Origin of the sequence: Bradyrhizobium sp. CB2312 (genome assembly GCF_029714425.1) — a bacterium.
Taxonomy (GTDB): Bacteria; Pseudomonadota; Alphaproteobacteria; order Rhizobiales; family Xanthobacteraceae; genus Bradyrhizobium.
Genome location: NZ_CP121668.1, coordinates 5925603 through 5983273 on the forward strand (window position 1 = coordinate 5925603; position 57671 = coordinate 5983273).

Annotated in this window: 49 protein-coding genes (1 of these 49 only partly in view); 19 read left to right on the forward strand and 30 right to left on the reverse strand. The window is 64.5% G+C overall.

Annotation, left to right across the window (positions count from 1 at the left end; genetic code table 11):
- Window positions 1–635: the final stretch of an Ig-like domain repeat protein gene (locus QA642_RS29185; RefSeq protein WP_283079920.1), read on the forward strand. Its footprint begins 3850 nt before the window's first position; 635 of the gene's 4485 nt are visible here — the last part of the coding sequence; the start codon falls outside the window, past its left edge; it ends in the stop codon at window positions 633–635.
- A 40-nt stretch (window positions 636–675) separates the two neighbouring features.
- Window positions 676–864, forward strand: a complete 189-nt coding sequence (locus QA642_RS29190; RefSeq protein ID WP_283079921.1) for a hypothetical protein — start codon at window positions 676–678, stop codon at window positions 862–864.
- Window positions 865–938: 74 nt separating this feature from the next.
- Here the strand turns inward: QA642_RS29190 and QA642_RS29195 are convergent, their stop codons facing one another.
- Window positions 939–2912, reverse strand: coding sequence for a hypothetical protein (locus QA642_RS29195; RefSeq protein WP_283079922.1), 1974 nt, complete (start codon window positions 2910–2912; stop codon window positions 939–941).
- Window positions 2913–3423: 511 nt separating this feature from the next.
- Between QA642_RS29195 and QA642_RS29200 the strand changes: the two genes are divergently transcribed.
- A complete protein-coding gene (locus tag QA642_RS29200; protein ID WP_283079923.1) occupies window positions 3424–4350 on the forward strand; it encodes a class I SAM-dependent methyltransferase in 927 nt (308 codons plus the stop codon).
- A 93-nt stretch (window positions 4351–4443) separates the two neighbouring features.
- Here the strand turns inward: QA642_RS29200 and QA642_RS29205 are convergent, their stop codons facing one another.
- The 3 genes from QA642_RS29205 to QA642_RS29215 form a co-directional block, all read right to left on the reverse strand.
- Window positions 4444–7023 (reverse strand): hypothetical protein, encoded by a 2580-nt coding sequence (locus QA642_RS29205; RefSeq protein ID WP_283079924.1) that lies wholly within the window; start codon window positions 7021–7023, stop codon window positions 4444–4446.
- 243 nt (window positions 7024–7266) lie between these two features.
- On the reverse strand, window positions 7267–7953 hold the full coding sequence (locus QA642_RS29210; protein WP_283079925.1) for an RlmE family RNA methyltransferase: 687 nt from the start codon (window positions 7951–7953) through the stop codon (window positions 7267–7269).
- A 1-nt stretch (window position 7954) separates the two neighbouring features.
- Complete coding sequence (locus QA642_RS29215) at window positions 7955–9028, reverse strand: Ppx/GppA phosphatase family protein (protein ID WP_283079926.1); 1074 nt, start codon at window positions 9026–9028, stop codon at window positions 7955–7957.
- A 216-nt stretch (window positions 9029–9244) separates the two neighbouring features.
- On the opposite strand from QA642_RS29215, the gene QA642_RS29220 reads away from it, so the two are divergent.
- On the forward strand, window positions 9245–11617 hold the full coding sequence (locus QA642_RS29220; RefSeq protein ID WP_283079927.1) for a xanthine dehydrogenase family protein molybdopterin-binding subunit: 2373 nt from the start codon (window positions 9245–9247) through the stop codon (window positions 11615–11617).
- 55 nt (window positions 11618–11672) lie between these two features.
- On the opposite strand, the gene QA642_RS29225 is transcribed toward QA642_RS29220, so the two are convergent.
- Window positions 11673–13115: a DUF5107 domain-containing protein gene (locus QA642_RS29225; protein WP_283079928.1), complete on the reverse strand. Its 1443-nt coding sequence runs from the start codon at window positions 13113–13115 to the stop codon at window positions 11673–11675.
- Window positions 13116–13916, reverse strand: coding sequence for a hypothetical protein (locus QA642_RS29230; RefSeq protein ID WP_283079929.1), 801 nt, complete (start codon window positions 13914–13916; stop codon window positions 13116–13118).
- A gap of 107 nt (window positions 13917–14023) precedes the next feature.
- Here QA642_RS29230 and QA642_RS29235 point away from each other — a divergent pair, with 107 nt between their 5' ends.
- From QA642_RS29235 to QA642_RS29245, 3 genes are all read left to right on the forward strand, one after another.
- Window positions 14024–14527: a YaiI/YqxD family protein gene (locus QA642_RS29235; protein WP_283079930.1), complete on the forward strand. Its 504-nt coding sequence runs from the start codon at window positions 14024–14026 to the stop codon at window positions 14525–14527.
- A gap of 2 nt (window positions 14528–14529) precedes the next feature.
- Window positions 14530–16338 carry an ATP-binding cassette domain-containing protein gene (locus QA642_RS29240; RefSeq protein ID WP_283079931.1) on the forward strand — a complete coding sequence of 603 codons (1809 nt, stop codon included), beginning with the start codon at window positions 14530–14532 and terminating at the stop codon, window positions 16336–16338.
- Window positions 16339–16446: 108 nt separating this feature from the next.
- Window positions 16447–17526, forward strand: a complete 1080-nt coding sequence (locus QA642_RS29245; protein ID WP_283079932.1) for a D-TA family PLP-dependent enzyme — start codon at window positions 16447–16449, stop codon at window positions 17524–17526.
- Window positions 17527–17654: 128 nt separating this feature from the next.
- Here the strand turns inward: QA642_RS29245 and QA642_RS29250 are convergent, their stop codons facing one another.
- From QA642_RS29250 to QA642_RS29285, 8 genes are all read right to left on the reverse strand, one after another.
- Entirely contained in the window at window positions 17655–18842 is a 1188-nt protein-coding gene (locus QA642_RS29250) for a TIGR03862 family flavoprotein (RefSeq protein ID WP_283087002.1), read from the reverse strand.
- 222 nt (window positions 18843–19064) lie between these two features.
- Window positions 19065–19982, reverse strand: coding sequence for an SDR family NAD(P)-dependent oxidoreductase (locus QA642_RS29255; RefSeq protein WP_283079933.1), 918 nt, complete (start codon window positions 19980–19982; stop codon window positions 19065–19067).
- A 232-nt stretch (window positions 19983–20214) separates the two neighbouring features.
- The gene (locus tag QA642_RS29260) at window positions 20215–20694 is read right to left on the reverse strand and encodes a MaoC family dehydratase (RefSeq protein ID WP_283079934.1); all 480 of its coding nucleotides are present in this window, start codon (window positions 20692–20694) and stop codon (window positions 20215–20217) included.
- On the reverse strand, window positions 20695–22410 hold the full coding sequence (locus QA642_RS29265) for an AMP-binding protein (RefSeq protein ID WP_283079935.1): 1716 nt from the start codon (window positions 22408–22410) through the stop codon (window positions 20695–20697).
- Window positions 22411–22542: 132 nt separating this feature from the next.
- Window positions 22543–23430, reverse strand: a complete 888-nt coding sequence (gene mmsB, locus QA642_RS29270; protein ID WP_283079936.1) for a 3-hydroxyisobutyrate dehydrogenase — start codon at window positions 23428–23430, stop codon at window positions 22543–22545.
- 25 nt (window positions 23431–23455) lie between these two features.
- On the reverse strand, window positions 23456–24523 hold the full coding sequence (locus QA642_RS29275) for an enoyl-CoA hydratase/isomerase family protein (protein WP_283079937.1): 1068 nt from the start codon (window positions 24521–24523) through the stop codon (window positions 23456–23458).
- Complete coding sequence (locus QA642_RS29280; protein WP_283079938.1) at window positions 24520–25665, reverse strand: acyl-CoA dehydrogenase family protein; 1146 nt, start codon at window positions 25663–25665, stop codon at window positions 24520–24522. The genes QA642_RS29275 and QA642_RS29280 overlap by 4 nt, the downstream gene beginning before the upstream one ends.
- Before the next feature lie 24 nt (window positions 25666–25689).
- Window positions 25690–27186, reverse strand: a complete 1497-nt coding sequence (locus QA642_RS29285) for a CoA-acylating methylmalonate-semialdehyde dehydrogenase (protein WP_283079939.1) — start codon at window positions 27184–27186, stop codon at window positions 25690–25692.
- A 98-nt stretch (window positions 27187–27284) separates the two neighbouring features.
- On the opposite strand from QA642_RS29285, the gene QA642_RS29290 reads away from it, so the two are divergent.
- Entirely contained in the window at window positions 27285–28193 is a 909-nt protein-coding gene (locus QA642_RS29290) for a LysR family transcriptional regulator (protein ID WP_283079940.1), read from the forward strand.
- Between the two features lie 111 nt (window positions 28194–28304).
- Here the strand turns inward: QA642_RS29290 and QA642_RS29295 are convergent, their stop codons facing one another.
- Both QA642_RS29295 and QA642_RS29300 read right to left on the reverse strand, forming a co-directional pair.
- Complete coding sequence (locus QA642_RS29295) at window positions 28305–28925, reverse strand: TetR/AcrR family transcriptional regulator (protein ID WP_283079941.1); 621 nt, start codon at window positions 28923–28925, stop codon at window positions 28305–28307.
- A gap of 70 nt (window positions 28926–28995) precedes the next feature.
- The gene (locus tag QA642_RS29300; protein WP_283079942.1) at window positions 28996–29523 is read right to left on the reverse strand and encodes a PaaI family thioesterase; all 528 of its coding nucleotides are present in this window, start codon (window positions 29521–29523) and stop codon (window positions 28996–28998) included.
- A gap of 155 nt (window positions 29524–29678) precedes the next feature.
- Here QA642_RS29300 and QA642_RS29305 point away from each other — a divergent pair, with 155 nt between their 5' ends.
- From QA642_RS29305 to QA642_RS29315, 3 genes are all read left to right on the forward strand, one after another.
- Window positions 29679–30449: an enoyl-CoA hydratase gene (locus QA642_RS29305; RefSeq protein ID WP_283079943.1), complete on the forward strand. Its 771-nt coding sequence runs from the start codon at window positions 29679–29681 to the stop codon at window positions 30447–30449.
- Window positions 30450–30777: 328 nt separating this feature from the next.
- Window positions 30778–31974 carry an acetyl-CoA C-acyltransferase gene (locus QA642_RS29310; protein ID WP_283079944.1) on the forward strand — a complete coding sequence of 399 codons (1197 nt, stop codon included), beginning with the start codon at window positions 30778–30780 and terminating at the stop codon, window positions 31972–31974.
- 127 nt (window positions 31975–32101) lie between these two features.
- The gene (locus QA642_RS29315) at window positions 32102–33397 is read left to right on the forward strand and encodes an MFS transporter (RefSeq protein WP_283079945.1); all 1296 of its coding nucleotides are present in this window, start codon (window positions 32102–32104) and stop codon (window positions 33395–33397) included.
- Here QA642_RS29315 and QA642_RS29320 read toward each other — a convergent pair.
- The 3 genes from QA642_RS29320 to QA642_RS29330 all read right to left on the reverse strand — a co-directional run bounded on the left by QA642_RS29320 (window position 33394) and on the right by QA642_RS29330 (window position 36710).
- A complete protein-coding gene (locus QA642_RS29320) occupies window positions 33394–34791 on the reverse strand; it encodes a carbohydrate porin (protein ID WP_283079946.1) in 1398 nt (465 codons plus the stop codon). The two genes, QA642_RS29315 and QA642_RS29320, sit on opposite strands and share 4 nt — an antisense overlap.
- Window positions 34792–34797: 6 nt before the next feature.
- The gene (locus tag QA642_RS29325) at window positions 34798–35817 is read right to left on the reverse strand and encodes a transporter (RefSeq protein WP_283079947.1); all 1020 of its coding nucleotides are present in this window, start codon (window positions 35815–35817) and stop codon (window positions 34798–34800) included.
- A gap of 113 nt (window positions 35818–35930) precedes the next feature.
- The gene (locus QA642_RS29330; protein ID WP_283079948.1) at window positions 35931–36710 is read right to left on the reverse strand and encodes an acetoacetate decarboxylase; all 780 of its coding nucleotides are present in this window, start codon (window positions 36708–36710) and stop codon (window positions 35931–35933) included.
- Between the two features lie 230 nt (window positions 36711–36940).
- Here QA642_RS29330 and QA642_RS29335 point away from each other — a divergent pair, with 230 nt between their 5' ends.
- From QA642_RS29335 to QA642_RS29345, 3 genes are all read left to right on the forward strand, one after another.
- Window positions 36941–38116, forward strand: a complete 1176-nt coding sequence (locus QA642_RS29335; protein ID WP_283079949.1) for a patatin-like phospholipase family protein — start codon at window positions 36941–36943, stop codon at window positions 38114–38116.
- Window positions 38117–38580: 464 nt separating this feature from the next.
- Window positions 38581–39012: an SgcJ/EcaC family oxidoreductase gene (locus QA642_RS29340; protein WP_283079950.1), complete on the forward strand. Its 432-nt coding sequence runs from the start codon at window positions 38581–38583 to the stop codon at window positions 39010–39012.
- 187 nt (window positions 39013–39199) lie between these two features.
- Window positions 39200–39475, forward strand: a complete 276-nt coding sequence (locus QA642_RS29345) for a DUF3303 family protein (RefSeq protein WP_018319867.1) — start codon at window positions 39200–39202, stop codon at window positions 39473–39475.
- A 212-nt stretch (window positions 39476–39687) separates the two neighbouring features.
- On the opposite strand, the gene QA642_RS29350 is transcribed toward QA642_RS29345, so the two are convergent.
- Together QA642_RS29350 and QA642_RS29355 are read right to left on the reverse strand one after the other, a co-directional pair.
- Window positions 39688–39909, reverse strand: a complete 222-nt coding sequence (locus QA642_RS29350) for a hypothetical protein (protein WP_283079951.1) — start codon at window positions 39907–39909, stop codon at window positions 39688–39690.
- A 174-nt stretch (window positions 39910–40083) separates the two neighbouring features.
- On the reverse strand, window positions 40084–40260 hold the full coding sequence (locus QA642_RS29355; RefSeq protein WP_283079952.1) for a hypothetical protein: 177 nt from the start codon (window positions 40258–40260) through the stop codon (window positions 40084–40086).
- 449 nt (window positions 40261–40709) lie between these two features.
- On the opposite strand from QA642_RS29355, the gene QA642_RS29360 reads away from it, so the two are divergent.
- Window positions 40710–42185, forward strand: coding sequence for an FAD-binding oxidoreductase (locus tag QA642_RS29360; RefSeq protein ID WP_283079953.1), 1476 nt, complete (start codon window positions 40710–40712; stop codon window positions 42183–42185).
- A 25-nt stretch (window positions 42186–42210) separates the two neighbouring features.
- Here the strand turns inward: QA642_RS29360 and QA642_RS29365 are convergent, their stop codons facing one another.
- From QA642_RS29365 to QA642_RS29380, 4 genes are all read right to left on the reverse strand, one after another.
- The gene (locus tag QA642_RS29365; RefSeq protein WP_283079954.1) at window positions 42211–42747 is read right to left on the reverse strand and encodes a hypothetical protein; all 537 of its coding nucleotides are present in this window, start codon (window positions 42745–42747) and stop codon (window positions 42211–42213) included.
- Between the two features lie 270 nt (window positions 42748–43017).
- Window positions 43018–44715, reverse strand: coding sequence for a GMC oxidoreductase (locus QA642_RS29370; protein ID WP_283079955.1), 1698 nt, complete (start codon window positions 44713–44715; stop codon window positions 43018–43020).
- Between the two features lie 89 nt (window positions 44716–44804).
- Entirely contained in the window at window positions 44805–46364 is a 1560-nt protein-coding gene (locus QA642_RS29375) for a carboxyl transferase domain-containing protein (protein WP_283079956.1), read from the reverse strand.
- Window positions 46294–47268, reverse strand: coding sequence for a helix-turn-helix domain-containing protein (locus QA642_RS29380; protein ID WP_283079957.1), 975 nt, complete (start codon window positions 47266–47268; stop codon window positions 46294–46296). Before QA642_RS29380 ends, QA642_RS29375 begins: the two co-directional genes overlap by 71 nt.
- A gap of 94 nt (window positions 47269–47362) precedes the next feature.
- Here QA642_RS29380 and QA642_RS29385 point away from each other — a divergent pair, with 94 nt between their 5' ends.
- The 4 genes from QA642_RS29385 (at window position 47363) to glsA (ending at window position 53098) form a co-directional block, all read left to right on the forward strand.
- Complete coding sequence (locus QA642_RS29385; RefSeq protein WP_283079958.1) at window positions 47363–47584, forward strand: acetyl-CoA carboxylase biotin carboxyl carrier protein subunit; 222 nt, start codon at window positions 47363–47365, stop codon at window positions 47582–47584.
- Window positions 47585–47752: 168 nt separating this feature from the next.
- Complete coding sequence (locus tag QA642_RS29390; protein ID WP_283079959.1) at window positions 47753–48919, forward strand: TAXI family TRAP transporter solute-binding subunit; 1167 nt, start codon at window positions 47753–47755, stop codon at window positions 48917–48919.
- 237 nt (window positions 48920–49156) lie between these two features.
- On the forward strand, window positions 49157–51229 hold the full coding sequence (locus tag QA642_RS29395) for a TRAP transporter permease (RefSeq protein ID WP_283079960.1): 2073 nt from the start codon (window positions 49157–49159) through the stop codon (window positions 51227–51229).
- A 21-nt stretch (window positions 51230–51250) separates the two neighbouring features.
- Window positions 51251–53098 carry a glutaminase A gene (gene glsA, locus QA642_RS29400; protein ID WP_283079961.1) on the forward strand — a complete coding sequence of 616 codons (1848 nt, stop codon included), beginning with the start codon at window positions 51251–51253 and terminating at the stop codon, window positions 53096–53098.
- A 221-nt stretch (window positions 53099–53319) separates the two neighbouring features.
- Here glsA and QA642_RS29405 read toward each other — a convergent pair whose 3' ends face one another.
- The 5 genes from QA642_RS29405 to QA642_RS29425 form a co-directional block, all read right to left on the reverse strand.
- Complete coding sequence (locus tag QA642_RS29405; RefSeq protein ID WP_283079962.1) at window positions 53320–53622, reverse strand: nucleoside triphosphate pyrophosphohydrolase family protein; 303 nt, start codon at window positions 53620–53622, stop codon at window positions 53320–53322.
- Between the two features lie 25 nt (window positions 53623–53647).
- A complete protein-coding gene (locus QA642_RS29410; RefSeq protein ID WP_283079963.1) occupies window positions 53648–54175 on the reverse strand; it encodes a carboxymuconolactone decarboxylase family protein in 528 nt (175 codons plus the stop codon).
- Between the two features lie 579 nt (window positions 54176–54754).
- The gene (locus QA642_RS29415) at window positions 54755–55108 is read right to left on the reverse strand and encodes an OB-fold domain-containing protein (protein ID WP_283079964.1); all 354 of its coding nucleotides are present in this window, start codon (window positions 55106–55108) and stop codon (window positions 54755–54757) included.
- Window positions 55105–56241: a thiolase family protein gene (locus QA642_RS29420; RefSeq protein WP_283079965.1), complete on the reverse strand. Its 1137-nt coding sequence runs from the start codon at window positions 56239–56241 to the stop codon at window positions 55105–55107. The genes QA642_RS29415 and QA642_RS29420 overlap by 4 nt, the downstream gene beginning before the upstream one ends.
- A gap of 140 nt (window positions 56242–56381) precedes the next feature.
- Complete coding sequence (locus tag QA642_RS29425; protein WP_283079966.1) at window positions 56382–57581, reverse strand: CoA transferase; 1200 nt, start codon at window positions 57579–57581, stop codon at window positions 56382–56384.
- Window positions 57582–57671: the final 90 nt, after the last annotated feature.

A 57671-nucleotide genomic window follows, 5' to 3' on the forward strand; every position in this document is an offset into this window, starting at 1 on the left:
CGCGCAGCTTCAACGCGACGATCTATGCAAGCTGGAACTTCCTGCCCCATACCTATCTGGACGTCGCCGGCGGTTATGGCTGGCTCCGTTTCGACGGCAAACGCTGGTCCGGCGACGGCAACGTCATGCTGGACAGTCAGCGCGCGGGCAGCCAGCTCTTCGGCACGGTCGGCGTGAGCCATGTCTCCCGATGGGAGGGCTGGAAGCTTTCAAGCTACGGCCGTTTCGATATCGTGAACGCGACACTGGGCGCCTACAACGAGACCGGCTCGAGCCTATGGGCCCTGAGCTACGACAGCATGAATACGACCAGCGTCGCCAGCGTTCTCGGCGGCCGCCTCGCCTATCCGATCCTGCAAAGCTGGGGCGTGCTGACGCCGGCCGTCCGCGCGGAATGGCGGCATGCGTTCGACGGCGGTTATGTGCAGGGCCTGAACTACGTCGATCTGGTCGGCCTGACCTCCGGCTATGCGCTCAGCGGCACCTCGACCGCACGCGACACCATGACCGGCGGTCTTTCCGTGCGCGCCGATGTCGGCAACGCGCTGAGCCTCGATCTGGAATATCTGCTGACGAGCTCCCTCACCGGCATCGAAAGCCAGAGGCTGCGCGGGGCAGTGAAGTACGGCTTCTGATGATGCCAATGATTTCGCCAAGCCTGGAGGACCACTGACAATGTCGATCGGAGAAGAGCAGCGCGAGAGCTTCATTCAAGCTCCGCCGCTGAGCGAGAATGCGCTGCTGGCGATCATCGCGGCAGGCTTCGTCATGCTCCACGTCCTGACTGCCGTGTCCCTGCTGCCGCCCTCGGCGACGACGACCGCCGCTCCATCGCTGGAACAGATGCTCGCGCATTACGACTAACGGCAACGAAAAACGACGGCCTGAGGGCCGCCGCTCTTCATCGTCTGCCGCCCTCTCGGGCCGCTCGAAGCGCGTCAGTTCAGCGTGATGCGATAGAGCGTGACGCCCAATCCCAACGGCTTCGGCGTCGAGCCTGCGGTCGAGCTTTGGAGCTGAACCTCGCCGTTGACCGCGGTCGCCGTGTAGTCCTCGATCAATTGCAGGCTCGGATCCGGTGCGCCGCTGGTGTTGCCGGAATGAGCGTTCGCGTAGTCGATGAAGTTCTTGAGGTTGCTCGTGGTCGCGTCGACCTGGTAGCGCTTGACCCTCACCGGCCCGCTGTGGCCAACCGTCTTGAAGATGTTCGAGACGGAAATGGAGAAGTTCTCCGCCGTGCCGGTTCGGGTGTTGGCGTCGTTGTTGAACACCAGATACGGGTCGAAATTGTAGACCATGACATTGGTCGAGCTCTGGTCGCTGGTGACGAACGCATTGAGGTGCGACCCCGAGGTCGGCGTCACCGTGACCTGATTGCGCAGCCCCGTCATCAGATTGTACATCTTGAACACGTTGGTGTGCGGCTTCGGCAGGAAGGTGTAGGAAGTTTCGCTGCCATAAGTGTGCAGCAGGCTGGCCGTGCCGAGGGCCGAAGGAGCGGCCGGCCCGCCATAGACGAGCCGATCCTCGACCGTGAGGAAGGATCCCATCGTCACGCCCTGGGCCAGCGCCTCCGGCAGGAACGCGGCAACCCATGCTGCTCCCTTGTGCGACCAGTTGACGTCGCCGTTCGAGCAGCTCGACGGTCCCCATTCCGACAGGAAGAGCGGCACGTTCTGCATGTTGTACGCGTTCAGCTTGGCCCTGTAGGCATTGGTCATCTGCTCGAACAGGGCGAACGGCTGAGTGACGTCATCGCAGGCATGCTCGACCGTGTTGGTGCGGAGGGTTTCGACCGAGCCGTAGTAATGGAACGAGAAGTGATTGAGCGGCATGTTGAACTTGGCGCCGTACGGCAGAGCGGACGGATTGAAAACCTGCTCGATGAACTGCTCCTCCAGCGAGGGGCCCGTTCCCTGCGGTCTCACAATCAGATTCCAGCCGGCCATCGCGGGGCCCGCGACCTCGATGGTCTTGCCGTTATAGGCGCTGTTCTGGCCAAGCTCGGCGTTCACCGCGGTGATCGCGTCGGCAAAGATCTTCTGCACCGGCAGGAGATTGCGGCCGAGACGCCGCACGTCGCCATTGTTGGGAAATCCCAATTGCGGCTTGTCCTCGTCGGTGATCGCGTAGGCCTGTGCAGTTGAGCTGAAGCTGTACGTCGTCGGGTTCATCCACCACAGCCAGCGCTTCCAGGGGCCGAGGTCCGGAGGGGTGCACGTCGAGCCGTTGCACACCGGGTAATCAGCCGCGATGTCGATCTCGTTGCTGACCTCGAAGACCGCCGTTTGCGCGCTGCCCGTGAACGCCCTGGTGGCGATGTAGCGCACCAGTGCCTTGGCGTAATCCTTGTAGTGATCGATGATTTTCGGGCTGTTGGCGTTGTTCGGATCGATGCGCCGGTCGCCCCACGTCTCCGGCTCGCCGTAGTGAATAAAGCTGATCGGCATGTGCGAGGCGACCGCCATGCGAGGTGAAAGATTGGCCTTGAGCAGCCAGTCGAGCTGCCACGACAGCGGGAAGCAATCGCCCGCGCTAAAGGTGGGAGGGGTGGCGGCGTCGTTGCCGCCGAAATTTCCCTGGGCGTCGATGTCGCAATATTCATCGGTCAGCAGCAGGCGGGCCCGCTTCGTGCCGATGCCCGCGAGCAGCGGCAGCATCTGATCGGTGAGCGTATCGGGGTAACCGCTCACGGACCCCGGCGCATTGCCGCTCTGGAAAATGTTCTTCAGGGTGGGCAGCACGTTGCCGCCGTTTTGAGGAAGCGTCGAAGCCGCGTCGATCGAGATGGTCGCGTCCGCCGCCGCGATCTGAATCTGGCTCAGACTCAGCGCTGTCGCGGCGAGAGCCGCGAGAACAAGACGACGATGCTGCCGGCCCGCTGGACGGCCCGGATTGTTCAGGATGTGCATGCTATTCCCCAGAAGCAGGATTGCCCGCTTAGATTGCGGCAGACAGCATCATCACCCTCGATCGCTACAGGATTATGATAATATCACATAACGAATGATGCGCGCGGGAAGATTGCGAGATGTGCGCCGCGGGCTGTGGGCGGGCAGAACAATTTTTGTCGCCGCCAAGTCTGACGGGATGGTAACCGCGCCTGCCTTCAAGAGATCGCGTCGCGAAACAGACATTTTCAACGGCCTTTGCATTGCAAATTCACAAAGACGCCCCTCCCTGGACATCAAGGCCAGGGAGAGCAGGCGATAAAATGTAACGCCTGATTGTTATGTTATGATATCAAGTCGATTTCGCGAAGCGCGCGCCGACCAGCAAAAGCAAAAATGCAGACGGATTCCCGAACGTCACGCCAAATGACGATATTGCCGTCACAAAATATCATATCGAACGCGCGCCGCATCAAACTGTCGTATTTCGCGTGATAGACGGTGTCCGTCGGGACGAATTGGGATGTTGCGCGTGAACAGGCTGTCCAGGGACATCATCAAATCGACCTTCCTGAGGGTGCATCGGGTGGCGCTGAGCGGCGGCCTCGTCGTGCTGCCGAACCATTACTACACGCCGATCGCCGACGTGCGCGAGCTGGAACGGACGAAGGACAAATGGGCGAAGCGGTCGCCGATGACCGGGATCGACGCCGACATCGCGCGGCAAGCCTCGCGCCTGCGGGAGATCGTCAAGCCGTTCGAGCCCGAATACCGCGGCAACAGCACCTACCAGGAAGGCGCGGCCAAGGGCTTTGGGCCGGGCTTCGGCTATGTCGAGGCGCAAGCCCTGCACGGCGTGTTGCGCTGGCTCAAGCCCAAGCGCGTAATCGAGGTCGGGTCAGGCGTGTCGACACATTGCGCGACGAAGGCGCTGGCGATGAACGCGTCGGAGGGGCATCCCGGCAGACATACCTGCATCGAACCGTATCCGAGCGATTATCTGAAGAGCTCGCCCGAGATCGAGCTGGTGGCCAGCAAGGTGGAGGAGCTCGACCCCGCGACGTTCGATCAGCTTGGAGACGGCGATTTCCTGTTCATCGACACATCGCATGTGGTCCGGCCGGTCGGCGACGTCGCTCACCTCTATCTCGAGGTGATTCCGCGCATCAAGCCGGGCTGCGTGATCCACATTCACGACATCTATTTCCCCTACTCGTTTCAGCGCGATCTCCTGGACGCGCTGTTCCAGGGCGCCGAGACGACCGTGCTCCAGGCGCTGCTGACCAACAACGACCGGCTGGAGATCCTGTTCTGCCTCAGCATGCTGCACTATGACGCGCAGGACGTGCTGAAGGAGGTCTTTCCGGAATATGTACCGATCGCCGACGTCAACGGCTTGAACGTGCCCAATACGACGGGCCATTTTCCATCGTCGATCTATCTGCGCGTGCACGGGTAAACGGTGCCGTAGCGGCACCGGCGATGGCCGCTGGTGCGTTGTCGCAAGCAGACGCGCCCGACGATCGAGCGCGCACCGGGTTCGCGCAGGCTGTCAGGTATGCGCGGCCAGTTGAGACTGATTGGCCGCATCCTGGGCCGCGCTGACAAGCGTGCCGCCGTGGCCGTCGGAGGTCAGCACGAAGCTCGTGGCGGCGTACTGGCCGAGCAACGTCAACGACGCGATATGCGTGCCATCGGAGACGGTGAGATGGCCGCCGCTGTTGCTGGCATTCGCCGTATAGCCGAGCGTCGTGCCCGCACCGCTGAACGCGATATCGGCCAGGTCGATGCGGTCGCCGTCGCCGAATCCCGTGATCGATCCGGCGAACGCGTCGGAATTGTCGAGCTGAAGCGTCGCGCCGCCCGGCGCGAAAGCGAGCTTGGCGGTGGAGGTGCCCGGGATATCGAGTGTCGTGCCTGCTGCGATCGCGGTTACGGCGATGTCCGGAGCGTAGGTCTTTGCAATGGTGATGCGGCCGAGGCTATCGTACCCGTTCACGACGAAGCCCCCGTCAGGGAGCGCGGCGACCTGGACCCGATCCCCGAACGAGACACCGAGACCGTAGGCGGGACCGGCTGGCTGTTGCTGGTACGCATCGAACACCTGCGCTTTTGCGGCGTTATTCTCTCGCCAGGTCACGACGAAATTGCCGTCCGCCAACGCGGCGACTTTGGGGTAGAAGGGAGAGAATCCGGAGTCTGGCCGGTCGAGCCGGAACTGCAATCCAATTTTCGTGCCGTCGGCGGCAAATTGTTGCACCCAGAGCGGGTGAGCAAAGCCGGCTTCATATGACTCCCACGCGATGACAAACCCGCCGGTCGGCAGCGCGGCAATGCTGGCGCCGGCTCCGCCGTTTGGCGGTTGTGAGGCGAGTCTGAATTCAGAACCGACCTTATTGCCGCTGGCATCAAAGATCTGTGCAGTCATCTCCGGTACGAGTTGATGGGTCTGGACCACAACGAAATTGCCGTCGGCTAAACCCGCCACTCCCCAGGCCCCCGAATCGACCGTGATCTCGCTGCCGACCTTGGTCCCATCAGCCGCGAAAATCTGAATCGCGCGGCTGTTCTGGAGGCTGATTTCACCGGTCGGACTCGAATATCCCCACTCGACGACGAAGCCGCCGTTTGTGAGCTTGGAGATATCGCCGAGATACACGCTTTGTGGATGGGTTGTCCGGGGGCTGACTTGAAGCGGCGCGCCGGTCGGGGCGCCAGTCGAGTCGAATAGCTGAACCTCGATGGTGTCGTAGTGCTGAGTCGGGAAGACAGAGGAGTTGTAGGTTTGATGCACGCCCGCGACAGCGAACCCGCCATTCGCCAGTCCCGTGACCTTGACACCGGGTTGAAACGGCAGGGTCGCCGGAGCGGACACCGGCGCGCCATCCGGACTGAAGATTCTGGCAGAGCCGGCGTTACCTCCTACGACCACAAAATTTCCGTTCGTCAATGCCGCCATTGGCGCTGGATATATGCTGAAGGAAAAGTCGCCCAGCGGAAACTGAGGCCCGGCGGCGTGGACGCCCGGCGCAGTCGTCGCGACCTGAAGTGCCGAGAACGACGCCGCGAACACACCCGAAAAATCCGGGCCTCTGCCCATCCCGTCGACGATGACGGAGCCATTCTGATCGCCACGCACGAAGGACAAGCCGCTCATCGGCAAGTCGGTAGCACCGACCGTGTAGCTGAACACCATCTTGGTCGGATCGCCGAGCGCTTCGGTTGCGGCCGCGTCATAGACCGCGACGCCGCCGTCGTTGAGCGTGAACGTCAGTCCGTCGCCCGTGACCGTCACGGCGCGGCTCATGGTCACCGTGAAGACCACGGTGTCGCCCGCATGCGCCACGCCGTTTGATGGCGAAGCGGTGACGGAGGTCACCGTCGTCGGCGGCGTGTCGACGTGGATGGCCGAGAAGGAGGCGGCGAACACGCCGGAGAAGTCGGGGCCAAGACCCATCCCGTCGACAATGACAGAACCGTTCTGGTCGCCGCGCACGAACGACAGGCCGTCCAACGGAAGATCGGACGCTCCAACCGTGTAGCTCAACACCATCTTGCTGGGGTCGCCGAGCGCAGCGGTGGCGGACGCGTCAAAAACCGCGATCCCGCCATTGTTGAGTGTAAACGTCAGCGCGCCGCCAGTGACCGTCACACCACGGCTCATGGTCACCGTGAACGTCACGGTGTCGCCCACGTGCTCCACGCCGTTTGATGGCGAGGCCACGACAGATGTCACCGTTGTCGGCGGCGTGTCGACCCGAATGCCGGAGAAGGGAGTGGTGAACACGCCGGTGAAGTCGGGGCCTCGGCCTGTGGAATCGATGATGATGGAGCCGTTCTGGTCGCCACGCACGAAGGAGAGGCCATCCACCGACAAATCGGACGCTGCGACTTTGTAGCTGAACACCAACTTGGTCGAATCGCCGAATGCTGCGGTTGCCGCCGCGTCGTAAACGGCAATGCCGCCGTCGTTGAGCGTGAATGTCGGCGTGCCGCCCGTGACGGTCACGGCGCTGCTCATGGCCAACGTGAATGTCACGATGTCGCCGGCTTGGATCACACCGCCGGTTGAGGAAGGGGTGATGGTTTCTCTCAAAGCGATGATGGACAACACGCTCGTCGGCTCAGACATCGCCCGGTCTCCTCAAACAGTTCCGGCTCGAAATCTGCCTGAGATTGCGTACGCGACAGGAGACCACCGGATCATGGCGGCCGGATCATCGCTTTGCATCGCTACAGAATTATGATATTATTAACATGATATCGCGCCACAACTCTCAAGACGTCGGATCGACGTCCAAGCGCTCGGCAAGGGCCGCGCACGGCAACAGATGATCTCGGTCGAGCGGCGAGGCTCTTAGGGAAAGGCTGGATACTATTCTCCGCCCGCCCCACGAAATCCCGTCGCCAGCACGTAGCGCTCCGACGAGTCTTGCCGGCTCGCCGCCGGCTTCACATGGCGCACCGTCGCAAAGTCGCGCTTGAGCTGGGCGAGCAGATCGGCGTCGGCACCGCTCTGGAACGTCTTGGCCAGGAACGTGCCGCCGGGCTTGAGCACGTCGCAGGCAAAGGCAGCCGCCGTCTCGACGAGACCGACGATGCGGAGCTGATCGGTCTTGCGGTGACCGGTGGTGTTGGCGGCCATGTCGGACATCACGACGTCCGCCTTGCCGCCGAGCATTTCCGTGAGCTTGTCGGGCGCATCATTGTCCATGAAGTCGAGCTGGGCGAAGTCGACGCCGACGATCTCCGGCATCTCCAGCAGGTCGATCGCGACGACCTTGCCCTTGCCCTCCGCGGAGCCGACACGCTTGGCGGCGATCTGGCTCCAGCCGCCGGGCGCGGCGCCGAGGTCGACCACGGCCATGCCTGATTTCAGCAGCCGGAACTTGTCGTCGATCTCGAGCAGCTTGAACGCGGCGCGCGAGCGATAGCCTGCCGCCTTTGCTTTCGCGACATAGGGATCGTTGAGCTGCCGCTCCAGCCACAGCTTCGACGACAATTTGCGCTTGCCGCCGGTCTTGACCTGGACGTGCAAGCGGCCGGTGGTGTCTTTCGCCATCTCACCAGCTCCTGAGCGCGCCGTCCTCGCGCATCATCTCGACCAGCATGCCCTCGCGGAGGCCCCGGTCGGCGACGCGCAGGCGCGGCAGTGGGAAGGCGCGCCTGATCGCATCGAGGATGGCGCAGCCGGCCAGCACGAGATCGGCGCGTTCGACGCTGATGCAGCTGTTGTTCGCGCGCTCCTCGTAGCTCATGCCGAGCAGCTTGCTGATGGTCGCGGTGATGTCGGCGTCGTTCATCCAGATGCTGTCGATGCGGCGGCGGTCGTAGCGCGGCAGGTTGAGGTGAATGCCGGCCAGCGTCGTCACCGTGCCCGAGGTGCCGAGCAGGTGCATATCCGTGAGATCGCGGCCGTGCTGTTCCGAGAACGGCGCGACGTGGTTTGCCACCTCCCGCTCCATGGCGGCGTAGATCTCCGGCGTCACATCGCGGCCGCCGAACTGTTCGGCGAGCGTGACCACGCCGTACGGGATCGACATCCAGGCTTTGATGCGCGGCTCCGGATTCTCCGGGTCCCGCTCGATCCGCACCAGCTCGGTCGAGCCGCCGCCGATGTCGAACAGGATCGCGCCCCTGCCCCGGGGATCGACCAGCGGCGAGCAGCCGAGCACGGCGAGCGCGGCCTCGGTCTCGCGGTCGATCACCTCGAGCTCGATGCCGGTCTCGGCCGCGACGCGGCTGCGGAAACCTTCGGCGTTCGAGGCGGCGCGGCAGGCTTCGGTCGCGATCAACCGCAGGCGCCGCGCCTTGCGCAGATTGATCTTGTCGCGGCAGATGCTGAGCGCGGCGATGGCGCGCTCGATGGCGGCCTCGCTGATGCACCCGGTCGCCGAAACCCCCTCGCCGAGCCGGATGATGCGCGAGAAGGAATCGACCACGCGAAAGCCGTCGTGGGTCGGACAGGCGATCAGCAGCCTGCAATTGTTGGTGCCGAGGTCCAGCGCCGCGTAGACGCCGGTTCCGACGGCCTGCGCGGGGACGGCCGGTTCGGTGGCCAACGCCACCGCCGCCATCGACCCCTCCAGCTCACCGTGCGGCACATGGCCGTCGCGGAGCCGCGTGTGGTCATTCATTACGAACTGTCTTTCCACGACCGCAAGGGGCCGATCCGGAATTGCTTTTTCGCCTGAAACATTAGCAGCGCGGCGGGGCTGCGCAACATCGCATCACATGGGACCATGTCCATTCGTGCGTTGTCGTGAACGGGTCCGTGGGCTATCTGAAAGGGGGTCCGGCCCCTCCAAGCGCCCCGCGAAATCGCGCAAATGCCGGCTTTTCAGGTCATTTCCATGCAAGAACACACCAAATCCTCCACGCTCGAAAACGCTATTGCACTGCAAAAATACGGCGTCGGGCAGCCGGTCCGCCGCAAGGAAGACGACACGCTGGTCCGCGGCAAGGGCCGCTACACCGACGATTTCAACCTGCCCGGCCAGGCCTATGCCGTGATCGTCCGCTCCACCCATGCCCATGGCGTCATCCGCGGCATCGGCATCGACGCCGCCAAGGCGATGCCGGGCGTACTGGGGGTGTGGACCGGAACCGACCTCGATGCCGCCGGCTATGGCCCCTTCACCTGCGGCCTGCCGCTGAAGAGCCGCGACGGCTCACCCCTGCTCCAGACCAACCGTCAGCCGCTCGCGACCGACAAGGTCCGCTTTGTCGGCGATCCCGTCGCCTTCGTGGTGGCGGAGACGCTGGCCCAGGCGCGCGACGCCGCCGAGGCCGTGGAGCTCGACATCGAGCCCCTGCCCGCGGTGACCGATCCCGAGGAAGCAGCAAAGCCCGGCGCGCCGCAGCTTTACGACCACATTCCTGATAACGTCGCGCTCGACTACCACTATGGCGACATGGACAAGGTCAATGCGGCCTTCGCCAGCGCCGCCCATGTCACCAGGATCGACATCGAGAACACCCGCGTCGCCGTGGTCTCGATGGAGCCGCGCGTGGGGCTCGCCTCCTACGACAAGACAACCGAGCGCTACACGCTTCAGGTGCCGACGCAGGGCGTCGCCGGCAACCGCGCCAATCTCGCCAAGAACCTGAAAGTGCCGAACGAGAAGGTGCGCATCCTCACCGCCAATGTCGGCGGCTCCTTCGGTATGAAGAACATCAACTATCCCGAATACATGTGCATCCTGTACGCGGCGAAGGAACTGGGCAAGCCGGTGAAGTGGCTGGACGAGCGCTCCACCAGCTTCCTCTCCGACAGCCACGGCCGCGCGCAGAAGATCCATGCCGAGCTGGCGCTCGATGCCGAGGGGCACTTCCTCGCGGCAAAGCTGTCCGGCTACGGCAATCTCGGCGCCTACATCACCGGCGTTGCACCGGGGCCGCTCTCGCTCAACACCGGCAAGAACTTCTCCAGCGTCTACCGCACGCCGCTGATGGGCATCGACATCAAGACGGTGCTGACCAACACCACGCTGATGGGCGCCTATCGCGGCGCCGGCCGGCCCGAGGCCAACTACTACATGGAGCGGCTGATCGACCGCGCCGCCGACGAGATGGGCATCAACCGGTTGACGATGCGCAAGCGCAACTTCATCAAGCAGAACCAGATGCCGTTCGCCGCGTCCTCCGGCGTCACTTATGACAGCGGCGACTTCCAGGCGGTTTTCAACAAGGCGCTCGAAATCTCCGACCACGAGAATTTCGCGAAGCGCAAGAAGGAAAGCAAGAAGGCCGGCAAGCTGCGCGGCATCGCGGTCGGCTCCTATCTCGAGGTCACGGCGCCGCCGAGCGTCGAGCTCGGCAAGATCGTGTTCGATCCTGATGGCACGGTGCAGCTGATCACCGGCACGCTCGATTACGGCCAGGGCCATGCCACGCCGTTCGCGCAGGTGCTGTGCGAGCAGCTCGGCGTCCCCTTCGAGAGCGTCAAGCTGGTGCAGGGCGACAGCGACATCGTCCACACCGGCAACGGCACCGGCGGTTCGCGCTCGATCACCGCGAGCGGCATGGCGATCGTGGGCGCCGCCAAGCTCGTCATCGAGAAGGGCAAGCGCGCCGCCGCGCACATGCTGGAGGCGTCCGAAGCCGACATCGAGTTCGAAGGCGGCAGTTTCACCATCGCCGGCACCGACCGCAGCATCGACATCATGGAGCTGGCGAGGAAGCTGCATGACGGCAAGGTGCCGGAGGGCGTGCCTGACTCACTCGACGTCGACCACACCAGCGAGCCGGTGCCGTCGGCCTTCCCGAACGGCTGCCATGTCGCTGAAGTGGAGATCGATCCGGACACCGGCGTGGTGCAGATCGTGCGCTACAGCGCGGTCAACGATTTCGGCACGGTGATCAACCCGATGCTGGTCGCGGGCCAGCTCCATGGCGGCGTGGTCCAGGGCATCGGCCAGGCGCTGATGGAGCACATCCGCTACGACGAGAGCGGCCAGCCGATCACGGGCTCGCTGATGGACTACGCCCTGCCCCGCGCCGAGGACGTGCCGAACATGACGGTCGGCGACCATCCGGTGCCGGCGACGACCAATCCGCTCGGCAGCAAGGGCTGCGGCGAAGCCGGCTGCGCCGGCAGCCTGTCGACGGTGGTGAACGCGGTGCTCGATGCGCTCTCCGACCACGGCATCAAGCACATCGACATGCCGCTGACCCCGGAGCGGGTGTGGCGCGCGATCCAGGATGCGAAGGGTCAGGCGGCCTAGGCGAGTTCCGCGACCGGGGGAACGCCGGGGACTTCGCCTGGCATTTCGAAAGAGATCACTTGATCGCCGTTTCGGCGGCGATCAACTCTATTCCGTCCGTGGTCTTGATCGTTAGCCGTATCTTTTCCCCGCTGCGGCCATCGGCAATCGCGGCCGAAATGCGATTTCCGTTGTTCGGATCGGCGCTCACTTCCCCGCTGAACAGAGCCGTGTCACCCTGTTTCAACGTGACAAGCAACGGGATGGCCGGTTCGATGCTGAAGAACTCGGCGACGGCGCGAGACGCCTCGGCCGAGAAATTGATCAGGATTTTCTCGTTCGCATGCGTCACGTTGCTCATGCCGACGGTCGGGCTGTAGGTTTCCGGAATCGACACCTCACTGCGCGCGGGAAAATCTGCGCTGTGGAAAAACTGGTCTGACACGCCCGCCCATAATTCGACGTACGGCCGCCACTCGTTCGGATCCTTCCGGGCATCGGTTTCGCCGGTGAACGACGGAAACCCCCACGTCCACATTTTCAAGCCCCGCGTGAGGGTATTGTCCGCAATGCGAATGATGCCTTCTGCATTGTCATGGTTGATGACGCCCCAGAAATTCCCGCCCTGCATATCCGGTGCAGCATAGGCGATGCCCATCGTTGGCCAGTTCTTGAAGTAGCGCAGGTTTTCGAAGCGCCGCCTGCCCATACCCGCACTCTCGTCGCCGTGTGCCAGATTGGCCGACCAGGCAGGCGTCGTGTAAGTCCGGATCGGCGCGATGATTTCGGCGCCGCCCGTCGCCCTGGGATTTTTCGGCTCCGATCCCGGAGCGAGCGTCGTGCACGTCCAGTACTCGTATTGGACCGTCCTGTCGTTCGGATTCTTCAGCACCACGCGCGTATCGAGTGCGGCACGATCGGCCTTCAGCGTCACGTAGTAGCTCGCCTCGATGCCGGTCGCGCCCCTGAACTTGCTGGGCCGCGCGGAATAGTCGACGTCATCCTTGAACGACATCACGACCGTGACTTCGTCGGCCCCCTCCTTCACCACCCGGAAAGCCCACGGCTTCAGCCACGTCTTGCCGTGCTCGGCATCCGGAAACGTTGGGAAGATCCCGCCGTACACCATCAGCCAGTCGTAGTAGAAATTTCCGGCCTTCATGCCGTAGGGCACTCCGACTTCCGTTCGATAAAGCTGCTCGTGGCCGGTCGGCTTGTAGACCATGGAAAGAATACGCCCCCCGAATTCGGGGACGAGCGTTACCTTCAGATATCGGTTCTCAAGCACGTAGGATTTGAAATTGCGTTCGACGATGATGCTCTTGTCGAGCGCCCCGCTGACAAAGCCATTCTCCGCATCAACGGCGAACTTGACGGTGCTCCACGTCGTCGTCTGCTCACTGAGCGACACACGATCGGGCACCGGCGCGGCGGCATGCGCGACGCAAGGCGCACAGAGCGACAACAGGAGTGCTATTCTGAAACTGACGAAGGCACGCAAGAAGACCTCAACTGGCATTCAGGCCGCCGCCTGCTCGCGCGGCTGGTAGATCGCGGTGTGCTGGCAATGCGCAATCGGGGTCGTGCCGTTGGCGACGACCAGCGCGTCGAGCTCGACGAACCGGTGGCCTTTCTTCTCGTAATTCGCGGTGACCTTTGCCCGGGCGGTGATCTCGTCGCCGGTGCGCACGGCGGACAGCAGCTGCATGCGGCTGCCGACATGGATCCATGGGCCCAGAATGGTGTTGTCGACCAGCACGCGGTTCATCACGCGCTGGATCAGACCGGGGTGGCCGAGCCCCTCGCGCGCGAAAATCGGATCGGTCTCCCTGACGTCGGCAAGATAGTCGGTCGCGTCCTGGCCGGCCCAGCGGCGCGGCGTCGTGCCGAGCCATTTGCCAATTTCGAACGTCGCGGGACTGACCGGTTTGCGCTCGGCCACCCCCTGCACCTCGACATAGTCCCCCAGTGACACCACCGGCGCAGCCGCCGGCAGCGAGGCCGTCCCCGTCGCGCAAAGCTCGGTGCGGCTGAAGACCTCGATCGTCAGCAGGCCGTTGTGCTCGGTCGCATCGACGTCGGCGGTCTCGCCGTCGTAGACCGGCTTGATGAAGCGGGCCTCGACCAGCCCGTGGGAAAGGAAATCGCGGCCCCAGCGGGCGATCGGCACGTGCATCATGTAGGCGAAGACGTCGACGCCCGGGACGAGCCCGCCGGAAAAGCCGAAGCGGCGCGCCACCGTGTCGTCGTGCATCTTGTTTTCGGACTGTTTTGCAGTGTTGTAGGCCTCGACGCGCCAGGTTTCGAGCCGGTTCGGCATGGGGTCATCTTCCCTCTATTTTTGTTGCTTCGGGGCCGATCGTAGGCCCCCGGGAACAGCGGTCAATCCCCTCGCCTTTGCGGCCCGAATGGGGTACCACGCGGCCAATGACTGACACCCCCACCCGCATCTATGTCGACGCCGACGCCTGCCCGGTGAAGGACGAGATCTACCGCGTCGCGCTCCGGCATAACGTGCCCGTCAGCGTGGTTGCCGGCAACTTTATCCGCGTGCCCCCGGACCCGCTGATCGAGCGTATCGCGGCCGGCGCCGGCATGGACGCGGCCGATGACTGGATCGCCGAGCGGGCCAAGCCGGGGGACGTCGTCGTGACATCGGACATTCCGCTGGCGAGCCGCTGCGTCAAGGCGGGCGCCGACGTGATCGCGCCGAACGGGAAACCGTTCACCGAGGAGTCGATCGGGATGACGCTCGCGGTGCGCAATTTGATGACGGATCTGCGCTCAGCCGGCGAAGTCACCGGCGGCCCGCGCTCGTTCTCGCCGCGCGACCGCTCCGCGTTCCTCTCGGCGCTCGACCAGACGCTGCGCCGGATCCAGCGCCGCCGCACTGACGCGGCCGCAACGAGCCAGAATTTGAGTCAAGGCTAATCATGGCGCCGACGCTGATCCAACTGAAGGACATCAGGCTGACCTTTGGCGGCACGCCGCTGCTGTCAGGTGTCGAGCTCAATGTCGCGCCTTCCGAGCGCGTCTGCCTGATCGGCCGCAACGGCTCGGGCAAATCGACACTGCTGAAGATCGCGGCCGGCCTGGTCGAGCCCGATAGCGGCACGCGCTTCGTGCAGCCTGGCGCGACGGTGCGCTATCTGCCGCAGGAGCCGGATTTCGGCGCGCACAAGACCACGCTCGCTTATGTCGAGTCCGGGCTCGCCCCCGGCGACGACCAGCACCAGGCGCGCTACCTGCTGGAGCAGCTTGGCCTCACCGGCGAGGAAAACCCGCACAATCTCTCCGGCGGCGAGGCCCGCCGCACGGCCCTGGCCTACGTGCTCGCGCCCTCGCCCGATATATTGCTGCTGGACGAGCCGACCAACCATCTCGATCTCGCCACCATCGAATGGCTGGAGCAGGAGCTCGACAGCCGCCGCAGCGCGCTGGTGATCATCAGCCACGACCGCCGCTTCCTCACCAATCTGTCGCGTTCGACCGCCTGGCTCGACCGCGGCAAGATCAAGCAGATCGACCGCGGCTTTGCCTCGTTCGAGAGCTGGCGCGACGAGGTGCTGGCCGAGGAAGAGCGCGACCAGCACAAGCTCGACCGCAAGATCGTCGACGAGGAGCACTGGCTGCGCCACGGCGTCTCCGGCCGGCGCAAGCGCAATGTCAAGCGTCTCGCCAATCTGCACGCGCTGCGCGACCAGCGCCGCGACTATCGCGGCACCGCCGGCGCCGCCAGTCTCGCCGCGGCGGAAGCCGAGCAATCCGGCAAGCTGGTGATCGAGGCCAAGGGCATCACCAAGGCCTATGGCGAGCGCAAGATCGTCGAGAATTTCTCGACCCGCATCCAGCGCGGCGACCGGCTCGGCGTCATCGGCCCGAACGGTGCCGGCAAGACCACGCTGGTCAATCTACTCACCGGCGGGGCGGAGCCTGATTCCGGCATCGTGCGGCTCGGCGCCAATCTGGAGACGGCGACGCTCGACCAGCGCCGCGAAAGCCTCGATCCCAAATCGACGCTGGCCGAAGCGCTGACCGGTGGCCGTGGCGATCAGATCATGGTCGGCGGCAAGCCGAAACACGTCGTCGGCTACATGAAGGACTTCCTGTTCGCCCAGGAGCAGCGCGGTACGCCGGTGGAGGTGCTCTCCGGCGGCGAGCGCGGCCGTCTGATGCTGGCGCGCGCACTGGCAAAGCCCTCGAACCTGCTGGTGCTGGACGAGCCGACCAACGATCTCGACCTGGAGACGCTCGACGTGCTCGAGGAGATGCTCGGCGATTACGAGGGCACGGTCATCCTGATCAGCCACGACCGCGACTTCCTCGACCGCGTCGTGACCTCCGTGATCGCGCCTGAGGGCAACGGCAAGTGGATCGAATATGCCGGCGGCTACAGCGACATGCTGAGCCAGCGCGGCGCGGACCTGAAGCGCGAGACGAAGGCGCAGCCTGTTGCAGAAAAGAAAGAGGAACGCGCCCCTGTTCCGTCGTCGGCGCCCAGGCGGAAGCTGAGCTTCAATGAGAAGCACGCGCTGGAAACACTGCCGAAGAGGATGGACACGCTTCAGGCCGATATTGCAAAATTGCAGCGCGTGCTCGACGATCCCAACCTCTACGCCAAGGATCGCAAGACATTCGAGGATACGTCGGCTGCGATCGCCAAGGCCCATGAAGAACTGTCCGCCGCCGAAGAGCGCTGGCTCGAACTGGAAATGCTGAGAGAAGAGATAGAGCAGGCTTGAATCGTAGGATGGGTAGAGCGCAGCGAAACCCATCGCTTAAAAGGAATTGCCTCTGATGGGTTTCGCTTCGCTCTACCCATCCTACGGGGCCGAAAATAGAGAGAGCCAATGACCACTCCCCTCGCCGCCAAGATCGCCCGCGAATACGGCACGCCCTGCGCCGTCATCGACATGGACAAGGTCGAGCGCAACATCGCGCGCATCCAGAAGGCCTGCGATGATGCGGGTGTCGCCAATCGCCCGCACATCAAGACCCACAAGAACCCGACCATCGCGAAGATGCAGGTCGCGGCCGGCGCCAAGGGCATCACCTGCCAGAAGATCGGTGAGGCCGAGATCATGGCCAATGCCGGCATCGACGACATCCTGATCAGCTACAATCTGCTGGGCGAAGAAAAGATGGCGCGGCTCGGCGCGCTGAACGCCAAGACCAACATGACGGTCGCCGCCGACAATTCGACCGTGGTGGCCGGCCTGCCGAAGGCTGCCGCAGCTTCCGGCCGCCCGCTCTCGGTCGTGGTCGAATGCGACACGGGCCGCAAGCGCGCGGGCGTCGAGACGCCCGCGGAAGCGATCGCTCTGGCACGCGAGATCGCGGGGTCGAAGGGACTGGAGTTTGCCGGCTTCATGCTCTACCCGACCGAGACCGGCTGGGGCGATGCGCAGAAGTTTTTCGACGAAGCGCTCGCTGGCGTGCGCGCGCACGGGCTCGATGCAAAAATCGTCTCGACTGGCGGCACGCCGAACCTCGTCAACCTCGGCAAGCTCAAGGGCGGCACCGAGCATCGCTTCGGCACCTACATCTACAATGACCGCATGCAGGTCGCGGCCGGCTCCGCCACCTGGGACGATTGCGCGCTCCATATCTATTCGACGGTGGTGAGCCGCGCCGCACCCGAGCGCGGCATTCTCGACGCCGGCTCGAAGACGCTGACCACGGATACCGGCGGCCTCGACGGCCACGGCCTGATCCTGGAGCACCCCGAAGCCAGAATCGCGAAGTTCGCCGAGGAGCACGGCTTCCTCGACCTCTCCCGCAGCAACACGCGGCCGAATGTCGGCGACGTCGTCCGCATCGTGCCGAACCACGTCTGCGTCGTCGTCAACATGATGGACGAGGTCGTGATGGTGCGCGGCGAGGAGATCATCGGCACCCTGCCGGTGGCCGCGCGCGGGAAGCTGCGGTAGGGCTGCGGGAGCGCCCGCGCATCCTTTGAGCGGCAAACTGCCGTAGGTGGGCAAAGCGAAGCGTGCCCACGACTTCTCGTGGTAACTGCGAAAGATGGTGGGCACAGCGCTTCGCGCCTTTGCCCACCCTACGATTTCTGCGATTGGGCGAGCCACTCCAATACACCCCTGCCCGCGGCAGCTCCAGTCGCGAACGAGGCCTGCAGCAGGTAGCCGCCGGTCGGCGCCTCCCAGTCCAGCATCTCGCCCGCGGCGAACGCGCCGGGCAGCTTGCGCAGCATGAAGCAGTCGTCCAGCTCATCGAAGGCAATCCCACCCGCGGTCGAGATGGCGCGGTCGATCGGGGCGACGCCGGTGAGCTGAACCGGAATCGCGTTCACCAGATGCGCTAGCTGCGCCGGCGAGAACGAGGCCAGCTGCCGCCCCGACGCGATGGCGGCTTCCTGCATCAGGCCGATACCGACCGGCGACAATTGCGCCGCCTTGCGCAGGAAGTTTGCAAGGGATTGCTTGCCGCGCGTGCCTGACAGGCGCGTGGTCAGTGCGTCGGCGGTGAGGTCGGGCCGCAACGCGATGGTCAGCGTCGCCTGCCCGACGCCCAACACCGCCTCGCGCAGCTCGGCCGAGAGCGCGTAGATCGCGCCGCCCTCGATGCCGGCGCGCGTGACCATCGCCTCGCCGCGCACGGTGTGCGCACCGATCGTCAGCGCCACGCCCTTCAGCGGCTGCCCCTCAAAGCGGTCGCGGAACAATTTGGACCATCCAACCGTGAAGCCGGAATTGGCCGGCCGCAGCTTTGAGATAGCGATGCCTTTCGCCGCGAGGATATCGACCCAGCCACCGTCCGATCCGAGCCGTGGCCAGCTTGCGCCGCCGAGGGCCAGCACCGTGGCGTCAGCCCCGGTGGCGACCGTACCATTCGGTGTTTGAAACTGAAGCCGCCCCTCAGCATCCCAGCCGGTCCAGCGATGACGAAAGGCGAACCGGACGCCGGCGCTATCGAGCCGCCGCAGCCAGGCGCGCAGCAAGGGCGAGGCCTTGAACGCCCTTGGAAACACCCGCCCGCTGGTGCCGACGAAGGTCGGCTCGCCCAACGCTTCGCTCCAGGCACGCAACGCGTCCGGCGAAAAGGCGTCGATTGCGGCTTGCAGCCTCGGTGCGGCCTCGCGATAGCGCGCCATGAACTGCGGCAGCGGCTCGCTATGGGTGAGATTGAGCCCGCCACGGCCGGCCATCAGGAATTTGCGGCCAGCGGACGGCATGACGTCATACACGGTGACGCTGGCACTCCCCTGCGCCAGCACCTCCGCCGCCATCAGCCCGGCGGGGCCGGCACCGATGACGGCGATGTGGGATTCGGATGGTGTCATGGCGGGAGTTTAGGCTGAGCTGGACGCCAAAGAATAGGTCGTCATGCCCGCATCCACGGGAGCCACGCGGGCGGTGCCAAGAACGTGGATGGCCGGGACAAGCCCGGCCATGACGGAAGGCATCATTCCGGGCTCGTCGCTTCGCGACGCCCGGAATGACGGAGGTGGTTAGAGCTTGATCCCCGCCCGTGCCGCGGCTTGCGCCACGTATTTCTGCGTCTGCTCGAACGCGCCCTGCAACGCCCTAGCCTTCGACATGTCGCTGATCTCAGCGAAATGCGCGGCGATCGCATCGGGCGTCCATTCGGATTCCGGCAGGTTGATACCTTCGCTCTCCACGACCTTGATCACCGCAAACGAGCCGGCGCCGGCGCCCATGATGGTGCGGGTCGGCGCGTCCTCGCTCAGCATGTACTCGACCGCGGGCGTGATCGCGTTCGGCTTCATCAATTGCAGCGCCTGCGGCGGCAGCAGCTCTTCGGTCATCCGGGTCGCTGCTGTCGGCGAGATGATGTTGACGCGGATGTTGTTCTTGCGGCCTTCCTCGGCGAGCACGTTCATCAGGCCGACCATGCCGGATTTCGCCGCGCCGTAATTGGCCTGGCCGAAATTGCCGTAGAGGCCGGAGGACGAGGTCGTCAGCACGATGCGGCCGTAATTGCGGTCGCGCATGCCGGCCCAGGCCGCCTTGCAGCAATAGAAGGTGCCGACGAGATGCACGTCGAGCACCTTCTGGAAATCGGCCGCCTCCATCTTGCCGAACGACTTGTCGCGCAAAATGCCGGCATTGGCGCACATCAGGTCGACGCTGCCCCACTCCTTGGTGGCGCGCTCGACCATCGCGGTGACCTGCTCGAAATTCGAGACGTCGGCGCCGTCGGCCATCGCGGTGCCGCCCGCTTTGCGGATCTCCTCAACCACGGCTTCGGCCGGCGACAGCGAGCCGCCGGTGCCGTCACGCGCGCCGCCGAAATCGTTGACGACGACCTTCGCACCGCGGCTGGCGAGCCCGAGCGCATGCGCCTTGCCGAGACCATTGCCCGCGCCGGTGACGATGGCGACGCGTCCGTCGAACCTGATTGCCATGGGTGAAGTCCTGTTCTTCCCTTTTCCTTCTCCCCTTGTGGGAGAAGGTGGCGCGAAGCGCCGGATGAGGGGTCTCTCTCCACAGATGTGCTCGCGGAGAGAGACCCCTCACCCGGCTTCGCTTCGCGAAGCCACCCTCTCCCACAAGGGGAGAGGGTCCAAGCGCACCGATTTGAGAGGCTTTTGAGCAGCGATGGATGGCCGGGTCAAGCCCGGCCATGACGGCCCCGCCCTACTCGAAATAGATCAGGCCGAGCCAGTCGGCGACCAGCGCCGGCTTGTCCTCGCCTTCGATCTCGACCGTCACATTGGTGCGGGACTGGAGCTCATTGGGCTTGCGCAGCTTGGCTTCCGCCAGCACGAAACGGCCGCGGACGCGCTTGCCCGAGCGCACCGGCGAGATGAAGCGCAGCTTGTCGAAACCGTAGTTCACGCCCATCGTGGTGCCCGCGATGACAGGCATCACCTCATAGGACATGATCGACAGCAGCGACATCGTCAGGAAGCCGTGGGCGATGGTGGTGCCGAACGCGGTTTCCTTCTTGGCGCGCTCGGGGTCGACATGGATGAACTGGTGGTCCTCGATCACGTCGGCATAGGTGTCGATGCGGGGTTGATCGACCAGGTGCCACGACGATACGCCGATCTCCTTGCCGACCATGGCCTGATAGGCTTCCAGCGAAATTGGCGGCTTCTTCCAGACTTCGTTCACTTAGGTCTCACTCCGTGTTTTCGGCAGCTCCGGAAAATCCTCCTCGCGGAATTCCCGGCCGCGCAGCGGATCGCTGCGATCATCGTCGCGTTCGAGCCGTCGTAGCTGCACACGGCGGATTTTGCCAGAGATCGTCTTCGGCAGCTCGGCGACGATTTCGAGCCGGCGGATGCGCTTGAACGGCGCAAGGCGCGTGTGCAGGTGTTGGAAGATGGAGAGCGCCGTCGCGGGCGTCCGCTCCGCGCCCGAGGTCAGCAACACGAAGGCCTTGGGGATCGCGAGCCTGATCGGATCGGGGCTCGGCACCACCGCAGCTTCGGCGACGAGCTCATGCTCGAGCAGCACGCTCTCCAGCTCGAACGGGCTGATGCGGTAGTCGGAGGATTTGAACACGTCATCGGAGCGTCCAACGAAGGTGAGATAGCCGTCCTCATCAGCGAAGACGACGTCGCCGCTGCGATAGAGCTCGCCTTCGGCGCCCGAGAGCTTGCCGTCGTCGCCCTGATAGCCCTGCATCAGGCCGGCCGGACGATCGGCGCCGAGCAGCAGCGCCACCTCGCCCTCCCTGGCCGGATGGCCATCGGCGTCACTGACCTGCACGCGATAGCCCGGCAGCGGCCGGCCCATTGAGCCGACCTTGATAGGCTGCCCCGGCGAGTTGCCGGCAAGCGCGGTCGTTTCGGTCTGGCCGTAACCGTCGCGGATGGTGAGACCCCAGGCGGCCTGCACCTGGTCGATCACCTCTGGATTGAGCGGCTCGCCGGCGCCGCAGACCTCGCGCAAGGCCACCTTGAACGAGGCCAGGTTCTCCTGGATGAACAGCCGCCACACCGTCGGCGGCGCGCACAGCGTGGTGACGCCGCAGCGGCCGATGGTGGCGAGCAGCCCCTTGGCATCGAAGCGCGGCTGATTGACCACGAACACGGTCGCGCCCGCATTCCAGGGCGCGAAGAAGCAGCTCCAGGCGTGCTTGGCCCAGCCGGGTGACGAGATGTTGAGATGGACGTCGCCGGGCTTGAGCCCGATCCAGTACATGGTGGAGAGATGCCCGACCGGATAGCTGCGCTGGCTGTGGCGCACGAGCTTTGGTTTTGCCGTCGTGCCCGATGTGAAGTAGAGCAGCATCGGGTCGTCGGCGTTGGTCGGGCCGTCGGGCGTAAAACTCTCGGGCGCCTTCGCCGCCTCGTCATAGGCAAGCCAGCCATCCGAGGCCGTGCCGACAACGATGCGAGCGATATTCTCGGCACCCAGGCTTGCGAATTTCGCGACCTGGTCTTCGGCCGCTACCACCGCCTTCGCCTTGCCGCGATCGAGCCGGTCGCGCAGCTCGTCGGCGGTGAGCAGCGTGGTTGCGGGAATCACGACGACGCCGAGCTTGATCGCCGCCAGCATGGTCTCCCACAGCGGAACCACATTGCCGAGCAGCAGCAGGAGATGATCGCCGCGCTTCAAGCCCTGCGCGCGGAGGAAGTTTGCGACCTGGTTGGAGCGCTGCGAGAGCGCCGCGAAGGACAGCTTTGTCTGCTTGTCCTGCGCGGTATCGACGATCCAGAGCGCGGGACGGTCCCTGGCGTCCGCGTCCTTCGCGAGCTCGTCGAACCAGTCGAGCGCCCAGTTGAAGGGAACCGGATCGGGCCAAAGGAAGTCTTTGACCGCTGTCTCGTAATCCGTGCGGTGATGAAGCAGAAACGCGCGCGCTTCCTGAAATGTGGTCATGGTTCGGGCCCGTCGAATTGACCTTCGAGCGTAGCCCGGATGGAGCGAAGCGCAATCCGGGGCCGGCTGCGCAATTCGAAGGAACCGTCCCGGATTTCGCTTCGCTCCATCCGGGCTACGGGCAAAGCCTCGCTATTTTCCAGCGAGACTGCGAACGTGCTTGATAATTCCGGAAAAATCCACCCCGCCCTGGCCGGCTGCGTCGAAAGACTGATAGATCTCCTGCGCATGCTTGCCGAGCGGCGTCGCGGCGCCCGCGGCCTTGGCGGCGTCCTGCGCCAGGGTCAGGTCCTTCACCATCAGCGCCGAGGCAAAGCCCGGCTTGTAGTCGTTGTTCGCCGGCGAGGTCGGCACCGGGCCCGGAACCGGGCAATAGGTCGTGAGCGACCAGCACTGGCCTGACGAGGTCGAGGCGACGTCGAACAGCGCCTGATGCGAGAGGCCGAGCTTTTCGCCGAGCGCAAAGGCCTCGCTCACAGCGATCATGGAAATGCCGAGGATCATGTTGTTGCAGATCTTGGCCGCCTGCCCCGCGCCGGCGCCGCCGCAATGCACGATCTTCTTGCCCATCTTCTCCAGCACGGGCTTTGCCGCCGCGAACGCACCCTCCTCGCCGCCGCACATGAAGGTGAGCGTCGCGCCCTTGGCGCCGCCGGTGCCGCCGGAGACCGGCGCATCCACCGAGAGAACGCCGCTCTTGGCCGCGAGCGCGTGCGCCTGCCGCGCGCTCTCGACGTCGATGGTGGAGCTATCGATGATCAGCGCGCCCTTGGTCATGACAGGAACGACCTCGTTCCAGACGCCGAGCACATGCTTGCCTGCGGGGAGCATGGTGACGACGACATCGGCGCCCTTCACCGCGCCCGCGGCGCTATCGGCGACGCCGGCGCCATCGGCCTTGGCCTGATTGCGCGAGGCCTCGACGAGGTCGAACGCCACCACCTTGTGGCCGGCCTTGACCAGATTGGCCGCCATCGGGCCGCCCATGTTGCCGAGACCGATGAATGCGATCGTGGCCATCTTCGTTTCCTCCGCTATAGCCTTGTTAATTGAATTTGAGCTCGTCGGCCCCGATCTCGGCGAGATACGGCGCCAGCATCTCTGGCGTCACGTCCTCGATCCGCGGCGGTGACCAGGTCGGGTTGCGGTCCTTGTCGATCACGGCGGCGCGCACGCCCTCGCGGAAATCGTCGCTGCGGAAGACTTCGCATGCGGCTCGATATTCGCGCACCAGGCATTCTTCCAGGTTTGAGGCGGTACGCGCGAGCCGCAGCAGCTTCAGCGTCACCACCATGCCACGTGGCGATTTCTCTTTGAGCGTCTTCAGCGTGGCCAGCGCGAACTCCGAGCCGTCGCGCTCGAGCGCCGCAAATATGTCTTCCATGCGGTCGAAGCCGAACAGCGCGTCAATGATCGGCTCTTTCGCTGCGACCGGCCCCGCAGTCTCACCGGTCGCAAAACCGTTGATGAGCTTGGTCACGTCGGCCGCGCTCACGCCCGGGCGAACCTTCGTCAGCGCCTCGCGCAGCACCGGCCATTTGGCCGCCGGCACCACGGCATCCGCGAACTTGGCGTGGATCGCGTCGGGCCCGTTCATGGTCTGGCCCGTGAGGCCAAAATAGGTGCCGATCTCGCCGGGCGAGCGCGACAACAGCCAGGTGCCGCCGACATCGGGGAAGAAGCCCAGCCCGACCTCGGGCATTGCCAGCTTGGTGCGATCGGTCACGACGCGATGGCTGGCGTGACCGGAGAGACCGACGCCGCCGCCCATCACGAGACCGTCCATGAACGCGACATACGGCTTAGGATATCTCGCGATCCGCGCATTCATGACGTATTCCTGGCGCCAGAACCGCGCGCCGAGATCGCCGCCTTCGCGCGAGCTTTCCCAGAGGCCGCGGATGTCTCCGCCCGCGCAGAGGCCGCGCTCGCCGGAGCCTTCCAGAATGATCAAGGCGACTTCAGGATCAGTCTCGAATCTATCGAGCGCCGCGTCGATGCCCTCGGACATCTCCAGCGTCATCGCGTTGATCGCCTTGGGACGGTTGAGCCGGATCACGCCCGCCGCGCCCTCGCGGCGAACGATGAGATCGCCCTCCTCCACAGCACTCATCGCGCGCCCTCGATCAGTTTGCGCGCCACGATGAGCCGCATGATTTCATTGGTGCCTTCGAGGATCTGGTGCACGCGCAGATCGCGCACGATCTTCTCGATGCCGTATTCGCTGAGATAGCCGTAGCCGCCGTGCAGCTGCAGCGCATGGTTGGCGACCTCGAAGCCGACATCGGTGCCAAAGCGTTTTGCCATGGCGCACAGCATGGTGGCGTCGGGGTCCTTGCGGTCCAGCGCCGCCGCGGCGCGCCACAGGAAGGTGCGTGCAGCCTCGAGCTCAATCGCCATGTCGGCAAGGCGGAATTGTAGGGCCTGGAATTCGTCGAGACGTTTTCCAAACGCCTTGCGTTCCTTCATGTAGGCGCGCGCCTTGTCGAGCGCAGTCTGGGCGCCACCGAGCGAGCAGGCCGTGATGTTGAGCCGGCCGCCGTCGAGGCCGGCCATCGCGATCTTGAAGCCGACGCCCTCTTCGCTGAGCCGGTTGGCGACCGGCACGCGGGCGTTCTCGAACATCACGGCACGGGTCGGCTGCGCGTTCCAGCCCATCTTGCGCTCATTGGCGCCGAAGGAGACGCCCGGCGTCTTGCCGTCGATGACGAGGGTCGAAATACCGCCGGGGCCATCGCCGCCGGTGCGCACCATGGCGACCAAAAGGTCGGTGCCGCCGGCACCCGAGATGAACTGCTTTTGGCCGTTGAGGACGTAGTGGTCACCGTCGCGCACGGCGCGGGCGCGCAGCGCCGCCGCGTCGGAGCCGGCGCCCGGCTCGGTCAGGCAATAGCTCGCGATCAGCTCCATGCTGCAAAGCTTCGGCAGCCATTGGTGGCGCTGGGTGTCGCTGCCGAAGGCATCGATCATCCAGGACGCCATGTTGTGGATCGAGATGAAGGCCGATGTTGTCGGGCAGCCCGTCGCCAGCGCTTCAAAAATCAGCGCCGCGTCGAACCGGCTCATCGCGGATCCCCCGACATCGTCGCGGATGTAGATGCCGCCCATACCAAGGCTTGCTGCCTCGCGCATCACGTCGACGGGGAAATGCTTCTCCTCGTCCCAGCGCAGCGCGTGCGGCGCGATCTTCTCCGCCGCAAACGCCAACGCCATGTCGCGAACCGCGACCTGATCCTCGTTCAGAGCGAACTGCATCGCGGCCTCTCGCTCCAAGGAGAACTACTTCATCAGCGGGATCGAGAACTCCGCACCTTCCTTGACGCCGGACGGCCAGCGCGAGGTCACCGTCTTGGTCTTGGTGTAGAAGCGGACCGAGTCCGGACCGTGCTGGTTGAGATCACCGAAGCCGGACTTCTTCCAGCCGCCGAAGGTGTAATAGGCGATCGGCACCGGGATCGGCACGTTGATACCGACCATGCCGACATTGACCTTGGCCGCGAAGTCGCGCGCGGCGTCGCCGTCGCGGGTGAAGATGGCAACGCCGTTGCCGTAGTCATGATCCGACGGCAGCGCCAGCGCTTCCTTGTAGTCGTGCGCGCGCACGACCGAGAGCACCGGGCCAAAGATCTCTTCCTTGTAGATCCGCATGTCCTTGGTGACGTTATCGAACAGCGAACCGCCAAGATAGAAGCCGTTCTCGTAGCCCTGCATCTTGAAGCCGCGGCCGTCGACGGCGAGGGTTGCGCCTTCCTTGATGCCGATGTCGATATAGCTCTTGACCTTCTCGACGGCTTCGCGCGTCACCAGCGGACCATAATCAGCGGACGGATCGATCGAGGTGCCGATCTTGAGGCTCTCGACGCGCGGGATCAGCTTTTCCATCAGCCGGTCGGCGGTGGACTTCCCGACGGGAACGGCGACGGAGACCGCCATGCAGCGCTCGCCGGCCGAGCCGTAGCCGGCGCCGATCAGCGCGTCGACGGCCTGGTCCATGTCGGCGTCGGGCATCACGATGGCGTGGTTCTTGGCGCCGCCGAAGCACTGGCAGCGCTTGCCGGTCTGGGCCGCGCGCTCATAGATATATTGCGCGATCGGCGTGGAGCCGACGAAGCCGACGGCCTTGATGTCGGCGTCGTCGAGGATGGCGTCGACCGCCTCCTTGTCGCCGTTGACGACGTTGAGGATGCCGGCCGGCAGGCCCGCTTCCATCATCAGCTCGGCGAGCAGCATCGGCACGCCTGGATCGCGCTCCGACGGCTTCAGGATGAACGCATTGCCGCAGGCGATTGCGGGCGCGAACTTCCACATCGGGATCATGGCCGGGAAGTTGAACGGCGTGATGCCGGCGACGACGCCGAGCGGCTGGCGCATCGAATAGATGTCGATGCCGGGGCCGGCGCCTTCGGTGTACTCGCCCTTCATCAGGTGCGGGATGCCGCAGGCGAATTCCGCGACCTCGAGGCCGCGCTGAATGTCGCCCTTCGCATCGGGAACGGTCTTGCCGTGCTCGCGGGCGAGAAGCTCGGCGAGCTTATCGTAATCGCGCTGCACCAGCTCGACGAACTTCATCATGACGCGGGCGCGGCGCTGCGGGTTGGTGGCGGCCCACTCGGGTTGCGCTGCGCGCGCGTTCTCGACGGCGGCGCGGACCTCGGCCTTGGACGCCAGCGCCACCTTGGCCTGCACGTCGCCGGTCATCGGCTCGAAGACGTCGGCGGTGCGGCCCGAGGTACCCTTGACCTCCTTGCCACCGATGAAATGTCCGACTGAACGCATGGAATGATCTCCTTGAGGCCTGATCCGCTTTGACAAATCCTATCGACCTGCATTTTATAGGATTCAAGTCTGAGATATTGCACCATAGATGTGCGAAAATGCTGGATCAAGGTAGCATCGACTGGGACGACTTTCGCTTCGTGCTGGCCATCGTACGGGGCGGCTCGGTGTCGGCTGCGGCCAAACAGCTCGGGGTCGATCATGCCACCGTGATCCGCCGCGTTGACCGGCTGGAGAAGCACCTGTCGGCCAAGCTGTTCGACCGGCGCAAGACCGGCTACCTGCTCACCGAAGCCGGGCAGCGCGTCGCCGACAGCGCGGAAGCGATGGAATCCACTATCGTCGCCAACCAGGAGCAGGTCGGCGGCTCCGTGGCGCGGCTGACCGGCACGGTACGGATCGGCGCGCCCGACGGGTTCGGCACAGCCTTCCTGGCGCCGCGGCTGGCGCCCTTCGCGGACCGCTATCCCGATCTCGACCTGCAACTTGTAGCGACCGCGCGGCTGTTCAGCCTCTCCAAGCGCGAGGCCGATATCGCGATCAGCCTCACCATGCCGAAGGAAGGCCGCATCGTCGGCCGCAAGCTCCTGGACTACCGCCTCGGGCTTTATGCCGCCCCCGCCTATCTCGACCGCTTCCCGACAATCGCCTCGCGGCAGGACCTGCCGCAGCACCGCTTCGTCGGTTACATCGAGGAGCTGCTGTTCACGCCGGAGCTCGACTATCTGCCGCAGGTGTCGCCGCGGATCTCCGCCCGCTTCCGCAGCGCCAATCTGATCGCGCAGCTCAATGCCACCCTCTCCGGCTTCGGCATCGCGGTGCTGCCGCATTTCATGGCGAGCGATTACCCGCAGCTCGTCGCAGTCCTGCCGGAGGAGATCTCGATCACCCGGACGTTCTGGATGCTGATGCACGCCGACAGCAAGGACCTCGCGCGGATCAGGGCGGTGGCGGATTACATCGGGGAGATCGTCGAGCGCGAGCGGGCGCTGTTTGCGGGGAGATGAACGACGGTCTCGTAGGGTGGGCAAAGGCGCAAAGCGCCGTGCCCACCATCTCTCTCCAATAGCGACGAAGTCGTGGGCACGCTTCGCTTTGCCCACCCTACGGCATCTCGCCTAGTTCTGCTTCTTCTTGGACGGTGCAGCCTTTACCGGCTCGCGCTTCGCGCCCTCCAGCGCGCTGTCCTTGCCCGCCTTCAGCACCTCGTCCGACAAGTCGCTGGAGCCGGCGATGCGCGCCAGCAGCATAGTGCCGGCCATCGTCGCCAGCGTCGCGATCGCCTGCTTGCGCGCGGCCTTGCGCGGCTGGTTCGGGATGAAGTCGGTCATCATCTCGATCATCTCGTCGAGCTTGCCGGCAAAGGCCTTTCGGGTCTTCGGGCTCTCGCGGGCGATCTCGGCCCCGAGCGCCGGAATCGAGCAGCCATGGCCGGGATTGTCGCGATGCAGCGCGGAGAGATAGGTCTCGACGATCTGGGCCAGCTGCTTTTCTGGCGCGACCTGATCGGACTGCTTGCGCCAGTGCTCCATCGAGCGGTCCATGGCGTAGGCGAAGGCCTCGATCACCAGCGCCTCGCGCGAGTCGAAATGCGCGTAGAAACCGCCATGAGTCAGGCCCGCCTCCTTCATGAGGTCGGCGACGCCGATGCCGTGGGCGCCCTTCTCGCGCAGCCGCACAGAGGCCTTCTTCACGATCCGATCGTGGGTTTCCTGTTTGTGTTCCCGGGAATAGCGCATGCGAGTCTCATTGAATGTCGGAGATCATCTCATAACACAGAAATCAACCAGGCGGTGCATTAATTCGTGTTCAGACATTGCCGATCATGGAAAAGGTTGCAGTTGCATGGACTGCGAGCGCGCCCTTGCCGTCGCGCACATAACCCTCGGTGTAGCTGGTCTGGCGACCCAGCTTGATGATCTTGCCTTCGGCCGAGATCAGCCCCGACCGCACCGACAGCGGGCGCAGGAACGTCATCTTCAGGTCGAGGGTCACGGACGATTGGCCAGCCTCCAGGCGTGTCGAAATGGCGCAGCCCATGGCGGTATCGATCAGCGCCGCCGCCGTCGCGCCATGCAGCAGCCCGATGGTATTTTCGAGATCCTCGCGCGGCTCCAGTTCCATGACGATTCGCCCTGGCTCGACCACGGCCATGACGAAGCCGATCAGCTTTGCGAAGGGCGGCGGCGGCAGCCGGCCGTCGCGGATGCCAAGCATGGCGTCCATGCCCGACAGCCCCATCGCCGCTTTCGCGACCGGCGCCGGCACCTGCCAATCCACCATGCGCTCACGCCGCTGCGCCGGCGAAAACAGGTCGAGTTGATCAAGTTCGGTCATGGCGGCCCCTTTGTATGATGTATGTCATACTATGTCACGGACTTCGCGCTGGCAACACTGTCCCTACCCCGCTTGACAAGCCGGCCGTTTCGGCCCGGAAGTGGATGCCGACGCGCGCGCCTCGCGCCTGTCCACGAAACCTTCGAGATGCCCCGATGGAAATGCTCAACAATCACTGCGGCGTGACGCGCGATGCGCGCGGTGTCGTTCATGTCGCGATCTGCAACGCCGGCTCGCTCAACATTCTGGGCTCGCCCGTGACCGACGCGGTGCGCGAAGGCCTGCAGCAGCTTAGCTCCGACCGCAGCATCCGCGTCCTGGTGCTACGCGGCCAGAGCGAGAAGAGCATGATCGGCGGCGCCGACGTCAAGGAGATGGCCAAGCTCGACCAGACGTCAGCCGAGGCCTTCATCAGCCGCCTGCGCGATCTCTGCGAGGCCGTGCGCCAGTTTCCGGCTCCCGTGATTGCGCGAATGCCGGGCTGGTGCCTCGGCGGCGGGCTCGAGGTCGCAGCCGCCTGCGACTTCCGCATCGCCGCGCATGATGCGCATTTCGGCATGCCGGAGGTGCGCGTCGGCATCCCCTCGGTGATCCACGCGGCCCTGCTGCCGCGCCTGATCGGCTGGGCCCGCGCGCGCTGGCTGGTGATGACGGCTGAGAACATCGACGCGGCAACGGCGCTGGCCTGGGGCTTGATCGACAAGGTCGCTCCGGCGGGAGGTCTGGATGCTGAAGTCGAGCATCTGGTTCGGGCCCTGCTCGAATGCGGCCCGGAAGCGCTGCGCTCGCAGAAGGCACTGCTGCGGCAATGGGAGGAGCTGCCGCTGACGGAATCGGTGAATTTGAGCGTCAAGGTGTTCGGCGAATCGTTCCTAACGGACGAGCCGACGCGGCTGATGCAGGCGTTCGTGAACAGGAAGCGGTAGACCTGCCGCCGAGTAGCAGCCGTCGCCACACCCAAGGTGTCATGCCCCGCGAAGGCGGGGCATCCAGTACGCCGCGGCGCCAGTTGCAAAAGCGAATTCGCCAACGCGGGCCTCTGGAATACTGGATTGTCCGCCTTCGCGGACAATGACAGCGTCGTTTGGGGCGGCGGCTGCACTGACGCCAAAACACTGGCGTCGACCACCCTCCAAACGAACGACCAAATCTCATCCGACCCACGACATTTTCTCATCCCTCGCGCGGTTGCATTTTTTGCGCCGCATCATATGATGATCATAATCTTACACATCATCGCCAGGGAGTTTTGTCATGGCCGAAGCCGCCGATCCCGTCGTCATCGTCTCCGCCGCCCGTACCCCGCTCGGCCGCTTCATGGGCGAGCTGTCGCCTCTCCCCGCCCACAAGCTCGGCTCGCACGTGATCGGCGCCGCGCTGGAGCGCGCAAAGCTTGCGCCGGAAAAGATCGATGAGGTCTTCATGGGCTGTGTGCTGCCGGCCGGCCAGGGCCAGGCGCCGGCGCGGCAGGCCGCGCGCGCAGCTGGCCTGCCCGATGCCACCGGCGCCACCACGGTCAACAAGGTCTGCGGCTCCGGCATGAAAGCCACCATGCTGGCGCACGACATCATTCGCGCCGGCTCGGCCGAGATCGTCATCTCCGGCGGCATGGAGAGCATGAGCAACGCGCCCTATCTGCTACAAAAGGCGCGTGGCGGCTATCGCGCCGGGCACGACCGCATCATCGACCACATGATGATGGACGGCCTCGAAGACGCCTACGAGACCGGCCGCTCCATGGGTGATTTCGGCGAGGCCACCGCGGAGACCTACCAGTTCACCCGCAAGGACCAGGACGCCTATGCGATGGAGACCCTCAGCCGCGCCCGCAAGGCGGTCGAAGGCGGCGCCTTCAAGGCCGAGATCGCGCCGATCACGCTGACCGAGAAGGCCGGCCCGCGCATCATTGCTAATGACGAGCATCCGCTGAAGGTCGATCCGGCAAAAATCCCCGGGCTGAAGCCGGCGTTCCGCGCCAACGGCACCATCACGCCGGCCGCCTCCTCCGCCAATGCCGACGGCGCCGCCGCGCTGGTGCTGACGAAGCGCTCGCTGGCCGATCGCAATGGCCTGCCTGCCATCGCCGAGATCAAGGGCCACGCCACCCACAGCCAGGAGCCGCAATGGTTCACCACCGCGCCGATCCCGGCGATCCGCAAGCTGCTGGACAAGGTCGGCTGGGCTGCCTCCGACGTCGACCTGTTCGAGATCAACGAGGCCTTCGCCGTGGTCGCGATGGCGGCGCAGCGCGACCTCGGCATCCCTCGCGACAAGCTGAACATCAACGGCGGCGCCTGCGCGCTCGGCCATCCCATCGGCGCGACGGGCGCACGGCTGATCGTGACGCTGCTGCATGCGCTCGAGGCCAATAACCTCAAGCGCGGCGTCGCGGCGCTCTGCATCGGCGGCGGCGAAGCCACCGCGATCGCCGTGGAACGGCTGACGCACTAACGCCTGATATTCTGAATCCCGGATGTCCTGAATTGAGGGAAGTCTGTCATTTCAGACTTCCCCTTTCCGTGCCAGACTGCAAAGATGACGCAGGTCTCCAAGACCTGCCAACCAAGATTGAGGCCCAATGATCTCGAACTGGCTCGCGGCGGCACTCGGCCGCCGCAATATCCACTATGGCTGGGTGATGGTCGGCGTGACCTTCCTCACCGCGCTGATCAGCGCCGGCACGGTTGGTGCGCCCGGCGTCTTCATCGTCCCGCTTCAGAAGGAGTTCGGCTGGAGCACGGCGGAGATCTCCTCCGCGCTGTCGATCCGCTTCATCCTGTTCGGGCTGATGGCGCCGTTCGCGGCCGCTCTGCTCAACCGCTACGGCCTGCGCAACGTCACGCTGGCGGCGCAGCTGATCGTGGTCTCGGCGCTGGTCGCTTCGCTCGGCATGACCCAGGTCTGGCAGCTCATCGCCCTGTGGGGCGTCGTGATCGGGATCGGCACCGGCATGACCGCGCTGGTGCTGGGCGCCACCATCGCAACGCGCTGGTTTGCGGCAAGACGCGGCCTCGTCGTCGGCATCATGACGGCGAGCGTCGCCACCGGCCAGCTCGTGTTCCTGCCGCTGCTCGCAAGCCTGACCGAACGCTACGGCTGGCGGCTTGCGCTCGGCTTCGTCTGCATCGCGCTCGGCGTATCGGCGATCGCTGTGCTGCTCGCGATGCGTGATCGGCCGAGCGACGTGGGCTTGCGTCCGTTCGGCGATGAAGGCACGGCACCCCTGCCCGCCCCGCCGGTCAACCATGGCTCGATCACGGGCGTGGCCCTCGGCACGCTGCGAGATGCCTCGAAGTCGAGTGCGTTCTGGATCCTATTCGCGACCTTCTTCGTCTGCGGCGCCTCCACCAACGGTCTCGTCCAGGTGCACCTGATCCCGATGTGCCTCGATTTCGGCATCCCGCAGGTGCAGGCGGCGAGCCTGCTCGCGGCAATGGGCATCTTCGACTTCTTCGGCACCATCATGTCGGGCTGGCTCTCGGACCGCTACGACAACCGCTATCTGCTGTTCTGGTACTACGGCCTGCGCGGGCTCTCGCTGATCTTCTTGCCCTTCAGCGATTTCTCGTTCTACGGCCTCTCCGTCTTCGCGATGTTCTACGGGCTCGACTGGATCGCGACCGTGCCGCCGACGGTGCGTCTCACCGCGCAGAAGTTCGGACCCGAGCGCGCCAATCTGGTGTTCGGCTGGATCTTTGCCGGTCACCAGCTCGGCGCCGGCACCGCAGCGTTCGGCGCCGGCTTCTCGCGGACGGTCTATCAGAGCTATCTGCCTGCGTTCTTCATCGCCGGCGCGCTCTGCGTGTTCGCCTCGCTGATCGTGCTGGCGCTGTCGCGGCAGCCCAAGCCACAGCCGAAACCTGCAATGGCTTAGTATCTGATCGTGGTGGTGACGCCGAACACTGCGGCGTCACCGATCCGCGAGACACCGGTCGGATCGTTCGGATTGGGGATGCCGCCGGAGGGCCGCCACACGTATTGGAAGTAAGGTGCAATCAGCCAGCCCGGCTTGATGTGCGCCTCGTAGATCATCTCGAGCAAGGTCTCATTGCTGCGCACCGGCCCCTGCACGCCGGTGTAGAAATTGGTGTCGAGATCGAGATTGCGCGCCGTGTTCGAGATCCGCATATAGGCCATGGCCACGCCGAAGCGGTCGAGCGGCCGGCCCGGCGTGAAGCCGACGAAGCCGATGCCGCCGTCCAGATAAAGGTCGATCAGATTGCGGTCCGGCGGGCTGTAGGCGATGCGGCCGAACGCGGTGACGCCGGGCAGCGAGGCTGAGGTGCTGTTCTCCTTGACCTCCGGTGGACGGTAGAGCACCTGCTCGACCACGGCGAAGATGCCGTAATTGCCATGAAGCTTGGCCGCAAAGCCGCTGCCGTCAGGGTCGGCGATCGATTGTCCCTCCGCCGTGAAGCGCTGGCTGTCGAACGAACCATAATGCTTCCACGCGCCGGGCGTGAAATTTCCGGCGAGCGGACGGCCACCGATATCGATGTCGTAGTTGAAGCGGACTTGCCCGATCACCCAGGGCGGATCGTTGACGCGGAATGCGAGGCCGTGATGGTCGCGCAGCTGCGGATCCTGATCGCCCGGGCCGGACGGATCGCCGTTGAACACTGCACCGAACAGCGTGACCTGGTCCGACAGCGTGGCCTTGACGCGGATGCCGGGCACCGCGATCGGCGGCGCCGGGCCACCGGCCGGAAGGTTGCTCGCCTTGATCGCGGGCCAGCCGAAAGTGCCGTTGATGAAGAGATCGTCGGTCTCGCTGTCGAAGAACTCGACATCGGCGGCCTGCTGGCCAGCCCTGATGTTGAGCCGGTCGTTGAAGAAACTCTGCTCGAAATAGGCGTTGTAGAGCCGCTGGTCCGGCAGCGCCTCGATCTCGCTGATGGTCGCGAGATTGACCACGTAGTTGCGCGAGAGTCCCTGGCCATAGATCACGAAGCCATTGGCGTAGAAGCGGCCGCCGGTCCAGCCGACCAGCTTGTCGAGATCGGCATCGACCGACAGGTCGAGCCGGCCGAAATGGATGGCGCCGCGCTTCACGCCGCCGGCGACGTTGGCGATGTTGTCCGCGATGTAGGTGGCGCCGAAATTGAGGCCCTTGTTGGCGAGGCCGTCATGCCACTCGTTGAACCATTTCGGAAACAGCCATTCGGCCGCGCTCTCGTCCTTGGCGCCGGCGAATGCCTCCGTGCTCGCCAGGGCGAGCGCAATGGCGACGGCGCCCTGCAACAGCAATCTATGGGCAGTCGCGATCACGGCAGGCTATTTTTTGAAGATGCCCGTGCGCCGCATGAACAGATAGGCCGCACCGACCGAGCAGATCATCAGCGCAGCCGCCCAGATGAATCCCTCGTCGACATCGGTGAGCGGCAGGCCCTTGGTGTTCATGCCGAAGATGCCGGTGATCAGCGTCGGCGGCAGCAATAGCGAGGTCACGATCGAAAGCGTGTGGAGGTGGCGATTGCTTTCCTCCTCGTTCTTGAAGCGCAGCTCCTCCTCGAGCAGGCGGCTGCGCTCGCGCAGCTCGACGATGTCGTGGTCGAGGCCGTCGAGCCGCTGCGCCAGCTTGCCGGCATGGATGCGTAGCGCGGGCGCGAGATGGTCGGTGTTCTTCTGGTCGAGGCGGTGGAACAGCACGCGCAATCCGGTGAGCTGGCGATGCAGCCTGACGCAGGTCCGACGCAGCCGGCCGAGATTGCGACGCATCTCGGGCTTGGCGTCATCGGCAAGAATGCGCTCCTCGATGTCGTCGATCTCCTGGCCGAGCTTGTCGACCATCCGGTCGAGCGTGTCGGCGACCTCGTCGACGATCTTCTCCAGGAGATGGGCGACATTGTCGACGCGGTAGCCGCCTTCGAGCACGCGCCGCGTCGCATCCGCCGAGCACAGCGCCTGATGGCGGCCGGAGACCAGCAAATGCTCGGTCATGGCGAAGCGCAGGAACGCGGTTTCCTCCGTCGCGCTGTCGATCTCGCGCACGAGATCGGAGAACACGCCGTAGACGCAATGGTCGATGACGTGGAGCTGCTGGAACGTATCGTTCGACAGCAGCAGCTCGCGCGCGAGCGGTGGCAGCGGCGATGCCGCGATCCACGGCCGCACGCGACCATCTGTCAGGTTGAAATGCAGCCAGAGCCGTCCATCATGGCTGAACTCGATCGGCTGGTCGATCGGCAGCGCCTCGGCGCTGCCGTCGGCGTGCAGGCGAAACGCCCAGACCAGGCCGGGAATGGCGGGCTCTTTATTCTCTATCGCGCTGACAAGCTTTGCCGGCTCAGCCATGGCCAACCCCAACCGTCAACAGATGCCCCGCTCCGGAAGATGGCTGACGGCATCTTCCGGACCCACGGGTACTCAATTACGGCATTGTTACAGTTTGATGATGGCGAGCCGCCCTACTCGGCGGCCAGCCCCGTCGCGGCGGCTTCGGCTTCCTTGACGTAGTCGTGGACGACGCGGCCGAACGGCAGCGTCAGGTCGGCGATGTAATGGTGCGCGCCGAGGCAGCGGCGAACCGGGAAGTCCGCAACCGGCGCATTGACATGCGGCACCAGATGCAGCCGGCCCGGCCCCATCCACGAGCCCTTCGGCACGATGTCGATCAGGTTGATCGCAACGAGCTGGCAGACTTCGAGGCGGCCGTCGACGCCGGGGATCATCTTCAGATTAACTTGCGTCTTCGACAGCGTCGCGCGGGTGAGATCGCCGTTGCCGGCCATGCTCTCGTGCTTGTAGCCCATCGTGCCCATAGCGACGAGCTGGCCGGCATATTCCAGCGTGCCGGTCAGCGTGTCCTTGACGATATCGAGTTTCGGGTGGGCATACTTCTTGGGGAAGCCCCAGATCTCGCGGCCCGCGGCAATCGGCGGATCGTCGTCCAGATACATCTGCGAGACGAAGTTCACCTCCTCGCCGTTGAGGCGCGCGGGGATGACGAGACCGGACTCGGTGTAGCTGCCGAAGCCGGAGGAGTCCGGCATCTTGATCCATTCGTAATGCACGATCGGCTGGTCGACCGGCTCGAGCGGCTCAGGCAGGCCGGCGCGGATCAGGTCCGGGTCGGTCTCGTAGGTGATGACCAGGAATTCGCGGTTGACGAAGCGGTACGGGCCGGCCGGATAGCTCGGTCCCGCAGCCGGCATGGACGGAAGTCTCAGCACGTCTTCCCTGCGCATCATGATCTCCTGTGTGATGCCTCTGTGACGCTGGCCCGGCGGCTCACGGATATTATGCAAATTGCTAGCCGCCGTCATTGACTGCGATGTGAAGGATTTCCGTCAGCCGCGCGACCTGCCGCCATTCCGGCTGCGGCCACCGTGCATGCGGATGATGCATCGGCGCCGCAATTGTCATCACACCGTCACCGCGCGACGCAATCGTTTGGGAGAGGCAGGAGGCATCACCCATGGACGCCCGTACGTCGCAACCGACACATTCGACACATCAGCGCCCTTCGCGCGGCTGGCGGCCCGAGCGCTGCGATCGCGTCGCGCTGGTGTTGCAAGGCGGTGGCGCGCTCGGCGCCTACCAGGCCGGCGTCTACCAGGCGCTGCATGAGGTTGGCATCGAGCCCGACTGGGTCTGCGGTGTTTCGATCGGCGCGATCAATTCCGCCATCATCGCCGGCAACAAGCCGGAGAAGCGGCTGGAGGCGCTGCGCATCTTCTGGGAGCGCATCACCAACCGCAAGATCTGGCACTACACGCCCGATGGCGACGTCTTCCGCCAGTGGCGCAATCTCTACAGTGCCTGGATGACGTCGGCGATGGGCCAGCCCGGCTTCTTCAGCCCGCACCAGGTCAATCCCTGGTTCAGCCCGGTCGGCGCAAGGACCGCCACCAGCTATTACGACACGATGCCGCTGAAGGAGAGTCTGCTCGAGCTCGTCGACTTCGACCTCATCAACGAGAAGAAGGTCCGCTTCGCGGTCGGCGCGGTCAACGTGCTCTCCGGCAACTTCATCTATTTCGACAACGCCCATGACGAGATCGAGCCGGAGCACATCATGGCCTCCGGCGCCCTGCCCCCGGCGCTGCCGATGGTGCGGATCGGCACCGATCATTTCTGGGACGGCGGCATCGTCTCCAACACGCCGCTGCAGCATCTGCTCGACCAGGAGGACGCGCTCAACTCGCTGGTGTTCCAGGTCGACCTGTTCAGCGCCCGCGGCGTGCTGCCGCGCTCGATCCAGGACGTGATGGCCCGCCACAAGGACATCATGTATTCCTCGCGCACGCGCCACAACACCGACGTCTACCGCCGCACCCACAATCTCAAGGTCCTGCTCTACAAGGCCTTGGCGAAGCTGCCGGATGAGCAGCTGTCCGACGAGGAGCGCAAGCTCAAGGCCAGCCTGCGCAACATGCCGGGGATCGCGATCCTGCATCTGATCTACCAGCAGAAGGCCTATGAGGGCGACGCCAAGGATCACGAGTTCTCGGGCACCTCGATGCGCGAGCACTGGACCTCTGGCTACGAGGACACCAAGCGCACGCTGAAGCGCCGCGACTGGATCAAGATGCCCGAGGAAGGCATGGGCCTCGTGGTGCACGACGTGCACCGGGAGACGGAGAGCGCGTGAAGAGCGCGCGTCGCACGAGGTGCTCCAAACAAAAATTCGAAAACAACCCCATGCACAGTAGCCGAGGCTTGGCGGGTCAATGACTTGCCCGTTCCGCAAGCGAATTTGACACGTCGGGCAAAACACCGGCATATTGGCATCGTCGCAGGTCTGCGCGGGACGCTCATGTCTGGGCATCAATGGACACGTCGCGGAGTGTCCTCGGGCCGCGCGCAAACACCCGGCTCATGCACCAAAGATCAATAAGCTGCGCTAGGTCCTAGCAGCACGCCAGCGAAGCCCGGCACCGAGGTTTCGGTTAACGCGAAGCGCCTGCAATCTCTACCGCGCGGCTTCGTCAATGGTGCTGACGGTAATCCCCCGGAATTGCTGTTGCGCCTGGCCCGGTCTGGGATGTGTCATTCAACGCATCCACTTCGAGACAGACGGCTGCCCTGCAGCCGGGTCGTACATTGGGTCTGGAGATGATCATGCGCAACATAGCATCGGTGATGGCAATCGTGATCTCGTTGAGCGCGCCGGCTTTGGCCCAGAAGGCCGAGATCGACGCAAACAATGCGAAATGGATCGAACTGTTCAACAAGGGCGATTTTGCCGGGATTGCGTCCCTTTACACCGCCGACGCGATCGCATTCCCGCCCGGCTCCGCGATGGTGCAGGGCCGAACAGCCATCGAGGCAATGTGGAAAGGCATGGCTGAACGAGCGACCGATCCGAAGCTTACAACGGTGGATGTCAAACCGCTTGGCCCTTCCGCGGCACGCGGGATCGGCACGTTCGTCCTCAAGACCAAGGGATCGGCACCGCAGGAAATCGCCGGCAAATATGTCGTTGTGTGGGAGAAAGTCGGAGACGACTGGAAGCTCGCCACCGACATCTGGAACGATGGCAAATAGCCCTCTTACGGTTTGCAGGTCCGTTCTGCGCCGGAAGGGAAGAATCGGGACCGTGCCCGAGGACGGCGCGTTGGATCAAACCGACGCACCTGTTCATTCGCCGTTGTTATTCGAGACGCCGGCGTTATCGTGCGCCTGCGGCACAGCCGCGACATTCATCCGATAATTCTAGTGATGGGAGAATCGCATGAAATTCATAACCACCTGGAGCGTACCCCAAGGCACCTTCAATGCAGCCGTCGCCCGCTTTCTGGAGACCGGTGGCGCGCCACCCGAGGGCGTCAAGATGCTGGGTCGTTGGCATGGCATGAATGGACAGGGATTTGCGATCTCTGAATCGAGTGATCCAAAAGCCATGTATCGTTGGCTCGCGCAATGGTCTGACCTGCTCCCATTGACCGTTACGCCTTGCCTCGAGGACGGAGACGCGGGAGAGGTGATGGCGTCGCTCCCCAAACGGTGACCGTCAAGCGTTGATCATCGATACCCACGTCGCTGCCGCCGCCGAAACCGGCGGCAGTGACATGCTCGCCAGCGACGACGCCGCCCCTATGGGCGCGCCGTTGCCCAGGACATCATGAGCTGGGCTTATTATGTGCTGATGGATGGTGCGTTCCTTCGCAACCAGCCGTAAGTCCCGAGCGTTCGTCGCCGCCCGAGCGGACGCGCCGGTCATCACCTGGTTCGCTCTTTCAGGGGTGCTCGTTCGCTCTCTTCAGAGAAGTGGAGACTCTTGATGATCATTGTCAATGAAAGTGCGATGAATAACCAGAGCAGCAGGCTCACCGCCCCGCCGATTAGCAGGCCACGAAAGACGCGTATCCCGTCATCCTCGTCAACGTGCTTCGGGTGCTTGTGACGCGTATGGCGATCGCGGATCGGATCGATTTCACCCATCCGCAATGCAAGGATCGTCCGGTCAAGTACTTCAAGAGTGAATTCAGTGTACCTCCTTCGAGGTACCTCATTCGCTCAGCGATGCCGGCCGGCACTCCGCCGGAAATTCGGTAAATCATCGGTCGATTCGGCAGGCTCCCGGCTTCGCGCTCAGGCGCCGCCCCCGTCGCCGGGTTACGTTTGCTGTTCATCTCTGGTCAGCGCTTCAAGTCGATCCAATTGACCTGCCAAACCAGCAAAGCTTCTCGCAATATTCTTCATCATGAAAGCGCGGTCTTTGGAGATGCCGGATTTTTGAGAAAGTGTTCTGTATCGCTGTGCCAGTTCCAAGCATTGCGCGGCAGTAACCATTTGGCCTCCAAGGCTCGATTTCGCCCGAGGGATAAAAAGCAACAACCCCTCGAGCAGCGGCTTGGTTCCCTGCCTGTGCGCAATCGAACCTGGCAGCGGCGGTCCAAGGGAAACGGGTCGCGACATAAGCCCAGGCAGCGCGATGCTCGCGAGCCTCTCGGCAAGGCCGCGGAAGACGTGCGGACCTGTAACGAGGCAGCAACGGGACCGGTGAGCCTCCGCCTCCGCGCGGCCGTCGACCAACGGCGATGGCCTGCGAAGACAGGCGAGCGGCACAAGAGGCGCCCCGGCGTGACCGGCTGATCGTCGTTGTTCTCTCTGCGGGTCGGCACACCAAGCCGGTCCACAGGTTCTTGCCATATTGCCGTTAGACTCGCCGCCTCAAACGTGGACAATGGCCGAAAGCGCTTCGCGCGCAGTGCACACCAAGATGCGCCAGAGGAAACAAAATGCCGGCTGCCTTCCCGTCGTCCGTCCCCGCTATCCCGACCGCTCCCTTGACCGCCTCCCTGCGCGATGCGCTGCGCGCGATCGTGGGCGACAAGGGCCTGATCGAGGACGAGCATGGCAAGCAGCCGTTCGTGACGGACTGGCGCGGATCGCTGGTCGGCGGTGCCGGCGCCGTCGTGCGTCCCGGCAGCACCGAGGAAGTCTCGCAAGTGGTGCGGCTGTGCCATGAGCACGGTGTCGCCGTCGTGCCGCAAGGCGGCAATACCGGCCTGATGGGCGGAGCCACACCCTGGCCCGCGCACACCGGCATCGTGCTGTCGCTCGGCCGTATGAACCGTGTGCTGGAGGTCGATCCCGTCGGTTACGCGATGACGGTCGAGGCCGGCTGCGTCTTGCAGACGCTTCAGGAGACCGCAAGCCAGCACGACAGGTTCCTGCCGCTCAGCCTCGGAGCCCAGGGCTCGTGCATGATCGGCGGCAACCTCTCGACCAATGCCGGCGGCGTGCAGGTTCTGCGCTATGGCAATGCCCGCAACCTCGTCCTCGGCCTCGAGGTCGTCCTCGCCAACGGCGATGTCTGGGATGGACTACGCGCGCTCAAGAAGGACAACACGGGCTACGACTTGAAGCACCTTTTCATGGGCGCCGAAGGCACGCTCGGCATCATCACCAAGGCCGTTCTCAAGCTGTGGCCGGCGCCGAAGGACGTCTGCACGGCATGGCTGGCGATCCGCGATCCGCGCGCGGCACTGGAAATCCTGTCCGACGCGCATGCGGCGTCCGAGGACAATGTCGGCTCCTGCGAGCTGATGAGCCGTGCCGCGATCGACATGGTGCTGCGTCATATTCCCGGCACCCAGGATCCGCTGAAGGCGGAGACCCAATGGTACCTCCTGCTCGAATGGTCGTCGGCGCGCCCGCGCCAGGACGGGGCCGACGGCATGTCCGAGAGGATGGAGCAATTCCTCGCCGATCAGCTCGAGGCCGGCCGCGTGCTCGACGCGGCGATCGCGCAGACGGTCAGTCAGTCGCGCAACATGTGGCGCATCCGCGAGAGCGTCGCCGAGGGCTCGCGGGCCGAGGGTCCGGGCCTCAGCTACGACGTCTCGGTGGCGATCTCCAAGATTCCTGATTTCATCGACAGGGGGCTCAAAGCCGTACTCGACATTCTCCCGAGCATCCGCCCCTACCCGCTCGGGCACATCGGCGACGGCAATCTGCATTTCTCGTTCATGGGGCCGAAGGGCATGGATCAGCAGACGCTGAACCAGTACACCGCCGCCATCACGCGCGCCGTGAACGACCTCATCACCTCCATGGGCGGATCGATCTCGGCCGAGCACGGCATCGGCATCGACAAGCTCGACGAGCTCAGCCACTACCGGTCGAAGACCGAGCTCGACATCATGCGGACCATCAAGCGTGCGCTCGATCCGCAGAACATCATGAATCCCGGCAAGGTGCTCCGGCTGTGATGACGCCGGGCACCCCGCGATTGTCTCAGCCGCGCGGGTTGACGATCGTATAGCCCCGCAAGGAGCGCGCGTGCATGCGCGTGGTGTGGCCGCCGGAATTGGCGTCATAGGCCATCCACATATCGCCTCCGAGGTGCTGCTCCAGGACAAACACATGCCCCCGCCTGGCCGCGACCATTCCCGGCGCCGGCGCTGTGCGCGGGAAGCGCAGCCAGTTCGAAGCGAGATTCAATTCCGGCACGACACGACCGAACACGCGCAGGGACGCGCCGCAGCCGCAAAACGATGAGGGGCAGCCGGCGGGTCGGCCGCCGACGATGCGCTCGCCGGACGCGACGATCGTGGTGGCGGTGTTGCCTGCATCGGTCAATGTCATTTGGGTTGAGCGATAGGCTTGCAACGAATGCCTCGGAGACCGCTCGCGCCGCGTCTGCGCATACGAGAAGTCGCAGGGCATGGTGACGTTGCATTCAGGCGCCAGGAGAGCGCGATAAGGCCGCGCTTCCGAGGCCGCGGAGGTGACGATAACGATGATGCACGCGGAAAGAACTTGCTTGATCATTGCAGGACTCTGAGTTGGAGGGTCCTGCCCCGCTCGGCAGAGATCAATAAAGGTTTGGCCGAAATGGGCCTAAAGGGCGGCGGAAAAACCGCTTCAACTTAGGCACTTGACTTAGATTATGTTCAAAGTGTCCGGTTCGCAGCGCGATTTGAACATGCATGGATCGAGCTCGAGCTGCGACGAGGCGGAGGAGCTCCGCGCCGAAGCCGCCAGCGCAAGGACCAACCGCAGCGTGGACGCTGCGGCGTGTCCGGGCGAGGATGCCCGCCGCTACTGCATCATCGTGGCCGCGATCTTCTCAGCCGACATCAACACTGGAAAATTGGTGTTGGCGCACGGCACCACCGGGAAGATCGAGGCGTCGACGACGCGCAGGCCCTGGATGCCTTTGACCCGGCCTTGGCTGTCGACCACCGCCATCGGATCATCGGCACGGCCCATCCGGCATGAGCATGAGGCGTGCCAGACACCGATGGTCGCCTTGCGCACGAAGGCTTCCAGCGCCTCGTCGTCGTTGATCACCTGGTCGAAGGTGAAGCCTTCGACGACGAAATTGTCGATCATGTAGTGGCGCAACGCCGCGGGCCCGTCCATTAAGGTCGCGGCGATCTTGGTCAGGATCCTGTTCTTGGTATTGACCACGCCGATCTTGCGGACCTTGTCGGTATAGGCAGCCGGGAACGGCTTGTCCGTCACCTTCTTGACGATGTCGCTCATCTGAATGGCCGCCATCTTGCGGAAGCCGCTCATCAAGCGATCGAGATCGCGGCGGTCGGACAGCAGATTGAACTCGACGATCGGTTCGGCCGCGGGATCGCGCGAGGCGAGCTTGACCTGTCCGGTCTCGGAATAGGTCTTGTTCACGAAAGTCAGTAGCGACCCGATCTGCTCGCCGACGGCGTGCCAGGCCGATTTGCTCAGCAGAACGACAAACATGTCGCCCTTCGGCACGCCTTCGAGCCCGGACGAATAACGCAGGCCGAGCTGCATGTGGCGCCTGGTGTGCTCGTTCATGCGCGCGCCGCGGCGGACGAAGGACGACAGCGAGATCGAAGGATGATCCATCAGACGCTGGCCAACGCCGGCAAGGCCCATCAGGACGGGAATGCCCATATCCTTGAGGTGGCCGACCGGGCCAATGCCGGCGCGCAGCAGATGCGCCGGCGAATGGATGGCGCCGCTGGAGAGGATGATCTCGCGGCCCCGGAATTCCTGCTCGCGGCCGTCGACCAGCGCCTTCACGCCGACGCATTGCGTGCCTTCGAACAGCAGCCCTCGGACTTGCGTGTTGGTGGAGATGGTGAGGTTGGCGCGCTGGCGCGTGCCGCGGTCGAGATAGCCCATCGCGGCCGAGACGCGCTGCTCGGCCTGGTTGGAATGCGTCACCGGGAAATAGCCGTCGACGAACTCGCCGTTCTGGTCGGCGACGAATTGATGGCCGGCCTGGTGGAAGGCGTCGGCGAAGGCCTGCGAATGTCTTGTCCAGTGCTCGCGCGGAATGCGGCGCACGGGAATTCGGCCATCCTTGCCGTGATACGGGCCGTCGAAATCGAGGTCACGTTCGACTTTCTTGAAGAACGGCAGCACGTCCTTCCACGTCCACCCCTCGGCGCCGCGCGCGTCCCATTCGTCGTAATCGGTCGGCGCGCCGCGATTGGCCATCTGGCCGTTGATCGACGAGCCGCCGCCGAGCACGCGCGCCTGCTCGTATTTGCGCAAGGGCGGACGGGCTTCGTTGGGATTGTTGTGGCTGACGACCTGGGTCGTCACCTTGAGCTCGGTCCAGTGGAAGCGCGGGTCGAAATAGGCCGTGCCCGGATAGCTGTCCCTGATCTCGGCCGGCTCGTTGCCGGGCGGCGTGTCCTGTCCGGCTTCGCACAGCAGGACCTTGTTGGCGCTCCTGGCGGAGAGCCGGTGGGCCAGCACGGAGCCCGCCGAGCCGCCGCCCACGATGATGTAGTCGTACACGATTGGCGCTTCCTCTTGTTCTTGTTGGCGGAGCTTAGCGTGTTTTTTGAGATTCTGGATTGCTTCGCTGCGCTCGCAATGATTGGCGTCTACGGCCTGATCGTCATGTTCTCCGGTGGTCCAGGTTTCCGCAGCGGCTCGGCCAGCCGCGCGAATTCGCATAGCAGCGACCGCGTCTTGCGGGGATCGATGATCTCCTCGACCCAGAATTTTTCGGCCGAGCGGAACGGCGAGCGCAGCTTGTTCAGCCGATCCTCGATCTCCCGGAGCTTGGCCGCCTTGTCCTCGGCCGCGTCGAGGTCCGCGCGGTAGGCGGCCTCGATGCCACCTTCGAGCGGCAGCGAGCCCCAATAGGCCGACGGCCAGGCGTAACGGATCGAGAAGCGGTCGGCGGGCTGATGCACCACACCGGCGACACCGAAGGCGTTGCGCAGGATCACGGTGCACCAGGGCACGGTGGTCTGGTTGACCGCGGCCATGGCGCGGACGCCGTGACGGATGGTCGCGGCCTTCTCGGCGTCGAGGCCGATCATGAAGCCGGGGCAGTCCATGAGATAGACGATCGGCAGATGGAAGGTTTCCGCGAAGTCGACCCAGCGCACCACCTTCTGGCAGGCATCCGCCGTCCAGGAGCCGCCGTAATGGAAACTGTCGCTGGCGAGCACCATCACCGCCCTGCCCTCTAGCCGGGCGAGACCGACAATGATCGGTTTGCCAAAGTTCCTGGCGACCTCGAAGAACGAGCCCTTGTCGACGACCGACTCGATGATCGGCCGCATCTTGTAGACCTGCTTGCGGTTGCGCGGCACAGCGTTCATCAGCGCTTCGTCGCCGCGCTCGGGATTGTCGGTACAGGGCAAGGTCGGCGGCAGCTCGTAGACCGACGACGGCAGATAAGACAGGAAGCGTCGCGCGCAGGCAAACGCCTCCTCCTCGGTATCGACGGCATGATCGACCGCGCCGGCGCGGGTCTGGATGTCGGCGCCGCCGAGCTCCTCCTTCGAGAGATCCTGTCCCAGCGCCTTCACCACCGGCGGGCCCGCGACGAACATCGCGGACTTCCGCGTCATGATGGAATAGTGGCTGGCGGCAAGGCGCGCGGCGCCTAAGCCCGCAACCGAGCCGAGACCGAGTGCGACCACGGGCACACGCGACAGGTTCTCCGTCGTGAAGCGATACCAGCGCGTGCCGCCGATACCACCAGGCAAATTCGGTGCGCCCTTGGTTTCGATGGTCTTGACCGAGCCGCCACCGCCGGAGCCTTCGATGATGCGGACGATGGGCAGACGGAAGTCGTGCGCCATCTCCTCCGCCATCAGCGGCTTTGCCGAGATCGACGCATCGGCCGAACCGCCGCGTACCGTGAAATCGTCGCCGACGACCACCACGGTGCGGCCGTCGACCCGCGCGCGGCCGAACACGCAGTTCGCAGGCGTCAGTTTCTTGAGATCGCCGCTGGAATCGTACTCGCCGATGCCGGAGACGGCACCGATCTCGTGGAAGCTGCCTTTGTCGATCAGTCTGTCGATACGTTCCCGAACAGTCAGCCGGCCCTGGTCATGCTGTCGCTTGACCTTGTCAACGCCGCCCATCTCCCGCGCGAAGGCTTCGCGCCGGGCGAGCTCGTCGAGTTCCGGCTTCCAGTTCATTCACTCCCTCCGAATGGATCGGCTTGTTATTGTTGTGCACGGCCATGGCGACCGGTTTACGCGAGATACGGTTGTTGAAGGCGTCGCCTTCCGCGCCCTCCATCAGGCTGCCGAGCGAGCGGCCGAGCGCGAGCATCAGCGGCGCGACCTCGGCATGCAGACGCTCTTCGTCGTACATCGCCGACAGAAGCCCGATCGTGATGACGACGAAGGTCTGGTATTGCGGCGACCAGATCGGCACCGCGAGGCCATTGATGTGCGGGCTCCACAGGCCGCAGGCCACGACATAGCCGCGCTCGCGCAGCGACTGACGGTTGGCCTCGATGCGGGGCTTGAGGATCTTCACAGCCTCGGGCGCTTCGCGCTCCATCTCCGCGATGAAGGCATCGCCGACTTCCGGCGCCAGTGCCGCCGTGTAGGCCGCGCCCGCGGCGGTCGACGCCATCGAGATGCGGCTGCCGGTGCCCTCGTGCAGCCCGAGCGCCGCGGCCGAGCGCGCGAACTGGAGATAGACGAGATGGAAGCGATCGGGAACGACGAAGCCGACCGTGCCCGGAAGCTGCTCGGCGACTTCCTGGAGCCGCTGGCGGATCATGCTGCGCAGCTGCGCGCCCTTCATCATCGAGGCGCTCATCGCCACCGCGCTCGGGCCGATGCGATATTTCTGATCGCGCGGCAGATAGACCAGCTGCCCCATGCGGGTCAGCGTGTGCGTGAGCCGCGAGACCGTCGATCGCGGCAGGCCGCAGCGATTTGAAATCTCGAGATTGCCGAGCCTCGCCTCGTGGCCCTCGAAGCATCGCAACACGTCGAACGCGCGCGACACCACCTGGATGACATCGCCCTCGCCGGCGTCGCCAGCGAGCGCACCTTGCCTACTCAACCGCTCCGATCGTCGTCCCATGTTCCCTACCGTTTGTTCCGCTCTGCGGAATTAAATTCCACTTGCAGACGACGCTACCTCAGGCATTTTGCGACGACAACAAAAAGGCGATGGCATGCCAGAAATTAAGATCCTCACGGAGGTGGCGGGGCGAATCTGCGCAACTCCCGTGCAAGTTGGAGGAACCGTTGCGGATGGTGATGACGTTGTAGTCGTCGAAGCGATGAAGATGGAAATTCCGGTGCCTTCGCCCGCGAGCGGCACGATCACATCGCTCCTCGTCAAGCTGGATGACGTCGTTGCCGAAGGACAGGCGATCGCGATTATCGCGAACTGAGTGCATTCTCCGTCGTTTCCGCGACAATCTGTCAGTCGCATTCCAGCATGCTCGGGACGGCGTTGCCATCGCCTGATCGCGATGACATGATCTGTTTCAAAACAAACTCTGTTTCAAACAAAGAACGAAAACTCTTCGCGGCAAACGCGAGGATCATTGGAGGGAAACATGCTTCGTGGGCTGGTCATGCTCGCGCCTGCCTTGGTTGCGGGCATTTCATTTGTGTCTACACGCTATGCATTCGCCGAAGACATCAAGCTGCCGGCGACATTGACCTTCACCGCCTATGACACCGGCACCGCCGGCTTCAACATCGCGGTCGGCGTCGGCAAGATGATGAAGGACAAATACGGCACCGACGTCCGCGTGCTGCCCGCAGGCAACGATGTTGCGCGGCTTGCACCGCTACGCGCCAAGCGCGCAGCATCATCGGCGATGGGATCTGGCACCTATTTCGCGCAGGAAGGCGTGTTCGAGTTCGGCGCAAAGGAATGGGGCCCGCAGCCGCTCCAGATCATGCTCTCGACGGTCGATTGCAATTGCGGTTCGCTTGGCGTCGCAGCCGACACCGGCGTGAAAGAATTGAAAGACCTGAAAGGCAAGCGCGTCGGCTTCGTGGTCGGCTCGCCCGCGCTGAACCAGAATTCCCTCGCGGTGCTCGCCTTCGCCGGCCTGACGCAGAAGGACGTCAAGGCCGTCGAGTTCGCCAGTTACGGCGCGATGTGGAAAGGCCTGATCAACAACGACGTCGACGCCGCCTTCGGCACCACCATCACCGGCCCCGCCAAGGAAGCCGAGACCTCGCCGCGCGGCCTGATCTGGCCGCCGCTGCCCGCCAAGGACCGGGAGGGCTGGGCGCGGATGCAGAAGGTCGGCTCGTTCTTCTTCCCGCAAGTCGCGACCTGCGGCGCCGGCATCTCGCCCGACAAGCCGGTCGAGCTCGGCAACTACCCCTACCCGATCTTCGTCGCCTACGCCTCGCAACCGGCTGACCAGGTCTATGCGATGACGAAAGCGATGATCGCGAATTACGATGCCTACAAGGACTCCGCGCCCGGCGCCGGCGGTCTCGCCGCCGACCGCCAGACCAAGAACTGGGTGGTGCCGGTGCATCCCGGCGCGGTGAAGGCGCTGAAGGAAGCCGGCCAATGGTCGGATGCGCAGGAGGCGCACAACAACAAGCTGTTCAAGCGGCAGGAAGTGCTCGCTGCCGCCTGGACGGAGTACGGCAAGTCCAATCCGCCGTCGGACGACAAGGCTTTCCTCGACGGCTGGATGAAGGCGCGCGCGGCGGCGTTGGCGAAAGCCGACATGCCGAACGGGTTCGAGGATTAGCGCGAGATGGGCTCGTTCGATGCTACGCGCGAAGTGCGCTCCCTCCCCCGCTTGCGGGGGAGGGTTGGGGAGAGGGCGTCTCCACGGCGGGATTCCCCCAGAGCAGAGAGCCCTCACCCGGCGCTGCGCGCCGACCTCTCCCGCAAGCGGGAGAGGTTGAGGAGCCCGCGGCCCAACCGCTTCAACCAACTGCCATTCGCTTAGTCGGTATTTAGCAGCCCACGCGCGGGGTCGATCATGTCTGTTTCCACCAACACCGACCCGCAAGCACAAGCCAAGCGCGTCGTGTTCGACGATCCGCACGGCGCGGCCGGCAACATGCAGGAGGCCGAAGTCACCCGCGTCCGCACATTGCGCGGCGCCTGGCGCTGGACGCTGATCGTCGCGACCGCGGCGACCATCCTGCTCTGCATCAACCAGCAATTCTCGCTGCGCTTCTTCATCGGCTATACCCAGCTCAACACGGAGTATTTCTATCTCCTGATTGCGCTGATGTTGCCGTTCACGTTCCTGATCTTCCCGGGCACCAAACGGGCGCCGCTCGACCGCATTCCCTGGTATGACCTCGTCTTCTTCGTCGTGACCATCGCCGCCGCGCTGCTGTTGATGTCGAACGTGCGCAAGGCGGCTGAGGCCGGCTGGGAATTCGGCGGCGCGCCGAACACCGTGATCGCGGCAGGCCTCGTGATGTGGGTCATGCTGATGGAGGCGCTGCGCCGCACCGGCGGCTGGAGCCTGCTGCTGAGCGTACTGCCCTTCACCGTCTACCCGCTGTTCGCGGAGGCCGGTTGGCTCGGGCCGTTCCGCGGCACACAGTCGACGCTGGAGCAGGCCACCGCCTATCACGTGCTCTCGGGCGAGAGCCTGCTCGGCATTCCGATCCAGGCGTTCGCCGACACCGTGATCGGCTTCCTCGTGTTCGGCACCGCGTTGATGATGACCGGGGCCGGCAAGTTCTTCATCAACCTCGCCTTCGCGCTGTGCGGCACCTTCCGTGGCGGCGCGGCCAAGGTCTGCATCTTTGCCAGCGGCCTGCTCGGCATGATGTCGGGCTCCATCATCTCCAACGTGCTGACCGCCGGCACCATGACCATCCCGGTCATGAAGAAGAGCGGCTTCCGCGCCTCCTATGCCGGCGCGATCGAGGCCTGCGCCTCGACCGGCGCGGTGCTGGCGCCGCCGGTGATGGGTGCGACCGCCTTCGTGATCGCGCAGTTCCTCAATGTCAGCTACGCCGATGTCGCGATCGCCGCGATCATTCCGGCCGCGCTCTATTATGTCGGCCTGTTCATGCAGGTCGATGCCTATGCCGCCCGCCACGGACTGAAGGGTATTCCGCGCGCCGAGCTGCCGCGGATCATGGATACCATCAAGGACGGCTGGTACTACGTCTTCGTGATCGCGCTCCTGATCGTGATGCTGCTCTATTTCAAGCGCGAGAGCCACGCGCCGTTCTACGCGACCGCGCTGCTGCTGGTACTCAACCAGTTCTTCTCCAAGGACACGCGCTGGACGCTCGGCACGATCGGCAAATTCCTCGAGGTCAACGGCCGCACCTTCGTCGAGCTCGTCGGCATCCTCGCCGGCTGTGGCCTCCTGATCGGGGCGTTCTCGATGACCGGCGTGGTGTCGAGCCTTGCCAACGACCTCCTGCACATCGCCGGCGACAATCCGTTCCTGCTGCTCGGCATGTGTGCCCTCACCAGCCTGATCCTCGGCCTCGGGCTGACGACCACGGCCTGCTACATCTTCCTCGCCATCCTGGTCGCGCTGGCGCTGGAGAAGCTCGGGCTCAACAAGATGGCCGTGCACATGTTCATCTTCTACTGGGGCATGCTGTCCTCGATCACTCCTCCGGTCGCGATCGCATCGTTCGCGGCTGCTGGCATTGCCGGTTCGCCGGCGATGAAGACCGGCTGGGAATCGATGTGGGTCGGCAGCATCATCTACTTCATCCCGTTCTTCTTCGTGCTCAATCCCGCGCTGGTGCTGCAAGGGCCAAGCCCTTATCTCGCCGGCCTCGGCCTGATGGGGCTCGCCGCGTTCGGCACGCTGTTCATCTGCGGCGGTATCCAGGGCTACCAGGCCTTTGTCGGCGATCTTCGCGGCACAGGATTGTTGGAATGGCCGATCCGCGTGCTGCTGGTGATCGGCGGCTTCGTGGTCGCGACGCCAGGCGGCGGGATCATGCCGCTGACGCAGATGCAGATCACACTGCTTGGCCTCGCCATCCTGGTACCCACGGTGTTGATCGCCCTGCTGCTGGTCCGGCGACAGGCCATGGTTCCTGACGGGTTGCGCGCGCCCTGATTGCGTTGCACAAGTGGGGCGATGAAACCGCTCTCGCCCGCCGCCACCGCCTGGACGCGTTCGAAACCGCCTTTGCTGCGGTTTCTGGACAATTGCCTCAACGAATTCTCTGCCGAAACATCGGGCAATGTCGCCGACTACATTCCCGAGCTGAGCAAGGCCGACCCTGCCTATTTCGGCATCAGCCTCGCCACGCTGGACGGCCATGTCTACGAGGTCGGCGACAGCCAGGTGCCCTTCACCATCCAGTCAATGTCGAAGCCGTTCGTGTTCGCGCTGGCGCTGGACCTGCTCGGCGCGAGCAAGATCGAGAGCGCGATCGGCGTCGAGCCGTCGGGCGATCCCTTCAACTCGATCCGGCTCAACTCGGAGAACCACCCGTTCAACCCGATGGTCAATGCCGGCGCGATCGCCTGCACCGGACTGATCTACGACAGCAGGGGCACTGACGCCTTCGAGCAGATCCGTGCCGCGCTCGGCCGTTTTGCGGGACGCGACCTCGCCGTGGACGAGGCTGTCTACACCTCCGAGAGCCAGACCGGCGACCGCAACCGCGCCATCGCCTATCTGCTCAAGACCAATGCGGTAATCTCCGACAATGTCGCAGGCGTCCTCGACGTCTATTTCCGGCAATGCGCGGTGCTGGTCACCGCGCGCGACATCGCGGTGATGGCGGCGACGCTCGCCAATCGCGGCGTCAATCCGGTCACGGGCGAGCAGGTGCTGACGCCGTACGCGATCTCGCGCACGCTGTCGGTGATGACGTCGTCGGGCATGTACGACTATGCCGGCGAATGGATCTACCGGATCGGCATCCCCGCCAAGAGCGGCGTCGGCGGCGGCATTCTGGCCGCGCTCCCTGCCCGCCTTGGCCTCGGCAGCTATTCGCCAAGGCTCGACAAGCACGGCAACAGCGTGCGCGGCATCAAGGTCTGCGAGGCGTTATCCTCGCATTACGATTTGCACATGCTCAACCGCAGCGACGATGCGCGCAACGCGGTCATTGCCGACTACGACATCGGCAAGAGCCCGTCTCGCCGCGTCCGCCGCCCGCAGGAACGCGAGATTTTGGCCGCGCACGAGCAGGAGGTGCGGATCATCGAGCTGGTCGGCACGCTGTCGCTGTCGGCGGTCGATTACGTCTCGCGACGGCTTGCGGGACGGCCGCGCCCGCAAATCGTGATCTTCGACCTGCACCGCGTCACCTCCACCACCCGCGCCGGCGCGCGGCTGGTGGCAGAGGCGTTCGAAGAGCTCGCCGCACTGAACGTCACGGTGGTGCTGTCAGGCGTCAGGCGTGCGTCGAAGGAGTGGAATACGTTGCGGGAGTGGACGGCGGAGCTGAAGAACGTCCGCGACTTCTACCTGCTCGACACCGCGATCGAATGGGCCGAAGACCAGATCGTCTACCGCTATGGCGGCTCGATCGATTTCCACGAGACCACCGAGCTGGACGAGCAGCCGCTGCTGGCCGGGCTCAGCGCGGAAGAGCTGACCGACCTCGCCTCGATCTGCACGATCCGGACTTTTCAGTCCGGCGCGAAGATCATCACGACGGGCGATCCGGCCGCCTCCCTGTTCTTCCTGCGCAGCGGCGCGGTGCATGTCACCCTGCCCGACGGCGTCCGGCTGGCGACGCTCACGGCCGGCATGGCCTTCGGCGAAATGGCGCTGCTGGAGCCGACGCGCTCGGCCGACGTGTTCGCAGACATGGCGGCGACCGCGTACGAAGTGCAGCTGAAGGACTTTGAGCGTTTCCGCAGGCAGCACCCGCGCGCCAGCGAGCGCGTCATGCGCAACCTCGCGCAGCTGCTCGCCGACCGCCTGATCGTCGCCAATGCCAAGGTGGATATTCTGACGTCGACATAGTGCGGCTGAAGCTCTTCATCTTTTCGCGTTGAGGAAATGTGGCCGCACACTCACGCTGGGTCGTCATGCCCGGGCCTGTCCCGGGCATCCACGTTCTTCGTGCTGCGTGGCAAGACGTGGATGGCCGGGACAAGCCCGGCCATGACGCTGTGGAGACTGACGGTGCCCCAGCGTACATTTTATATGCGCCAACTCTAACAGCGGCCCAACTCACAGCGGCTCTAGCGGCTCGCCGCTTCGCTCAGCCGCCGCTTGATCTTCGCCGCGCTTGCCTCGAGCAATTTGGATGGCTGCTGGCCGGTCGCAGCGCACAGGCAGGCCCAGTAGTAGATGACATCGCCGAGCTCATCGACGAGGCCGGCTTTGTCGAGCCAGTCATCGCGCAGCAGCTTCTTGATGTGGTCGGCGACCTCGCCGGATTCGCCGGCGAGGCCGAGGCCGAGATAGGACAGCCGCTCGTTGGACGGATGCTCATCGACCTTGGCAATGCTCGCGGCCCAGACCGCATATTCATCGATCGTCATGAGCATCCCTCGCTGCGGATTTGGATCAGCCCACCACTTCGTTGACGGGCTGGAGATCGATCTCGAACGTCTCCAGGAATTTTGACGTCATGATGTAGAAGCCGACCGAGAGCTGAAGCTCGACCAGCGCGGCCGGCGTCAGTTTCGACGCGATCGCCTTGAAGGTGGCGTCCGTCGGCTTCCTCAGCTTGACGATCTCGTCGGTGAAGGCGAGTGCGGCGCGCTGCACCTCATTGAAGCAGGTCGCAGCCTGCCAGTTCTCGAGCGCCTCGTTCTGCTCGTCGGTGACGCCGACATTCTTGCCGATGCGCTTGTGCGCGACGATCTCGTACGGCGCCTCGCACAGGATGCCGGTGCGGGTGATCGCAAGCTCGCGCACGACCGGATCGAGCTCGCCCTTGTGGCGGATCGCGCCGCCGAGGCGGCAGTACTGCTCAAAATAGCTCGGTGAATGCGCCATCATCCGGAAGATGTTGGCGTGGCGGTTCTTGTCGAGGATTTCGCGGGTGCGATCGGATGCGTTGACCGGATCGCTATAGAGGATGCGGGCCATGATTTTCCTGAAGATTTCCCTAAGCCTTTGATGCTTTTTGTCATTAGCGGCGAATATTGCCCAAAACTCTATTCTTGCGCGACCGCAGGAGCAACATCATCGAGTCAAATTGCCGCCGCATTGCTGATCGACCTTGGCACAGTCGATATTCGCCGCGTGGGGACAAATCGCGGCGGATACTCGCAAGGGGTGTTCCGAGTAAAAACAATTGGCCGTCGATTGCGCTAACCACGCATCGATGAGTCACGCCCAAGTCTAGGGAGAAAAAGGCATGAAGGAAGCCACCAAGGGGGCGGCCTCGGGAGCGCTCGCGCATATGCTGGCGGTGACGGCGATGCTCGTCATCGCCAGCATATTGTTCTACGGGCGTTAGTTGCGTTGAGTTTGAGTGTTTTCGTCGTTCCGGGGTGGCGTCTCGCACAGCGCCAGGCCCAGAATCCCGTTCCAGGTTCGGTCCGTTAGGACCGCCCCCGAATGACGAATCAGGCTAAGGCCTCGTTCCGACGAAAGCGGGATGGGGCTTTAGTCTCGCAGCCCGGATTGGCTGCGCTCCATCCGGGCTACGATATCCAAGTCCCACTATTTATGTTTTGCAAAGAACGGCACGAGCTTTCCGGCGAACGGCCTGAAGCTCGCGACGACCGAATCGCCGATGGCGAGATCGTTCTCGCCGTGCGCCATCATGAGAAAGCCCTCGGCGCAATCGACCAGCAGGAGGTTATACGGCACATGCGCGCGCGTCTCGGGCGTCGCGGCGCGGCAGACGAGAGAGGTCGCATAGACCCTGCCCTTGCCGCTGGCGCGTTGCTCGCGCGGATCGGACGCACCGCAAGCCGCGCAGAAGGCGCGGTGGAAATATTGGACGTGCCCGCATGCGGTGCAGGTCTGGTAGGTGATGACCTCTTCGCCTTTGGTCCAGTCGGCCAGACTCATCGCACCCGCTCCAGGAACATGCTGACATGGGACGACAGCACGCCGCCGTCGCCGTGCAAGAGCGCGATCGAGGCATCGCGCACCTGACGATTCGCCGCCCGCCCCGTCATCTGCAAATGCGCTTCGACCAGATGCGCCATGGCGCCGCCGACGCCGCAATGGCCGTAGCTGAGCAGCCCGCCATGGGTGTTGAGCGGCATCGCGCCGTCCCGGCTGAAATGGCCTGATCGCACACGGGCAGCCGCCTCGCCGCGGCCGGCAAGGCCGAGGTCTTCCAGCAGCATCGCGAGCGTGATGGTGAAGCTGTCGTAGATCGCGGCGTAACGCACGTCGGAGATCGCAAGGCCCGTGGCCGCCTTGGCGCGCGCGATCGAGATTTCGGCGCCGAGCTCGCTCAGCGCCGGCGCGGCCGTGACATGCTGATGGGTGTGTGCCTGGGCACACCCGCGGATGCGGACGCCAGCCCCGCCGGTCCGCTCGCGGCTGATGACGAACGCGGCGCCGCCATCGGACACCGGGCAGCAATCCAGCAGCTTGAGCGGCATCGCCACCGGCTTGGAGGCCATGACGTCGGCGACCGTGATGGGATCGTGGAATTGCGCGCCGGGATGGGTGCAGGCGTGGGCGCGCATCAGCACGGCGAACTCGGCGAGGTCTTCTTCGGTCGCGCCGTATTCGTGCATGTAGCGCGTGGCGACGAGACCGTAATAGGCGGGAATGGTCGGCCCCAGCGGCACCTCGTAGTCGGGATGTCCGACCTGCGCCAGCGCCTGGATCGAGGCGTCGCGGCTCTGCCCGGTGAGGCGGTTCTCCCCGGCGACGACGAGCACATTGCGTGCAACGCCTGCATGAACGAGGTGATGGGCGAGCATCGTCATCGCAAGGCCCGTGGCGCCGCCGACCTGCACGGCATGGGCGTAGGATGGGCGAATGCCAAAATGCTCGGCGAACACGGTCGCCAGCATGATGTGCGGTGAGACGGTGGAGTAGCCGCAGAGGATGCCGTCGATCTCGGCGCGCCTGAGGCCGGCGTCGTCGAGCGCGAGTTGCGCGGCCTTGCTCATCAGGTCGAGCGAGGATGAGCCTTCGTGCTTGCCGAAAGGTGTGAGGCCGACGCCGGTGATGAAGCTCATGGTGTATCCCCGCCGTCATTCCGGGGCGCGCGCAGCGCGAGCCCGGAATCCATACTCCCGATCGTGGTTATGGATTCCGGGCTCGCGACTTCGTCGCGCCCCGGAATGACGGATGAGAGAGTCATCGCCATCTCTTCCCCCTACTCCGGCGCCATGCGCGTGACACCATCGCGGACCATCGCGGCAATTTCGTCCGCGGAGTAGCCGATCTCGCGCAAAATATCGGCGCCGTGCTCGTTGAGCCGCGGCGCCAGCCGCACAGGCTCGGCCTCGGTCTCCGACCAGCTCGCTGTCACCTTCATGCTGCGGATCGGGCCTTCGGTCGGATGCTCGACCACCGGGAAGAAGCCGGTCGCCTCGAGATGCGGATCATGCAGGATCGATGCGAGATCGTGCATCGGCATCACGGGCACGTCGGCCTTGGTCAAAAGATCGATCCACTCGGCGGTCGTGCGCGTCTCGAAAATCCGTGCGAGCTCGGCATAGACGACGTCGATATTGGCGGCGCGCCCGGCGAAGGTTGCGAATTTGGGATCGGCGCGGAGGTCGTCGCGCCCCGTCGCGTTGAAGAAATTCTCCCACTGCTTGTCGTTGTAGACGATGACGCTGAGATAGCCGTCGGAGGTCTTGTACGGCCTGCGGTCGCGCGAGAGGTGGCGGGCGTAGCCGCCTTTGTCGAGCGGCGGCTCATAGGTGAGCCCGCCCATGTGGTCGCCCATGACGAAGCCGGCCATGGTCTCGAACATGGGGATGTCGACGCGCTGGCCGCGGCCGGTGCGGTCGCGGTGCACGAGGCTGGCGCAGATCGCACCGACGGCGGTGAGGCCGACGATGCGGTCAACCAGCGCATTCGGCACGTAGCGCGGCACGCCGTCACCGGTCTGCGCCATCAGCGCCGGCAGCGCGGTCGCGCCCTGGATCAGATCGTCATAGGCGGGCTTTGCCGCATAGGGCCCGTCCTGGCCGAAGCCGAACACGCCGGCATAGACGAGGCGCGGGTTGATCTTGGAGACGACGTCGTAACCGAGCTGAAGCCGCGCCATTGCCTGCGGGCGGACATTGTAGACGAGAACGTCGGCATCCTTCAGCAGCCGCAGCACCGCCTCGCGTCCCGCGGGTTTCTTCAGGTCGAGGCAGATCGAGCGCTTGCTGCGGTTGGTGTTGAGGAACACCGGGCCCATGCCGGCATGGCGGGTCGGGCCGATCAGGCGGGTGACGTCGCCGTCGAGCGATTCCACCTTGATGACGTCGGCACCGTAGTCGCCGAGCATCTGGGTCGCATAGGGCCCCATCAGCACGGTGGTCATGTCGACGACCTTGATGCCCTTCAGCGGCCCCATTCGTTCGCTCCCGATTGCGCGGGCTCTCTGAAAGCGGCCCCGCGATTTCGGTCCAGCTAAAGGCAGCGACGCCGCGCGCGCAAGGGCGGC

What these genes read in the sequence shown, in the direction of transcription:
- QA642_RS29190 (WP_283079921.1), top strand. Translation starts at nt 676, where the DNA reads ATGTCGATCGGAGAAGAGCAGCGCGAGAGCTTCATTCAAGCTCCGCCG.
- QA642_RS29195 (WP_283079922.1), bottom strand. Translation starts at nt 2,912, where the DNA reads ATGCACATCCTGAACAATCCGGGCCGTCCAGCGGGCCGGCAGCATCGT.
- QA642_RS29205 (WP_283079924.1), bottom strand. Translation starts at nt 7,023, where the DNA reads ATGTCTGAGCCGACGAGCGTGTTGTCCATCATCGCTTTGAGAGAAACC.
- QA642_RS29210 (WP_283079925.1), bottom strand. Translation starts at nt 7,953, where the DNA reads ATGGCGAAAGACACCACCGGCCGCTTGCACGTCCAGGTCAAGACCGGC.
- QA642_RS29215 (WP_283079926.1), bottom strand. Translation starts at nt 9,028, where the DNA reads ATGAATGACCACACGCGGCTCCGCGACGGCCATGTGCCGCACGGTGAG.
- QA642_RS29220 (WP_283079927.1), top strand. Translation starts at nt 9,245, where the DNA reads ATGCAAGAACACACCAAATCCTCCACGCTCGAAAACGCTATTGCACTG.
- QA642_RS29225 (WP_283079928.1), bottom strand. Translation starts at nt 13,115, where the DNA reads ATGCCAGTTGAGGTCTTCTTGCGTGCCTTCGTCAGTTTCAGAATAGCA.
- QA642_RS29230 (WP_283079929.1), bottom strand. Translation starts at nt 13,916, where the DNA reads ATGCCGAACCGGCTCGAAACCTGGCGCGTCGAGGCCTACAACACTGCA.
- QA642_RS29235 (WP_283079930.1), top strand. Translation starts at nt 14,024, where the DNA reads ATGACTGACACCCCCACCCGCATCTATGTCGACGCCGACGCCTGCCCG.
- QA642_RS29240 (WP_283079931.1), top strand. Translation starts at nt 14,530, where the DNA reads ATGGCGCCGACGCTGATCCAACTGAAGGACATCAGGCTGACCTTTGGC.
- QA642_RS29245 (WP_283079932.1), top strand. Translation starts at nt 16,447, where the DNA reads ATGACCACTCCCCTCGCCGCCAAGATCGCCCGCGAATACGGCACGCCC.
- QA642_RS29250 (WP_283087002.1), bottom strand. Translation starts at nt 18,842, where the DNA reads ATGGCGGCGGAGGTGCTGGCGCAGGGGAGTGCCAGCGTCACCGTGTAT.
- QA642_RS29255 (WP_283079933.1), bottom strand. Translation starts at nt 19,982, where the DNA reads ATGGCAATCAGGTTCGACGGACGCGTCGCCATCGTCACCGGCGCGGGC.
- QA642_RS29265 (WP_283079935.1), bottom strand. Translation starts at nt 22,410, where the DNA reads ATGACCACATTTCAGGAAGCGCGCGCGTTTCTGCTTCATCACCGCACG.
- mmsB (WP_283079936.1), bottom strand. Translation starts at nt 23,430, where the DNA reads ATGGCCACGATCGCATTCATCGGTCTCGGCAACATGGGCGGCCCGATG.
- QA642_RS29275 (WP_283079937.1), bottom strand. Translation starts at nt 24,523, where the DNA reads ATGAGTGCTGTGGAGGAGGGCGATCTCATCGTTCGCCGCGAGGGCGCG.
- QA642_RS29280 (WP_283079938.1), bottom strand. Translation starts at nt 25,665, where the DNA reads ATGCAGTTCGCTCTGAACGAGGATCAGGTCGCGGTTCGCGACATGGCG.
- QA642_RS29285 (WP_283079939.1), bottom strand. Translation starts at nt 27,186, where the DNA reads ATGCGTTCAGTCGGACATTTCATCGGTGGCAAGGAGGTCAAGGGTACC.
- QA642_RS29290 (WP_283079940.1), top strand. Translation starts at nt 27,285, where the DNA reads ATGCTGGATCAAGGTAGCATCGACTGGGACGACTTTCGCTTCGTGCTG.
- QA642_RS29295 (WP_283079941.1), bottom strand. Translation starts at nt 28,925, where the DNA reads ATGCGCTATTCCCGGGAACACAAACAGGAAACCCACGATCGGATCGTG.
- QA642_RS29300 (WP_283079942.1), bottom strand. Translation starts at nt 29,523, where the DNA reads ATGACCGAACTTGATCAACTCGACCTGTTTTCGCCGGCGCAGCGGCGT.
- QA642_RS29305 (WP_283079943.1), top strand. Translation starts at nt 29,679, where the DNA reads ATGGAAATGCTCAACAATCACTGCGGCGTGACGCGCGATGCGCGCGGT.
- QA642_RS29310 (WP_283079944.1), top strand. Translation starts at nt 30,778, where the DNA reads ATGGCCGAAGCCGCCGATCCCGTCGTCATCGTCTCCGCCGCCCGTACC.
- QA642_RS29315 (WP_283079945.1), top strand. Translation starts at nt 32,102, where the DNA reads ATGATCTCGAACTGGCTCGCGGCGGCACTCGGCCGCCGCAATATCCAC.
- QA642_RS29325 (WP_283079947.1), bottom strand. Translation starts at nt 35,817, where the DNA reads ATGGCTGAGCCGGCAAAGCTTGTCAGCGCGATAGAGAATAAAGAGCCC.
- QA642_RS29330 (WP_283079948.1), bottom strand. Translation starts at nt 36,710, where the DNA reads ATGCGCAGGGAAGACGTGCTGAGACTTCCGTCCATGCCGGCTGCGGGA.
- QA642_RS29335 (WP_283079949.1), top strand. Translation starts at nt 36,941, where the DNA reads ATGGACGCCCGTACGTCGCAACCGACACATTCGACACATCAGCGCCCT.
- QA642_RS29340 (WP_283079950.1), top strand. Translation starts at nt 38,581, where the DNA reads ATGATCATGCGCAACATAGCATCGGTGATGGCAATCGTGATCTCGTTG.
- QA642_RS29345 (WP_018319867.1), top strand. Translation starts at nt 39,200, where the DNA reads ATGAAATTCATAACCACCTGGAGCGTACCCCAAGGCACCTTCAATGCA.
- QA642_RS29350 (WP_283079951.1), bottom strand. Translation starts at nt 39,909, where the DNA reads ATGGGTGAAATCGATCCGATCCGCGATCGCCATACGCGTCACAAGCAC.
- QA642_RS29355 (WP_283079952.1), bottom strand. Translation starts at nt 40,260, where the DNA reads ATGGTTACTGCCGCGCAATGCTTGGAACTGGCACAGCGATACAGAACA.
- QA642_RS29360 (WP_283079953.1), top strand. Translation starts at nt 40,710, where the DNA reads ATGCCGGCTGCCTTCCCGTCGTCCGTCCCCGCTATCCCGACCGCTCCC.
- QA642_RS29365 (WP_283079954.1), bottom strand. Translation starts at nt 42,747, where the DNA reads ATGATCAAGCAAGTTCTTTCCGCGTGCATCATCGTTATCGTCACCTCC.
- QA642_RS29375 (WP_283079956.1), bottom strand. Translation starts at nt 46,364, where the DNA reads ATGAACTGGAAGCCGGAACTCGACGAGCTCGCCCGGCGCGAAGCCTTC.
- QA642_RS29380 (WP_283079957.1), bottom strand. Translation starts at nt 47,268, where the DNA reads ATGGGACGACGATCGGAGCGGTTGAGTAGGCAAGGTGCGCTCGCTGGC.
- QA642_RS29385 (WP_283079958.1), top strand. Translation starts at nt 47,363, where the DNA reads ATGCCAGAAATTAAGATCCTCACGGAGGTGGCGGGGCGAATCTGCGCA.
- QA642_RS29390 (WP_283079959.1), top strand. Translation starts at nt 47,753, where the DNA reads ATGCTTCGTGGGCTGGTCATGCTCGCGCCTGCCTTGGTTGCGGGCATT.
- QA642_RS29395 (WP_283079960.1), top strand. Translation starts at nt 49,157, where the DNA reads ATGTCTGTTTCCACCAACACCGACCCGCAAGCACAAGCCAAGCGCGTC.
- glsA (WP_283079961.1), top strand. Translation starts at nt 51,251, where the DNA reads ATGAAACCGCTCTCGCCCGCCGCCACCGCCTGGACGCGTTCGAAACCG.
- QA642_RS29405 (WP_283079962.1), bottom strand. Translation starts at nt 53,622, where the DNA reads ATGACGATCGATGAATATGCGGTCTGGGCCGCGAGCATTGCCAAGGTC.
- QA642_RS29410 (WP_283079963.1), bottom strand. Translation starts at nt 54,175, where the DNA reads ATGGCCCGCATCCTCTATAGCGATCCGGTCAACGCATCCGATCGCACC.
- QA642_RS29415 (WP_283079964.1), bottom strand. Translation starts at nt 55,108, where the DNA reads ATGAGTCTGGCCGACTGGACCAAAGGCGAAGAGGTCATCACCTACCAG.
- QA642_RS29420 (WP_283079965.1), bottom strand. Translation starts at nt 56,241, where the DNA reads ATGAGCTTCATCACCGGCGTCGGCCTCACACCTTTCGGCAAGCACGAA.
- QA642_RS29425 (WP_283079966.1), bottom strand. Translation starts at nt 57,581, where the DNA reads ATGGGGCCGCTGAAGGGCATCAAGGTCGTCGACATGACCACCGTGCTG.